Annotated in this window: 55 protein-coding genes, 2 tRNA genes and 1 riboswitch (2 of these 58 only partly in view); of the genes, 30 read left to right on the top strand and 27 right to left on the bottom strand. The window is 69.6% G+C overall.

Annotated elements, in window-relative coordinates; translation table 11 throughout:
- The 5 genes in view from ABH927_RS15315 to ABH927_RS15295 are tightly spaced (at most 26 nt apart) and all read right to left on the bottom strand, a layout consistent with a single transcriptional unit that may run on beyond the window.
- Positions 1 to 1113, bottom strand: partial view of a peptidoglycan D,D-transpeptidase FtsI family protein gene (locus tag ABH927_RS15315; protein ID WP_370021974.1) — the 5' portion only. The gene continues 345 nt to the left of window position 1, outside the view; only the first 1113 of its 1458 coding nucleotides appear in the window; it begins with the start codon at positions 1111 to 1113; the stop codon falls past the left edge of the window.
- Complete coding sequence (locus ABH927_RS15310) at positions 1110 to 2459, bottom strand: FtsW/RodA/SpoVE family cell cycle protein (RefSeq protein WP_370022118.1); 1350 nt, start codon at positions 2457 to 2459, stop codon at positions 1110 to 1112. Before ABH927_RS15310 ends, ABH927_RS15315 begins: the two co-directional genes overlap by 4 nt.
- 26 nt (positions 2460 to 2485) lie before the next feature.
- The gene (locus ABH927_RS15305) at positions 2486 to 3766 is read right to left on the bottom strand and encodes a Stp1/IreP family PP2C-type Ser/Thr phosphatase (protein WP_370021972.1); all 1281 of its coding nucleotides are present in this window, start codon (positions 3764 to 3766) and stop codon (positions 2486 to 2488) included.
- Positions 3763 to 4227 (bottom strand): FHA domain-containing protein, encoded by a 465-nt coding sequence (locus tag ABH927_RS15300; RefSeq protein ID WP_261584655.1) that lies wholly within the window; start codon positions 4225 to 4227, stop codon positions 3763 to 3765. The genes ABH927_RS15305 and ABH927_RS15300 overlap by 4 nt, the downstream gene beginning before the upstream one ends.
- A 17-nt stretch (positions 4228 to 4244) precedes the next feature.
- Positions 4245 to 4985: an FhaA domain-containing protein gene (locus ABH927_RS15295; protein WP_370021970.1), complete on the bottom strand. Its 741-nt coding sequence runs from the start codon at positions 4983 to 4985 to the stop codon at positions 4245 to 4247.
- A 157-nt stretch (positions 4986 to 5142) separates the two neighbouring features.
- Here ABH927_RS15295 and ABH927_RS15290 point away from each other — a divergent pair.
- Positions 5143 to 5228 (top strand) — tRNA-Leu (locus tag ABH927_RS15290).
- 395 nt (positions 5229 to 5623) lie between these two features.
- Positions 5624 to 5809, top strand: a complete 186-nt coding sequence (locus tag ABH927_RS15285; protein WP_370021968.1) for a hypothetical protein — start codon at positions 5624 to 5626, stop codon at positions 5807 to 5809.
- Here ABH927_RS15285 and ABH927_RS15280 read toward each other — a convergent pair.
- Both ABH927_RS15280 and ABH927_RS15275 read right to left on the bottom strand, forming a co-directional pair.
- On the bottom strand, positions 5778 to 6791 hold the full coding sequence (locus ABH927_RS15280) for a hemolysin family protein (RefSeq protein WP_370021966.1): 1014 nt from the start codon (positions 6789 to 6791) through the stop codon (positions 5778 to 5780). The genes ABH927_RS15285 and ABH927_RS15280 overlap by 32 nt on opposite strands.
- Positions 6788 to 8239 (bottom strand): hemolysin family protein, encoded by a 1452-nt coding sequence (locus ABH927_RS15275; protein WP_370021965.1) that lies wholly within the window; start codon positions 8237 to 8239, stop codon positions 6788 to 6790. The genes ABH927_RS15280 and ABH927_RS15275 overlap by 4 nt, the downstream gene beginning before the upstream one ends.
- A 305-nt stretch (positions 8240 to 8544) precedes the next feature.
- Here ABH927_RS15275 and ABH927_RS15270 point away from each other — a divergent pair, with 305 nt between their 5' ends.
- Positions 8545 to 9849 (top strand): LCP family protein, encoded by a 1305-nt coding sequence (locus ABH927_RS15270; RefSeq protein WP_370021963.1) that lies wholly within the window; start codon positions 8545 to 8547, stop codon positions 9847 to 9849.
- A 344-nt stretch (positions 9850 to 10193) separates the two neighbouring features.
- On the opposite strand, the gene ABH927_RS15265 is transcribed toward ABH927_RS15270, so the two are convergent.
- The gene (locus tag ABH927_RS15265; protein WP_370021961.1) at positions 10194 to 10850 is read right to left on the bottom strand and encodes a GPP34 family phosphoprotein; all 657 of its coding nucleotides are present in this window, start codon (positions 10848 to 10850) and stop codon (positions 10194 to 10196) included.
- Positions 10851 to 11074: 224 nt separating this feature from the next.
- Positions 11075 to 11440, bottom strand: coding sequence for an HNH endonuclease signature motif containing protein (locus ABH927_RS15260; protein WP_370021958.1), 366 nt, complete (start codon positions 11438 to 11440; stop codon positions 11075 to 11077).
- A gap of 394 nt (positions 11441 to 11834) precedes the next feature.
- On the opposite strand from ABH927_RS15260, the gene ABH927_RS15255 reads away from it, so the two are divergent.
- The 4 genes from ABH927_RS15255 (at position 11835) to ABH927_RS15240 (ending at position 14384) form a co-directional block, all read left to right on the top strand.
- Positions 11835 to 12326: a DUF2975 domain-containing protein gene (locus tag ABH927_RS15255; RefSeq protein ID WP_370021956.1), complete on the top strand. Its 492-nt coding sequence runs from the start codon at positions 11835 to 11837 to the stop codon at positions 12324 to 12326.
- Positions 12326 to 12547, top strand: a complete 222-nt coding sequence (locus ABH927_RS15250) for a helix-turn-helix domain-containing protein (RefSeq protein WP_370021954.1) — start codon at positions 12326 to 12328, stop codon at positions 12545 to 12547. Before ABH927_RS15255 ends, ABH927_RS15250 begins: the two co-directional genes overlap by 1 nt.
- Before the next feature lie 269 nt (positions 12548 to 12816).
- Entirely contained in the window at positions 12817 to 13422 is a 606-nt protein-coding gene (locus tag ABH927_RS15245) for a TenA family protein (protein WP_370021952.1), read from the top strand.
- An 83-nt stretch (positions 13423 to 13505) separates the two neighbouring features.
- Positions 13506 to 14384: an Fpg/Nei family DNA glycosylase gene (locus ABH927_RS15240; protein WP_370021950.1), complete on the top strand. Its 879-nt coding sequence runs from the start codon at positions 13506 to 13508 to the stop codon at positions 14382 to 14384.
- Between the two features lie 3 nt (positions 14385 to 14387).
- Here ABH927_RS15240 and ABH927_RS15235 read toward each other — a convergent pair whose 3' ends face one another.
- Positions 14388 to 14762, bottom strand: coding sequence for a cupin domain-containing protein (locus tag ABH927_RS15235; RefSeq protein ID WP_370021948.1), 375 nt, complete (start codon positions 14760 to 14762; stop codon positions 14388 to 14390).
- Positions 14763 to 14849: 87 nt separating this feature from the next.
- Here ABH927_RS15235 and ABH927_RS15230 point away from each other — a divergent pair, with 87 nt between their 5' ends.
- From ABH927_RS15230 to ABH927_RS15220, 3 genes are all read left to right on the top strand, one after another.
- Positions 14850 to 15308 (top strand): MarR family winged helix-turn-helix transcriptional regulator, encoded by a 459-nt coding sequence (locus tag ABH927_RS15230; protein ID WP_370021946.1) that lies wholly within the window; start codon positions 14850 to 14852, stop codon positions 15306 to 15308.
- A 61-nt stretch (positions 15309 to 15369) separates the two neighbouring features.
- Positions 15370 to 15693, top strand: coding sequence for a rhodanese-like domain-containing protein (locus ABH927_RS15225; protein WP_370021944.1), 324 nt, complete (start codon positions 15370 to 15372; stop codon positions 15691 to 15693).
- Between the two features lie 45 nt (positions 15694 to 15738).
- Positions 15739 to 15861: riboswitch (TPP riboswitch) on the top strand.
- Positions 15851 to 17227: a cytosine permease gene (locus ABH927_RS15220; RefSeq protein WP_370021943.1), complete on the top strand. Its 1377-nt coding sequence runs from the start codon at positions 15851 to 15853 to the stop codon at positions 17225 to 17227. It overlaps the preceding riboswitch by 11 nt.
- 166 nt (positions 17228 to 17393) lie before the next feature.
- Here ABH927_RS15220 and ABH927_RS15215 read toward each other — a convergent pair whose 3' ends face one another.
- The gene (locus ABH927_RS15215; protein ID WP_370021941.1) at positions 17394 to 17957 is read right to left on the bottom strand and encodes a methylated-DNA--[protein]-cysteine S-methyltransferase; all 564 of its coding nucleotides are present in this window, start codon (positions 17955 to 17957) and stop codon (positions 17394 to 17396) included.
- A gap of 103 nt (positions 17958 to 18060) precedes the next feature.
- Between ABH927_RS15215 and ABH927_RS15210 the strand changes: the two genes are divergently transcribed.
- The 3 genes from ABH927_RS15210 (at position 18061) to ABH927_RS15200 (ending at position 21281) form a co-directional block, all read left to right on the top strand.
- Entirely contained in the window at positions 18061 to 19962 is a 1902-nt protein-coding gene (locus ABH927_RS15210; RefSeq protein ID WP_370021939.1) for a PAS domain S-box protein, read from the top strand.
- Between the two features lie 137 nt (positions 19963 to 20099).
- A complete protein-coding gene (locus tag ABH927_RS15205) occupies positions 20100 to 20552 on the top strand; it encodes an ATP-binding protein (RefSeq protein ID WP_370021937.1) in 453 nt (150 codons plus the stop codon).
- 168 nt (positions 20553 to 20720) lie between these two features.
- Entirely contained in the window at positions 20721 to 21281 is a 561-nt protein-coding gene (locus ABH927_RS15200; RefSeq protein ID WP_370021936.1) for a hypothetical protein, read from the top strand.
- Here the strand turns inward: ABH927_RS15200 and yidC are convergent.
- From yidC to ABH927_RS15185, 3 genes are all read right to left on the bottom strand, one after another.
- Entirely contained in the window at positions 21263 to 21925 is a 663-nt protein-coding gene (gene yidC / locus ABH927_RS15195; RefSeq protein ID WP_370021934.1) for a membrane protein insertase YidC, read from the bottom strand. The two genes, ABH927_RS15200 and yidC, sit on opposite strands and share 19 nt — an antisense overlap.
- 322 nt (positions 21926 to 22247) lie before the next feature.
- Positions 22248 to 22577 (bottom strand): DUF6412 domain-containing protein, encoded by a 330-nt coding sequence (locus ABH927_RS15190; RefSeq protein ID WP_370021932.1) that lies wholly within the window; start codon positions 22575 to 22577, stop codon positions 22248 to 22250.
- Between the two features lies 1 nt (position 22578).
- Positions 22579 to 22746 carry a hypothetical protein gene (locus ABH927_RS15185; RefSeq protein WP_370021930.1) on the bottom strand — a complete coding sequence of 56 codons (168 nt, stop codon included), beginning with the start codon at positions 22744 to 22746 and terminating at the stop codon, positions 22579 to 22581.
- A 255-nt stretch (positions 22747 to 23001) separates the two neighbouring features.
- On the opposite strand from ABH927_RS15185, the gene ABH927_RS15180 reads away from it, so the two are divergent.
- Together ABH927_RS15180 and ABH927_RS15175 are read left to right on the top strand one after the other, a co-directional pair.
- Positions 23002 to 23703, top strand: coding sequence for a response regulator (locus tag ABH927_RS15180; protein ID WP_370021928.1), 702 nt, complete (start codon positions 23002 to 23004; stop codon positions 23701 to 23703).
- Positions 23700 to 24818, top strand: coding sequence for a sensor histidine kinase (locus ABH927_RS15175; RefSeq protein ID WP_370021926.1), 1119 nt, complete (start codon positions 23700 to 23702; stop codon positions 24816 to 24818). Before ABH927_RS15180 ends, ABH927_RS15175 begins: the two co-directional genes overlap by 4 nt.
- 12 nt (positions 24819 to 24830) lie before the next feature.
- On the opposite strand, the gene ABH927_RS15170 is transcribed toward ABH927_RS15175, so the two are convergent.
- Positions 24831 to 25259 carry a hypothetical protein gene (locus ABH927_RS15170; RefSeq protein WP_370021924.1) on the bottom strand — a complete coding sequence of 143 codons (429 nt, stop codon included), beginning with the start codon at positions 25257 to 25259 and terminating at the stop codon, positions 24831 to 24833.
- 225 nt (positions 25260 to 25484) lie between these two features.
- Between ABH927_RS15170 and ABH927_RS15165 the strand changes: the two genes are divergently transcribed.
- From ABH927_RS15165 to mptB, 3 genes are all read left to right on the top strand, one after another.
- Positions 25485 to 25835, top strand: coding sequence for an STAS domain-containing protein (locus ABH927_RS15165; protein WP_261584628.1), 351 nt, complete (start codon positions 25485 to 25487; stop codon positions 25833 to 25835).
- A 6-nt stretch (positions 25836 to 25841) separates the two neighbouring features.
- Positions 25842 to 26609 carry a glycosyltransferase family 2 protein gene (locus ABH927_RS15160; RefSeq protein ID WP_370021922.1) on the top strand — a complete coding sequence of 256 codons (768 nt, stop codon included), beginning with the start codon at positions 25842 to 25844 and terminating at the stop codon, positions 26607 to 26609.
- Between the two features lie 242 nt (positions 26610 to 26851).
- The gene (gene mptB, locus ABH927_RS15155) at positions 26852 to 28501 is read left to right on the top strand and encodes a polyprenol phosphomannose-dependent alpha 1,6 mannosyltransferase MptB (protein WP_370021920.1); all 1650 of its coding nucleotides are present in this window, start codon (positions 26852 to 26854) and stop codon (positions 28499 to 28501) included.
- Here the strand turns inward: mptB and ABH927_RS15150 are convergent.
- Entirely contained in the window at positions 28401 to 30656 is a 2256-nt protein-coding gene (locus ABH927_RS15150) for a hypothetical protein (RefSeq protein WP_370021918.1), read from the bottom strand. The genes mptB and ABH927_RS15150 overlap by 101 nt on opposite strands.
- A gap of 58 nt (positions 30657 to 30714) precedes the next feature.
- Here ABH927_RS15150 and ABH927_RS15145 point away from each other — a divergent pair, with 58 nt between their 5' ends.
- From ABH927_RS15145 to serS, 4 genes are all read left to right on the top strand, one after another.
- Positions 30715 to 31980, top strand: a complete 1266-nt coding sequence (locus ABH927_RS15145; RefSeq protein WP_370021916.1) for a glycosyltransferase 87 family protein — start codon at positions 30715 to 30717, stop codon at positions 31978 to 31980.
- 22 nt (positions 31981 to 32002) lie between these two features.
- Positions 32003 to 32452 carry a DUF4446 family protein gene (locus tag ABH927_RS15140; protein WP_370021914.1) on the top strand — a complete coding sequence of 150 codons (450 nt, stop codon included), beginning with the start codon at positions 32003 to 32005 and terminating at the stop codon, positions 32450 to 32452.
- Positions 32453 to 32496: 44 nt separating this feature from the next.
- Positions 32497 to 33417, top strand: a complete 921-nt coding sequence (pheA, locus tag ABH927_RS15135) for a prephenate dehydratase (protein ID WP_370021912.1) — start codon at positions 32497 to 32499, stop codon at positions 33415 to 33417.
- A 143-nt stretch (positions 33418 to 33560) separates the two neighbouring features.
- Positions 33561 to 34838 (top strand): serine--tRNA ligase, encoded by a 1278-nt coding sequence (gene serS / locus ABH927_RS15130; RefSeq protein WP_370021910.1) that lies wholly within the window; start codon positions 33561 to 33563, stop codon positions 34836 to 34838.
- Between the two features lie 77 nt (positions 34839 to 34915).
- Here serS and ABH927_RS15125 read toward each other — a convergent pair whose 3' ends face one another.
- Positions 34916 to 35119 carry a cold-shock protein gene (locus ABH927_RS15125; protein WP_370021908.1) on the bottom strand — a complete coding sequence of 68 codons (204 nt, stop codon included), beginning with the start codon at positions 35117 to 35119 and terminating at the stop codon, positions 34916 to 34918.
- 232 nt (positions 35120 to 35351) lie between these two features.
- Here ABH927_RS15125 and ABH927_RS15120 point away from each other — a divergent pair, with 232 nt between their 5' ends.
- Positions 35352 to 36146 carry an HAD family hydrolase gene (locus ABH927_RS15120; protein ID WP_370021906.1) on the top strand — a complete coding sequence of 265 codons (795 nt, stop codon included), beginning with the start codon at positions 35352 to 35354 and terminating at the stop codon, positions 36144 to 36146.
- 112 nt (positions 36147 to 36258) lie between these two features.
- Here the strand turns inward: ABH927_RS15120 and ABH927_RS15115 are convergent, their stop codons facing one another.
- Positions 36259 to 36789: a bacterial proteasome activator family protein gene (locus ABH927_RS15115; RefSeq protein WP_370021904.1), complete on the bottom strand. Its 531-nt coding sequence runs from the start codon at positions 36787 to 36789 to the stop codon at positions 36259 to 36261.
- Between the two features lie 148 nt (positions 36790 to 36937).
- Positions 36938 to 37900, bottom strand: a complete 963-nt coding sequence (locus ABH927_RS15110; protein WP_370021902.1) for an NAD(P)H-quinone oxidoreductase — start codon at positions 37898 to 37900, stop codon at positions 36938 to 36940.
- Positions 37901 to 38014: 114 nt separating this feature from the next.
- On the opposite strand from ABH927_RS15110, the gene ABH927_RS15105 reads away from it, so the two are divergent.
- A complete protein-coding gene (locus tag ABH927_RS15105) occupies positions 38015 to 40447 on the top strand; it encodes an AAA family ATPase (protein ID WP_370021901.1) in 2433 nt (810 codons plus the stop codon).
- A 139-nt stretch (positions 40448 to 40586) separates the two neighbouring features.
- Positions 40587 to 40675, top strand: a tRNA-Ser gene (locus ABH927_RS15100).
- 267 nt (positions 40676 to 40942) lie between these two features.
- On the opposite strand, the gene ABH927_RS15095 is transcribed toward ABH927_RS15100, so the two are convergent.
- Complete coding sequence (locus tag ABH927_RS15095; RefSeq protein WP_370021899.1) at positions 40943 to 41941, bottom strand: hypothetical protein; 999 nt, start codon at positions 41939 to 41941, stop codon at positions 40943 to 40945.
- Positions 41942 to 42687: 746 nt separating this feature from the next.
- On the opposite strand from ABH927_RS15095, the gene ABH927_RS15090 reads away from it, so the two are divergent.
- On the top strand, positions 42688 to 44145 hold the full coding sequence (locus tag ABH927_RS15090; protein WP_370021898.1) for an MDR family MFS transporter: 1458 nt from the start codon (positions 42688 to 42690) through the stop codon (positions 44143 to 44145).
- Between the two features lie 174 nt (positions 44146 to 44319).
- Here the strand turns inward: ABH927_RS15090 and ABH927_RS15085 are convergent, their stop codons facing one another.
- From ABH927_RS15085 to ABH927_RS15075, 3 genes are read right to left on the bottom strand one after another with little or no spacing between them, the layout of a single operon-like run.
- Positions 44320 to 47067 (bottom strand): bifunctional YncE family protein/alkaline phosphatase family protein, encoded by a 2748-nt coding sequence (locus ABH927_RS15085; protein ID WP_370021896.1) that lies wholly within the window; start codon positions 47065 to 47067, stop codon positions 44320 to 44322.
- Positions 47068 to 47070: 3 nt separating this feature from the next.
- A complete protein-coding gene (locus tag ABH927_RS15080; RefSeq protein ID WP_370021894.1) occupies positions 47071 to 48426 on the bottom strand; it encodes an ABC transporter permease in 1356 nt (451 codons plus the stop codon).
- On the bottom strand, positions 48423 to 49409 hold the full coding sequence (locus tag ABH927_RS15075; RefSeq protein WP_370021893.1) for an ABC transporter ATP-binding protein: 987 nt from the start codon (positions 49407 to 49409) through the stop codon (positions 48423 to 48425). The genes ABH927_RS15080 and ABH927_RS15075 overlap by 4 nt, the downstream gene beginning before the upstream one ends.
- Before the next feature lie 432 nt (positions 49410 to 49841).
- Here ABH927_RS15075 and ABH927_RS15070 point away from each other — a divergent pair, with 432 nt between their 5' ends.
- From ABH927_RS15070 to ABH927_RS15060, 3 genes are all read left to right on the top strand, one after another.
- Complete coding sequence (locus tag ABH927_RS15070) at positions 49842 to 50579, top strand: hypothetical protein (RefSeq protein ID WP_370021891.1); 738 nt, start codon at positions 49842 to 49844, stop codon at positions 50577 to 50579.
- A 271-nt stretch (positions 50580 to 50850) separates the two neighbouring features.
- Positions 50851 to 51237 carry a VOC family protein gene (locus ABH927_RS15065; RefSeq protein ID WP_370021889.1) on the top strand — a complete coding sequence of 129 codons (387 nt, stop codon included), beginning with the start codon at positions 50851 to 50853 and terminating at the stop codon, positions 51235 to 51237.
- Between the two features lie 55 nt (positions 51238 to 51292).
- Positions 51293 to 51421: a hypothetical protein gene (locus tag ABH927_RS15060; protein ID WP_370021887.1), complete on the top strand. Its 129-nt coding sequence runs from the start codon at positions 51293 to 51295 to the stop codon at positions 51419 to 51421.
- A 17-nt stretch (positions 51422 to 51438) separates the two neighbouring features.
- On the opposite strand, the gene ABH927_RS15055 is transcribed toward ABH927_RS15060, so the two are convergent.
- The 4 genes from ABH927_RS15055 to ABH927_RS15040 form a co-directional block, all read right to left on the bottom strand.
- Positions 51439 to 52665 carry an ATP-binding protein gene (locus ABH927_RS15055; protein WP_370021885.1) on the bottom strand — a complete coding sequence of 409 codons (1227 nt, stop codon included), beginning with the start codon at positions 52663 to 52665 and terminating at the stop codon, positions 51439 to 51441.
- Between the two features lie 81 nt (positions 52666 to 52746).
- Positions 52747 to 53286, bottom strand: a complete 540-nt coding sequence (locus ABH927_RS15050) for a hemerythrin domain-containing protein (protein WP_370021883.1) — start codon at positions 53284 to 53286, stop codon at positions 52747 to 52749.
- 233 nt (positions 53287 to 53519) lie between these two features.
- Positions 53520 to 54521, bottom strand: a complete 1002-nt coding sequence (locus tag ABH927_RS15045) for an RNA polymerase subunit sigma-70 (protein ID WP_370021882.1) — start codon at positions 54519 to 54521, stop codon at positions 53520 to 53522.
- Between the two features lie 2 nt (positions 54522 to 54523).
- Positions 54524 to 54940, bottom strand: a complete 417-nt coding sequence (locus ABH927_RS15040; protein WP_370021880.1) for a glyoxalase superfamily protein — start codon at positions 54938 to 54940, stop codon at positions 54524 to 54526.
- 252 nt (positions 54941 to 55192) lie between these two features.
- Between ABH927_RS15040 and ABH927_RS15035 the strand changes: the two genes are divergently transcribed.
- Positions 55193 to 55310: the 5' portion of a hypothetical protein gene (locus ABH927_RS15035; protein WP_370021878.1), read on the top strand. The gene runs 53 nt beyond the window's last position; only the first 118 of its 171 coding nucleotides appear in the window; the start codon lies at positions 55193 to 55195; its stop codon lies beyond the right edge, outside the window.

Below are 55310 nucleotides of genomic sequence, written 5' to 3'. Positions count from 1 at the left end.
GCCGACGATCTTGTTGACGAGGTACGGCTTCATGACCGTGCCCTGGTTGGCGATCCCGGCGGCGACCATCGCCATCTGGAGGGGGGTCATCTGGTTGTCCTGCTGGCCGATGGAGGTCTTCGCCAGGGCCGCCTTGCCCTGATCGGGGCCGATGTCGCTCGGGGTGACGAGCAGCGGGATGCTGAGGGGCGCCCCGACGCCGAACTTGGCCGCCTGCTCCTTCATCTTGTCGTAGCCGAGGTCCATGCCGATTTTGGCGAACGGCGTGTTGCAGGAGATCGTCAGCGCTTCCACCATCGTGGCCCTGCCGCCGCAGGACTCGCCGTGGTAGTTGTGCAGCGAGATCGTGGTTCCGGGCAGCGGCAGCGCGTCGGGGGCGTCGACCGTGGTGTCCGCGTTCCGGGAGCCGTCGTCGCTGAAGAAGGCCGCCGAGGTGACGGTCTTGAACGTCGAACCTGGAGCGTAGGTCAGGTTGATGGCCCGGTTGAGCAGCGGCTTCTGGTCGTCCTTGTCCAGCTTCCGGTAGGCCGCGTTGACCTTGGCCTTGTTGGCCAGGGCGAGCGGGTTAGGGTCGTACGACGGAACCGAGACCATCGTGAGGATCGCCCCGGTCTTCGGGTTGAGCGCCACGACCGCGCCCCGTTTGCCGGTGCTCGCCAGGTCCTTGTACGCGAGTTGCTGCGCCTTGGTGTTCAACGTCAGGTCGACGCTGGCGCCCTTGGCCGGCTTGCCGCTGACCAGGTCAACCGCGCGGCGGACGATCAGATCGGGGTGGCTGCCGTCGAGGAAGCGCCTCTCGGCGCCTTCGATTCCGGTGGAGTTCTCCGGGGCGAAGTAGCCGACCACGTGGGCGAAGGCCTTGCCAAGAGGGTACTCCCGGGCGAACCGGAAGGTGGCGTTCCTGGTGTCCACGGTCTTGGCCAGCGTGGTCTTGCCGTCGTCGGCGGTGATCCAGCCCCGGTCGACGGCGTAGCGGGCGTAGAAGGCCCGCACATTTCGGGAGTCGGTGCGCAGATCTTCTGCTTTGACCGCGCCCAGGTAGGTGACATTGGCCATGAGCAGGCCGAACATTACCAGGCAGGCGATCGCGACCCGCTTGAGCGTGCCGTTCATCGTTGCATCACCTGGGTGAGTCCTTCGTCCTGGATGGCTTGGGGCGGCGGCCGCCGGGCGGCATCTGACATGCGTACCAGCAGAGCGATAAGCATCCAGTTAGCGAGCAGCGCGGAACCGCCCGCCGACATGAACGGCGTGACCAGTCCCGTCAGCGGGATCAGCCGGGTCACGCCGCCGACGATGATGAACACCTGCCAGGCGGTGATGAACGACAGGCCGGCCGCCAGCAGCTTCGAGAACGGGTCACGGGCCACCAGAGCGGTGCGGAGACCGCGCTGGACGATCAGCGCGTACACCATAAGGAGGGCCATCAGTCCGGTGAGACCCAGCTCCTCGCCGATCGCGTCGAAGATGAAGTCGGAGAACGCGAACGGGGTCAGGTCGGGGTGGCCCTTGCCGAGCCCGGTGCCGAGGATCCCGCCGGAGCCGATCGAGAACAGGCCCTGCATGAGCTGGTAGGTGCCGCCCAGTTCGCGGTTGTACAAGTCGTTGGACTCGGCGTGCAGCCAGCCGTCGAAGCGGGCCTCGACGTGGCTGAAGACCTGCCCGGCGAGGATGGCGCCGCCGATGAAGAGCAGCACGCCGATGAGCACCCAGGACGTGCGCTGGGTGGCGATGTAGAGCATCGCGATGAACGTGCCGAACAGCAGCAGCGACGTGCCGAGGTCCTTCTCCCCGACGAGGACGGCGATGCTGACGCCCCAGGTGATAAGGACCGGCCCGAGGTCACGAGCGCGGGGCAGGTCGATGAAGAGCAGGCGGCGCCCGGCGAGGGCCAGCACGTCGCGCTTGGCGACGAGGTAGCCGGCGAAAAAGACGACGAGGGCCAGCTTGGCGAATTCCCCCGGCTGGATGGAGAACCCGCCGATGTGAATCCAGATCCGGGAGCCGTTGAGCTCCGTGCCGATGAGCGGCAACAGAGGGAGCACGAGCAGCCCGAGGCCGACGAAGCCCGCGGTGTACGTGAGGCGCTGCAAGGCGCGATGGTCCTTCAACACGATGAGAGTCGCGGAGAACATCACGACGCCGAGCGCCGTCCACATGAGCTGGTTGGTGGCCGAGGCGCCGGGCATGCCGGTCTGCTCGATCCGGTAGATCATGACCAGCCCGAGCCCGTTGACCAGGGTCACGAGCGGGAGCAGCAGGGGGTCGGCCCACGGGGCGAATTTGGCCAGCACCAGGTAGGCCGCGAGCATGAGCCCGCCGAGGCCGAGGCCGTAGGTCAGCATGCCGGAGGGGATCTTCTTGTCGATCCCGAGGCCGACGCTTGCGTAGGCGGCCATGACGATGAGCACGGCGAAGGCGAGCATCGCCAACTGGGCCCCGCGCCGCTTCGCGGTCATCGGGACGGGTTCGCCGTCTACGGCACTCACTTGACGGACCTCGTGGGGGTCGGCGTCGCGTCGGCGCCCTGCGGGGGCTGCCCTTCCGGAGCCTTGAAGCTTTTCATCGCCGCGATCCCGGCCTGGAGATTATCGGCCGGGATCCCGCTGCGGATCTGGTCCTGCTGGACGGCGGAAAGCGACGAAACACGCACGTGTTCTGTATAGGCGACCTTTCGGAGTGACACCGGCCCCAGCTGCGCGTCGACGCCCTGGAAGACCGCCAGCTCGTCTCCGTTGGCCCCGACATAGAACTGATCCTGCGTCCACTGATAGCCGAAATAGCCGCCGGCCCCGAGCACGGCGACGACCAACAGCGGAGCCACCACCTTCGGCCAGGACCGGCGGCGTTTTCTGGAACGCCGGCCGGAGGCCAGAGCCTCCGGCGCGGCGTCGTCGTCGAGATGGTCGTCCACGATCACCGGCTGCGGCGCGGTCACCGTGGTGGCCCGCCCCGCAGGGGTGTCCGGAGGCGCGGAACGCACCCGGCCTGAGCCGGCCGCGCCCACGACCGCCGCGGCGGCCACGGCCGGCGGTTGCAGGTCGTCGATCTCGATCACGTCGGCGAGCACGCAGGTGATGTTGTCCGGCCCGCCGCCCCTGTTGGCCAGGTCGATGAGCTGACGGACGACGTCTTCCGGGTCGTCGATCGTGCTGAGCGTGTGGTGCAGGGTCTCGGCGCTGACGACGGTGGACAGGCCGTCCGAGCACAGCAGGTACCGGTCGCCCACCTGGGCCTCCCGGTCCTGCAGGTCGGGGTCGACCTCGCCGCTGCCGTCGAGCGCGCGCAGCAGGATCGAGCGTTGCGGGTGGTTGGCGGCCTCTTCCTGCGTGATGCGGCCGTCGTCCACCAGCGACTGCACGAGAGTGTGGTCGTGCGTGATCTGGTACAGCTCGCCGTTGCGCAGCAGGTACGCGCGGGAGTCGCCCACGTGGACCAGTGCGAACCGGGGGCCGTTCCAGAGCATCGCGGTGAGAGTGGTGCCCATGCCCTTGAGGCTCGGGTCCCGGGCCACCATCGCGTGGAGCTGATGGTTGGCGTCACGGACCGCCGCTTCGATCTCGCTGAGCAGGTCACCGCCGAGGGCGTCCTTGTCGAGGGACGACAGTGCGGCGATGGCGACCGAGCTGGCCACCTCGCCGTGAGCATGTCCGCCCATGCCGTCGGCGACGGCGAGCAGGCGGCCGCTGGCGTACGCCGAGTCCTCGTTTCCTTCACGGAGGAGGCCGACGTCCGAGCGGGCGGCGTAGCGGAGTGCGATTGTCATTTGCGCAATTCGATGACGGTCTTGCCGATGCGGATCGGAACTCCGAGAGGCACCGGGGTCGGGCGGGTCACTTTCGAGCGTTCGAGGTACGTGCCGTTGGTGGAGCCGAGATCCTCCACGATCCACTGGCCGTCCTGAGGAAATAGCCGGGCATGCCGGCTGGAAGCGTAGTCGTCGCTGAGAACCAGCGTGGCGTCATTCGCCCGGCCGATGGTGATTGGCGTCTCCGTGAGGTTGATGATGGTCCCTTGCAGGGGGCCACCCGTGACGATCAGCTGACGTGGTTCCCCCTTCTTGGGCTTGGACACCGGTTTGGCCACCTTCGCCGGCTTCCGTGCGGGTGCGGGAGCCGTACGCGGGCCGAACAAGTCTGTCCGGATTACGCCGACCGCGGCAATCACGAAGAACCACAGCACCGCCAGGAAGGCGAGCCGGATCAGCAGCAGCGTTAGCTCGGACATGGACCGTTTGTCTACCTCTAATCGCGCCGGAACACCAGTGTCGTGCGACCCAGTGTCACCCTCGTCCCGTCCTGCATCTCGATCCTGCGGACCGGCTGGCCGTTGACGAAGGTGCCGTTCGTGGACCCCAGGTCGACGAGCACGACCTGCTGTCCTTCCACTCGTAGCTCGGCATGATGCCGTGATACGCCCGGATCCACCAGCCGGAGGTCGCAGTCGGTACCGCGGCCGAGCAGCGTCACCGGGGTGGTCAGCTCGTAGGACCGCTGTCCCTGCGGGTCGTCCTGGGTGGAGACCAGTAACCGCGGCCGGCCGGCGAACGCGCCGGGACGGCTCGCGGGCAGGTCGCTCACGGGCTGGCGGATCTCGTCCTGCTCGACCGTCGCCCCCCGGATGACGCCCGACCGGATTCGGAACAGCCCGACCGCGAGGTCGTCGGCGGTCTCGAAACGCACCCGGACCGGGCCGACGAACGAGTACCCCTGCTCCTTGGCGTACTCCCTGGCGAGGTTCGCCAGCTCGTGGCTGATGCTGTCGGCGTACACCTCCAGCCGCTCGCTGTCGGTGGTCGACAGCTCCACCACGAAGTCGTTGGGCACGAGCGTGCGACCCTGAGCGACGATCGCGGCGCGCTCGTCCATCTCCCTCTGAACGGCGCTGGCAACCTCGACCGGCTGAAGCTCAGACTTGAACGCCCGCGCAAAGGCCCCTTCAACCATCCCTTCGAGCCTCCGCTCGAAGCGCTGAAGGACTCCCACCGGGTACCTCCCTTCCACACTCTCTATGGTCGCGACCGCTCCGGCGCTGCAGCGAGCTCCGTCGCTCCGTCGTTTAGAAGGATCGTATCCGGGTTCCGTAGCACGGGCGGTTACGTGCTAACCTTTCCAAGCACCCAGCAATGGGAGTTCCCGCAAGGGGCAAGTGGCGGAATGGCAGACGCGCACGGTTCAGGTCCGTGTGTCCGAAAGGACGTGGGGGTTCAACTCCCCCCTTGCCCACCAACGATGGTGAGGCCTCGGAAGGCCGGAAGCGAAGCTTCCCTCTCCGGGGCCTTTTTGTTGTGCCGGCCGGCATGGTCGCACGGGACTGCCTCCCCTTCGTCGGAGTACGGATCAAGCTACTGGCTGGGTGAGCGCGATTGAAGCCCCCGGCGGCAGCCGGGCGTCTCTCGTCTCCACGCCGGTCCGGTACGGCGCGCGCCTTCCAAGATTCTCTGAAAATGACCTTTCAAACCGCTTTCTCCTGGCTTGCAGCGATCTCTTGGCGAAAACCCGCGTGGTCGCGCTTGCCGTCTCAAAATATGAGCGAATTCGTCTTGGAATAAGAGACATGCGGCAACGGGCTGGCCTTCACCGCCGTCTCCGAGCTGGCCGGATCGACCTGGGCGGGCCGAGCGATGGGCGCGCAGAACACCGTCCAGAACCTCGTGGCGGCGGGAACGCCACCGGCTCTCGGCGCGCTGATCACCCACACCGGCTTCGGTACGGCTTTCGCCCTGGCCGGCGCGCTGGCCCTGGCGGCCTCCGCCGCGTCCCCCGGCGTCGCGGCGGTCACACGGCCAGCAGCTCGCCGACCAGCCTAGTGAGGTCGATCACTCCAATGGGCGTGCCGCTCTCGTCCGTGACCAGCCCGAGCTGGGCGTGGGCCTCCTGGAGCACGGTCACCGCGTCCGGGATCGTGGTCCCCTTCACCACGCGCGGCGCGGGCGTGGCCAGCTCCTCCGGGCGCCGTCCCCGCTGGACCAGCACGTCGCGGACGTGCAGGACCCCCATCACGCCCCGCGTGTCGTCCGGCGAGACCACCAGCATCCGGAGGCTGCCCGTGCGGGCGGCCGTCTCCCGCACGAGCCGGTCGTCCGCGCCGGCGGGCACCGAAGGCGCCGCGGCGATCGGCGACATCAGCCGCTCGACCGGCTGCGACTGGACCCGGAGCGCGCGGGTGAGCAGGTCGTGCTCGTCGCGGTCGAGCATGCCCATCCGGCCCGACTCCGCGACCAGCATGGCGAGCTGGTGAGGGGTGCGGGTGGTGGCCAGCTCGTCGCGTGGCCGCACGCCGAACAGGTGCAGCAGGCCGTTGGTCAGGCCGTTCAGCACGGCGAGGACCGGCCGGACGATCCAGGCGAAGCCGCGGAACGGCAGTGCCAGCCCCATGGCCGCCCGCTCCGGGTGGGTGAGCGCCCACGACTTGGGGGCCATCTCCCCCACGACCATGTGCAGGAAGGTCACGAGCGCGAGCGCCACGACGTAGGCCACCGGCGTCCGCGCCGACTCGGGGAGCAGTGCGAGCACCGGCTCGAGAAGGTGCTCGATGGCGGGCTCGGCCACCATGCCGAGGCCCAGAGAGCACAGCGTGATGCCGAGCTGGGCGCCCGCGAGCATGAGCGACAGCTCGCGCCCGCCGCGCACCGCCGCGCGAGCGGCCAGCTTGGCCGGCCGGCCGCCCGCGAGCGCGGCCTCCTCCAGCCGGTGCCGCTTGGCCGAGACCAGCGCGAACTCGGCGGCCACGAAGAGCCCGTTGCCGATCAGCAGGACTATTCCGAGCAGGATCGCGCCCACGCTGCTCACGCGGGCCTCCCCTGGAAGAGGGCGGAGAACAGCTCGGGCGCGTAGTCCACGGCGACGTCACGCCGGTCCGCGGGGTCCTCGGCGGCCCGCTCGTGGCCCGGCTCCTCCTCGACGAGCGAGAGCCACACCCACTCGGGGACGCGGCGGCGGACGCTCGTCACGGTAAGGAGCGCCCGATGGTGGCCGGGCCGCTCCTCCGCGAACGGGTCGGCCTCGGGAAGGACCTCGACGGTGACCTGGTCGCCGGGCTCCGCCATGCGGCCGAGAGCGGCGAGCACCAGCCCGGCGACGGTCTCGTAGTCGTCGCTCTCCGGCAGCCGGACGCCGGTGGCCCGCTCAACCTCGTCGAGGCGAAGCGTGCCCGGCACGTCCCAGGAGCCGTCTTCGTGCCGGACCGCGCCGAACGGCTCGGGGTCGTTCTCGTCCACCAGCTCTCCGACCAGTTCCTCGGCCAGGTCCTCGATGGTGACGACACCCGCCAGCCCGCCGTACTCGTCGATGACGCACGCGAACGTGTCACCGGCGGGTTGGGCGGACATCCGCTTGAGCAGCACGGGCAGCGGCAGCGTGGCGGGCACGAGCATGGGAGCCCGGACGATGCCGCCGATGAGGCCGCCGTCGGGAGAACCGGCCTCCAGATACTCCCGGACGCCCGTGACGCCCACGACGTCGTCCGCGTCGGTGCCGAGCACCGGGTAGCGCGAGTGGCCGTGCGCGCGGAGGGCGTCGAGCAGGTCGCTCACCGGCCACTCCGCCCGCAGCGAGACGACTCGGGGGCGCGGGACCATGACGTCCTCCGCGGTGCGGTCGCCGAACTCCAGGGCGCGCTCGAGCAGCTCCGCCAGCCGCGGCGGGAGCTCCCCGGCCGCGGCGGAGTCGGCCACGATGCGCGACAGCTCCTCAGGCGTGGCGCCGTGCTCCAGCTCCTCGATGGGCTCGATGCCGACGAGCCGCAGCAGCCCGGTCGCCGAGGCGTCGAACAGGTGGATCACCGGGCCCGCGACCTTGAGGTACGCCAGGGTCGGCCGGGCCAGGAACTTCGCGACCGGCTCGGGCCGCGCGATTCCGAGGTTCTTGGGGGCCAGCTCGCCTAAGATCATCTGTACGATGGTCGCGATGGTGACGCCCAGGGCCACGGCCAGGCCGGGGACCATGGTCTTCGGCACTCCGGCGCTCTCCAGGGGGCCGCGGATGACATCCGCGATCGCGGGTTGGGCGATGAAACCCACCAGCAGCGTGGTCACGGTGATCCCGAGCTGCGCGCCGGAGAGCATGAAGGACAGGCGGCCCGTGACGTCGAGGGCTCGCCGCGCCGCGGCGTCGCCGCCGGCTGCCTGCTCGCGCAGCGCGCCGCGGTCGGCCGCCACGAAGGCGAACTCCTGGGCGACGAAGTATCCGGTGGCGAGAGTGAGAAGAAGAACGGCCAGCAGGCCGGTGGCGGCGCTCATCGGGCGCCTGCCGTGTGGTCATGGAATCCCGTGCCCGCGCACGGGCTGGTACTCCACGGGTCCGGGACGGACACGGACAATCCTTTCGAGAGGTGGTCTACAACCGTAACGGCTCAGCCGCCTTCGGTGTTTCCATGGCATCTTTATTGTCCGCTTAGAGCACGTCTGACTAGCTTTCGCGGGGGAAGTCTTGGTGAGAGATCTGCGCTCGTAAGAAGATGGCGGCGTACCGTCAAGCGAGTGGCGGTCAATTGGCGGGCTTTGCCAAAGCGGGGGCTAGGAAGCTGAGGGGCTGGGGAGACGACGTGGCCGAGGACGACGAGGCGACCCGGGCGATTCGCCGGCCGGACGGCGTGCGGTCGGCCGCCGGGCAACCGGCGCACCCGGTCCCCGATGCCGTTCGGGCCGGATCCGGCCACGAGTCCGGCCGATCCGGCGATTCGGGGCCGTCCGGTCAGTCCGGTCAGTCCGGGCCGTCCGGTCAGTCCGGGCCGTCCGGTCAGGAGAAGTGGTCGACGACGCTGCCCCGGATCAGGTCCAAGGTGTACGGCAAGCCGCGCTCGGGGCAGGGCCCCGTAAAGCCGATCGGCGGGACGCGCGACTCCGGCCACGAGGCGGGCGGCGGGTTCGCCGGAGGCGGAGGCGGAGGTGCCAGGCGGCCGAGACGGGTCGGCAGGCTCGTGTTCCGGATCATCGCGGGCCTCCTGGTTGTGCTGATCGTCGCCGCGGTCGTCGGATATTTCTGGATCGGTTCCAAGCTCCGGGGTGTCGAGTCGCTCACGGACTACAACGGGCGGCCCGCGGCGACCCCAGGGGAGGACTGGCTGCTCGTCGGCTCGGACAGCCGGGCGGGCCTGACGGCCGCGCAGCGCAAGAAGCTCGCCACCGGCAAGGCGGTCGGCAAGCGGACCGACACGATGATGCTGCTCCACATCCCCTCCAGCGGCAGGCCGACACTCGTCAGCCTTCCCCGCGACTCTTACGTGCCGATCGAGGGTCACGGCAGCGACAAGCTCAACGCGGCGTACGCCTTCGGCGGGCCCGTGCTCCTCACCAAGACGGTCGAGCGGGTCACCGGGATCCGGATCGACCACTACATGGAGATCGGCTTCGGAGGGTTCGTCGGCATCGTCGACGCGATCGGCGGGGTCAACATCTGCGTGAAGCAGGACATCAAGGACCACAAGGCCGGGATCAACCTGAAGAAGGGCTGCCAGGACATGGACGGCGGCACCGCGCTCGGCTATGTCCGGACCCGGGCCACCGGGGCCATCCCCGACTTCGACCGGACCCAGCGGCAGCGCCAGTTCTTCTCCGCCGTCGTGCAGAAGGCGGCCAGCCCGGGGACGCTGCTCAACCCGTTCACCTCGGTGCCGCTGGCGCTGAGCGCGGCCGACTCGGTGGCCGTGGATCCCGGCACCGGCCTGTTCAACCTGCTCTCGGTCGGCCTGGCGATGAAGGACAGCCCGATCACCACGGCGGTGCCGATCGGCTCGCTGCCCACGATCAACGGCGCCGCCGTCGTGAAGTGGGACACCCAGAAGGCGCTCCGCCTCTTCCAGGCCCTCGCCCAGGACAAGCCCATCCCCAAGGACACCATCACCAAGTAGGCATTCGCGGGCGCGGGACGGGCGGCTGTCCGGTCGGCCCGATAGTCGCGTACCAAGTAGGCAGGCGCAGGCGCGGGGACGGGCGGGTGTTCCGGCCGGCAGTGACAGTCGCGGTCTGGTGAGGCCGCGTTCGCGGCCCTTCGCGGGCGAGGTGGTCTCTGGCACGGTCTTACGCCGGCCTCCACACCCACCCGCCCCCGCTCACGGCCGACTGCCGTTGAGGTGAGGAGGGCGACAGCCGTACGACGCGAGCGCGGCCACCCGGCCGGAGGCGAACGCTTCCAGACTCTCTGGCGTTTGCCAGAGGTGTTGCTGGCCGGCCGTCGGCCGCCGGTTGCCGGTGGTCAGCCTCCGCTGCTGGCGGCGCCCGCTGCCACGGCTGCGGCGACCCCGGCGGCGACCGCGGCGTGGACGGAGGCGATGGTCTTCTTGACGGCCGCGCCGGCCCACTCTCCCTCGGCAATCTCCTTGATCCGCTCCTTCCGGGCGTGCGGGAACGCCTTCCGGTCGAGCTTCGCGGCGTTCAGGACGGCGACGAGCGCGGCCAGCCGCTCGTCGGGCTCCGCCCCGGCCAGCACGCTCTCGACCCGCTGCCGGATGCCCTGCTCGACGCTCGCGTCCAGCGCGGGGTAGCGCCTCGACGGGAAGAGGCCGAGGACCTTCGTCTCCTGCTCGGTCAGGACCCCCTGGTCGGCGAGGCGGGAGAGGAGCCGCTTGCGCAGCTTGTTGCCGTTGAGCTTGCCGACCCACCATTCGGGCTTGTGGTCGCGCGACTCTCCGGCCATCCGGGCCAGCGCGGCGTCCAGCTCGTCGTCCCCGAGGGGGCTCGCATCGCGGACGACCAGCTTCTTGCCGTCGAGGTCGATGCGTCCGTTGACGGCGAGTTCGGCGACGATGGCCCCAGCGAGGGCGGCGTCAAGCTCGGTCGAGCCGATCTGCGGCTTGCCGGTGTCGTCCCGGTAGGCGAGGAGCAGGACTTCCTCTGCGATCGTGATACTCACGCCCTGAGACTACGCGTCACCTCCGCTGAAGAAAGGGCTCCCAATCGGATCGGGATGCTCGGCCGGCGTCGTGGGCCCACATGCCCTCAGCGTCGCCCGTGCGGCTCAGCCCCTTTGCAGAGCTCAGCGTCGCCCGTACGACTCAGCCTGTTTGTACGGCTCGGTGTCGCCGGTTCGGCTCAGCTTGTTTGTACGGCTGGGTGTCGCCTGTGCTTGTGTGCGGTTCAGCATCGGAATCGGTTGGCGTAGCGGCCTTTTCTGCCGAGGTGGATGAGGGTCCAGGTGCTGTCGTCGTTGCGGCGGACGGTGTAGCGCGCGGGCGCGGCTTTGTCCCGGTTGTGCCAGGTGCAGGCGGGTGCGAGTTCGTCGAGGTCGGTGACGCCGTCGTCGACCCAGCCTTTGACGTGGTCGATTTCGGACATGTCGGCGGGGATGGGGCAGCCTTCGCAGTAGCAGGTGGCGTAGCGGGCCATGAGGGCCTGCCGTTGCGCCGTGGTGGCCAGCCGTACGGCGCGGCCCATGTTCAGGATCTGGCCCTCAGCGCCCACGAGCATGCGGACGAGCTTGGAGGTCCGTGCCAGCCGCTGCACGTCAGAGATCGGCAGCAACTGCCCGGTCGCGATCAGCAGCCCGGGAGCGAGCCGATCCGGGATATGCCCGCACCTTCCACACGCCGCGTCCCCGGGGCTTTCGCCCGTGCCTCTGCTTCCAGCACTTGCTCCGGCTGAACTCGTGCCCGCGTTGTCGCAGCCCTCGCCCGCCGGTCTGTCACTGGTGTTCGCGCTAAAAGATCTACCTACGGCCTGAGAGGTTCACCCGCTGGCCCACCGCTATCACTGCGGGGAGGGCCAGGGCGACCGGGGGCTGCCCAGGGCACAAGCACCACGAAGATCACGATCTACAGCTGCCGTGTCTGTCCCAAACCTTTGCTTCACTTATCGAAGTTCGATAGATTCCCATCGTAACTCGATGGAAGGATGGGCCATGGGAAAGCTGGCAGTGCGTGCGCTTCGCGCCGTGCTCGTGGTGGTGCTCGCCGGCACCGTGTTCGTACAGGCAGGGATGGTGTGGGTGTTGATCAGCGGGAGCGACCCGGAGGACGGGTCGCTTCCGCTGACCCCGCTGCGCGTGATCACGATCCTGGGCATGGTGTCGGTCCAGGTCGCCCTGGTCTGCGTATGGCGGCTGGTGACGATGGTGCGACGCGGAACCGTGTTCTCCCACGCCGCCTTCCGGTACGTGGACGTCGTGATCGGCGCGATCGTGGCGGCTGCCCTCCTGTGGTTCGCGGTCACGGCCCTCAATGCGCCGGGCCAGCGGGCCGACCCGGGCGTCACCGTCATCATGGGCGGGGTTGGCCTGGCCATCCTGGGGGTCGCGCTCATCGTGCTCGTGCTGCGGATGCTGCTCGCCCAGGCCGTCGCGCGCGACGTCGAAGCGGCGCAGATGCAGGCCGAGTTGGACGAGGTGATCTGATGCCGATCGCCGTCGACATCGACGTGATGCTGGCCAGGCGGAAGATGTCCGTGGGCGAGCTCGCGGACCGCGTGGGGATCACGCCCGCCAACCTGGCGGTACTCAAGAACGGCCGCGCCAAGGCGGTGCGCTTCACGACGCTCGCCGCGCTCTGCGAGGTGCTCAAGTGCCAGCCGGGCGACCTGCTGCGCTGGGAGGCCGAGGACGCCGCGGGCGGATGACGTGCCCCAGGGTGGGCGTGAAAACGCCTGGCACCACCGGCCCGTGACGGCACGTGGAGCCTGATAGTCGCGCAGGCCTGAGAGCAGATGCCCAGCACGTCGAGGGCGACATCGTCCGGGCGATCATGGAGGAGGACGGACTGGAAGGAGATCCGGAGTGCGCGATCAAGCAAATGCTTCGACTCTCGACCCGGACCTCGCCTGAACTCGGGAGGAGGTACGGCGAGCACGCGCGCCCGATGGTCCGCCGCCTCTGGAATGGTTGATTCATGACGATTTCTCGCGAGCTGCACGAGATCGGCAGACCCCTGCTCGACGCCCAGCTCGCCCATCCGACGGTGCGGGGCATCGTGAGGGGTGATCTGCCGGTGCCGGTGTTCCGGTCGTGGCTGGAGCAGGACTACCTGTTCCTCCTCGACTACGTGCGGGTGTTCTCCAGGCTGGCCTGGCAGGCTCCGGACGGCCATCTCGGCGACCTGGTTGACCTGGCGCATCTGACCTGGCACGACGAGCTGTCCCTGCACCGGTCGCTGTCCGCCCAGTTCGGAGCCGATCTCGACGGCGCGGTCAAGGGTCCGGCCTGCGCCGCGTACACGGCCTTCCTGCTGCGGTCGGCGGCCGACTACGCCGACGGCCTCGCCGCGCTCTATCCCTGCATGTGGGGATACTCCACACTCGGGCGGATTCTCGCCGAGAACCCGCCCACGGAGCCGCGCTACCGGGCCTGGGTGGACACCTACGCCGATCCCGGATTCGCCGCGCTGGCCGAGCGGATCGCCGTGATGATCGATGAGGCGGCCCCCGACCCCGACCGGGCGAAGGCGCTGTTCACCGAGGGGATGCACCACGAGCTCGCCTTCTGGGACGTCCCCTGATCGTCCACAGGCTGTGGAAACGATCGAGGCTCTCGTCCGCGTCCACTCGCGAACGCCGATCGCCGCCGATTACTGTGGAGGGCATGCCGGAGCTACCCGAGGTGGAGGCGCTCGCCGAGTTCCTCCGTGAGCGTGCCGTCGGCCATGCCGTCCTGGGTGTCGACGTGGTGGCGATCCAGGCGCTGAAGACCTTCGACCCGCCTGTCACCGCGCTGGGCGGGCTCACCGTCACCGGGGTGACCCGGCACGGCAAGTTCCTCGATCTCGATGTCGACGGCCTGCACTTCGTCACGCATCTCGCGCGCGGCGGGTGGCTGCGCTGGCGCGACGACCTTTCGGGCGCGAAACCCGTCCGCCCCGGCAAGAGCCCCCTCGCGGTGCGGGTACGGCTCTCGCCCGACGAGGACGGCAGGGCGCCCGGGTTCGAGCTCACCGAGGCGGGCACCCAGAAGCGCCTGGCCGTCTACGTCGTGAGAGACCCCCAGGACGTCCCGGGCGTCGCGAGCCTCGGCCCCGATCCGCTGGCCGCCGATTTCACCCCCGACGCGCTCAAGGCCATCGTGGGCGGGAGCCGTACGCAGATCAAAGGGCTGCTCCGGGACCAGAAGGTGATCGCCGGGATCGGCAACGCGTACTCCGACGAGGTGCTGCACGTGGCCAAGATGTCCCCCTTCAAGATCGCCGCGACGCTGACCGACGCCCAGATCGCCGGCCTGCACGAGGCGATCGTGACGACCCTGCGTGACGCCGTGGGGCGAGCCCGGGGGCTGGCCGCCAAGGACCTCAAGTCGGAGAAGAAGTCGGGCCTGCGGGTGCACGGCCGTACGGGCGAGAAGTGCGACGTGTGCGGCGACACGATCCGGGAGGTGTCGTTCGCCGACTCGTCGCTGCAGTACTGCCCGACCTGCCAGACAGGCGGCAAGCCCCTCGCGGACCGCCGCCTGTCCCGCCTGCTCAAATAGGGATCAGGCCGACCACGGTGGCGTGATCGTCTGGTCGCCGATGAAACCCTTGATCCCGGCCGTTGTGCAGCAGATGAACTCCGCCGGCTCGGTGTCCGAGGTGTTGCCGAGCCGCCCAGGGGTGTTGGCGGGGAAGATCACCGCATCGCCCGGCCCGGCGACGACGGGCCTGCCGCCGATCGTCCCGGTGACGGTGCCCTTCAGCACGATCAGGATCTCCTCGTGGGTCAGGCTGTGCTCGGCGCCCACCTTCCCCGGCGGCAGCTCGGCACGCCAGACGGCCAGCTCGGTGGATCCTCTGGACGGCACCGCGAGCGGCCGGAACGTGACCCCGTCGAACTGGAAGGCCGGCGCGTCGGCGAGCGTGGCCACTGTCATCACTTACCTCCTGATATGGTCAATGCAGTTGACTAATATCCCGATAAGGTAAATCAGGTTGACCATCTGGTCAAGGGGGGCGCTGGCATGATCCGCAGACGAGGCGAGATCCCGCTGCTCATCGCGATGGCCTATCGCGTCATGACGGACGAGTTGCACGCGGGGATCGAAGCGGAGGGGCGCGAGCCACTGCGCCCCGCACACGGGTACACCTTCCGGTTCCTGCTCGGCCGAGATGACGCCACCACCGTCGATCTGGCCGACCACCTCGGGGTCACCAAGCAGGCGGCCTCCAAGATCGTGGCTGAGCTGGAGGGCTGGGGCTACGTGGAGCGGCGCCCGCATCCGACGGACGGCAGGGCCCGCGTGCTGGGCCTCACGGCGAAGGGCCGGACCTATGTGGAGCACGCCGACGAGCTCTGGGGGCGGGCCGAGGACCGATGGGCGTCGATCATCGGGCCCGACCGTCTCGACCGGTTGCACGAGGACCTTCGCGCCTTCGTGGACGCCTCCGGAGGCCGGGCAGCCCTCCGCCCTGTCTGGTAGCGCTGGGGCTCCAGGGAGGCATCGAGCCCGCGCGGGGCGGCGCGACATGGATACTGGGCGCATGACGATGCCGGAAATCGCGGCGAAAGCCGTACCTGATGACGCGTACCTGCTGGACGTTCGCGAACTCGACGAGTGGCGGGCGGGCCATGCGCCGGAGGCCGCGCACATCCCGCTGAACGACCTCCAGCAGCGGGTCGGCGAGGTGCCGCAGGGGCGGCCCGTCTACGTGATCTGCCGGGTCGGCGGACGCTCGGCCCACGCGACCGCCTGGCTGAACCACGTCGGCTGGGAGGCCGTCAACGTGGACGGCGGCATGCAGTCGTGGGCCGCCGCCGGACGTCCGATGGTGAGCGAGACCGGCCAACCCCCTTATGTCGCGTAGATCTTTGGACATTTGACCCTTTGATGCCATAATCCGGTACGACATTTCAGATACCGCGGGAGCTCGGGCGAAACCGGGCTGAGAGGGCGGCTCCTCCACGAGGCGCGCCGCCGACCGCATGAACCTGTCCGGGTAATGCCGGCGTAGGGAGTGTGCGATGACGTCCGCCGTCGTTTCCCCCGAGTCCCCCGAGTCCCCCGAGCACGCGGAAGTGCCGCTGACCCTGGACGAGGAGGCCCCGAAAACTCTGGGCCTGCTCGACCAGGGGTCCTTCTGGGCCAACCTCGGCGTCAGCCTCCTCGGCTTCTCCGGGGCGCTGCTCCTCCTCGACCCGCTCACCGGCAAGCCGCTCACCTTCACGGGGGCCGTCCTCGCGGCCGTCGTCGGCAGCCTGATCGGGACGGCCATGGTCGGCCTCGCCGCGATCCCGGGCGCGCGGACGGGTCAGCCTGCGATGGTGCTGCTCCGGGGGCTCTTCGGGGCGAGGCTGTCCTACGTTCCGACCGTGCTGAACATCGTGCAGATGCTCGGCTGGGGCGCCTTCGAGCTCTGGGTCATCGCGACCGGGGCCCAGGCCGTCTTCGGTACGGCGGTGCCGTACAAGGTGTGGGCGATCGTGGCCGGGGCCTTGACGATCGCGCTGACGATCCGTCCGCTGGGCGCGGTGCGGATCCTGCGACGTTACGTGACGGCGGGCGTGGTCGTCGCCATGGTCTGGCTCTTGGTAGCGCTGTTCAGCAGGGGGCCGTCGCTGGCCCACGGCTCCTGGGAAGCCTTCGCCCCCGCCGTCGACTACGTGATCGCGCTGTCGGTCTCCTGGGTGCCGATGGCCGCCGACTACGCCCGGCACTCCAGGTCGAGCGCCGCCGCGTTCACGGGAGTGGTCGGCGGATACACGATCGCGCAGGTCGCCTGCCTGGCCCTGGGCATCGCCGCGCTCGCGCTCGTCGGCAACGACGGGAACAGGGTGTGGGAGCCGTTCGTGGCGGCGCCGCTGGGGGCGCTCTTCTTCGGCATCCTGGTGCTGCGCGAGGTGGACCAGTCGTTCGCCAACGTCTACTCGACGACGGTCTCGATCCAGAACCTCCTGCCGCGCGTGGACCGGCGGATCATCTCGGTCGCCATCGGCGTGCTCACGACCGTGATCGCGCTGTTCGTGGACGTGAACTCCTACAGCGCGTTCCTGAGCGTGATCGGCGCCGTCTTCGTCCCGATGTTCGCCGTCCTCGTGGTCGACTACTTCCTCCTCCAGGGGGCCGCCCGGTGGAACACGGCCGGCGACGCGCCGTCGCGCTGGCTCATGGTCGTGCCATGGGTCCTCGGCTTCGTCGCCTACTGGATCGTCACGGCCACGCCGACGGTCGGCTGGTGGGACACGATGTGGGGCCACGTGCGCTCGGCGATCGGGTTCGTCCACCAGCCGTGGATGAACGCCGCGCTCGCCGCGTTCCTCGTCGCAGCCCTGGTGACGCTGGCACTCGGATCCCTCACCCGCCGGGCCTCCCGCGCCTTTACGGGGCGATCAGCTGGCTGAAGAACAGGACCGCCGCGCCTGTTGCGGCGCCTCCTGCCAGGACGCTTTCCGGGAGACGCCGACGGCTCTCGTCCGGCGACCAGGGGTGCGTCGGCGGCCGGCTGATCGCGTCGCCTGGCGTCGTGTGAGTCAGGTCGGTGTTGTGGGAGAGGCTGGGGAAGCTTGTCTAGGAAAGGGCGCCTTCGAGGCGGAGGAGTTGCTCCTTGGCGGCGGGGCCTCCGGCGTAGCCGCCGAGGGCGCCGGACGAGTCCACGGCCCGATGACACGGCACGAAGACGCACACGGGATTGCCACCGAGGGCGTTGGCCACCGCGTGCAGCGCCTGCGGCCGCCCGATCCGCTCGGCGATTTTCTGATATGTCGTGACGCTGCCGTACGGCACGGCGAGCATCATCTGCACGACCGTCCGGGTGAAGGAGCTGACGAGCTGGAGGTCCACAGGCGTCGAGAAGGTCCGGAGCCTGCCCGCGAAATACGCGTCAAGCTCGCGCTTGACCGGGTCGAGGCGGCGGGGATCGGGCCCGATGAACGACCCGATGGCCCTCGACACGCGTGCGAAGACCGCGTGCTCGTCGTCGTAGCTGCAGGCGACCACACCGCGGCCGGTCACCGCGAGCGTGAGGCGCCCGACCGGCGTGTCGGTGGTCCCGAAGGCCACATCGGGAGGGGCTTCCCCCACGTAACCCGGCGCGGTCACACGGAGCAGGGCTTCGAGGTCCCCTGTGGACATGGCGCCCCACTTCCTGTCGCTACCTGAGGGAAGCGTATCGGAGGTGTCCCCACCCGGCGGAAAACCCCAAGATCACCTGAGGAAAGAAGGCACGATGGGGGGCGTGGGTGACACCAGGGCACACGACGCGGACGAGGACGGCATCGCCCGCGCCGTCGTCGCGAGCTCGCCCGATGCCATCGTCGCCCTCGACCGCGACCTGGCGGTCCTGAGCTGGAACGCCGCGGCCGAGCGGCTGTTCGGATGGCCGGCCGAGGAGCTGATGGGCAGGCGGGCGCCGATCGTCCCCGCCGAGCTGATGGCCGAGCACAACGCGGTGCTCGAACGCGTGCGGACCGGCTGCCCGGTGTCGCTGCGCACCCGGCGATTCCATCGGGACGGCAGGCTCCTCGACGTCCGGGTGGACACGAGCGCGCTGCGAACCGGTACGGGGGCGCTGCTCGGCTATGTCAACGTGTACCACCCGACCGAGGACGACGAGGCCGCCCGCGACCGGGTCGCCCGGCGCGCCCGGCTGGTGCGACGGCTCACCGACGTCGTCGGCGACATCAACTCCGAGCTCGACCTGCCCGTCGTGCTCGACCGGATCGCCGCCAGCCTCACCGAGCTCACCGGGGCCGACGCGGGCGGTTTCGTGTCGATCGACGGCGAGCGCCTCCGGCTGGTGGGTGTTCACCAGTTACCCGACTCCCTCCGGGGCGCCACCGCCGACCTGCACAGCAGCCTGGTCGGCAAGCTGCTGCGCACGGGCAAGACCGTGATGCTCGAAACCGGCCCCGAAGGCTTCCAGGACCTCATCTGGGCGCGGGTGCCCGGCCTGCACACCATCGCCGTCGGCATCGCGGCCGTGGGCGGGCGTCCCTATGGAGCGCTCTACGCGCTGTTCGCCAAGCGCAAGGCCAGCCATCTGGAGCTGGAGCTGCTGGAGCTCCTCGCCGGACACGCCGGGATCGCCGTCGGTAACGCCATGGCCTACCAGGACGCCGTACGGCAACGCGCCCACGAGCGAGCGGTCTTCGACGCCAGCGCCGACGGCATCGCCGTGCTGGACGAAGCCGGCGACGTCATCCAGTGGAACCCGGCGGCGGCCGAGCTGACCGGTTTCTCCGCCCACGAGGTGATCGGCGGCCCGCCGCCGTTCCCGCTACCCGCGCCGGGGGAGAAGCTGACCATCCAGCTGTCGTCCGGCCGCTGGCTGGACGTCCTCCGCGCGGAGATCCACGAGACCGGCGAGAGCGTCGTCGACTTCCGCGACGTGACCAGGGCCAAGGAGCTGGAGGAGGCCAAGGATCTGTTCCTGGCCACCACCAGCCACGAGCTGCGCACTCCGATCACGATCGTGCGGGGCTTCGCCAGCACGCTCGACTCCCGATGGGACCATCTGTCCGACGGCGAGCGCCGCTCCGCCGTGCACACGATCGCGGAGCGCGCCCGGTCGCTGGGTCAGCTCATGGACCACCTGCTGCTCGGCGCGCGGGCGGGCGCGGACGAGCTGAAGGTGAAGGTCGAGATCTTCGATCTCGCGGAGCGGGTCAGGGCGGCGACGCTCGGCCTGCCGGTCCTGTCCGACCGGCACCGGGTGGAGGTGGACATCCCGGACGGCCTGCCGCGCGTGTACGGCGACTCGCTCGCGACGGACATCCTCCTCGGGCAACTCCTGGAGAACGCGTTCAAATACTCCCCGGACGGCGGGCTGATCCGGGTCGAGGCCTGGCCGGAGGACGGCCGTGTGGTGCTCGTCGTGGACGACGAGGGCGTCGGCATCGCGCCCGCCGACCGGGACCGGGTCTTCGAGCGGTTCGTCCAGGCGGACAGCGGCAACCGGCGCAGGTTCGGCGGGGTCGGCCTCGGCCTCTACATCGTGCGCAGCCTCGCTAGGGCCCAGGGAGGTGACGTCACAGCCCTTCCCCGGCCCGGCGGAGGCACCCGGATGCGGGTCGTTCTGAACGGGGCGACCCCCTTACCTGATGCGACACACCGGAGCGGTAAGGAGGTAGCCACGTAAGAGCTGATCTATTGTCCAATGTGCACAAGCTGTGATCGGAGGCACGGTTTCCCGGACGATCGAACGGGGCATTTCGGTCGTACTGGAGACTAGTCTCCTGACGGGGAATCGGGGAGGTGGGTGCGTCGAGCGTCGTGATGTTGCCCTATGCACTGTCGAGCGTCGCCGTCGCACGTCAGCGCCTCAGTGCGGAGCTGCAGGGCGCCGGGATGCGCGCAGCCGCGGTGGACGACGCGGTGCTGGTCATGAGCGAGCTGGTCAGCAACTCCCTGCGACACGCGCATCCGCTCCCGTCCGGCCAGCTCAGAGTCGCATGGATCTGCTCCGAGAGCCAGATCGAGATAGCCGTGAGCGACGGGGGAGCCACCACCGAGCCACGGGCCGGCCGCCCCACGCTCTCGTCGCTGGGCGGCCGGGGACTCGGCATCGTGGAGTACCTCGCGGACCGCTGGGGAGTCCGCCACGAGGGCGACTTCACCACCGTGTGGGCCATCGTCCACGCCACCTGGCCCGCCCGAAACGGGCAGGCGCGAAAGACCGAAACCAGGGCCCAGAAGACCGGAACCCCCGAGCTTCGCGAGGTCGGCTAGCCCACTGGCGGCCCCCCGGGATAGCCCCCGGCCGGCTTTCGCCTGGCCATTCCGGCCCTTCGCCCGGGCCGACGAGACCCCGCTCATCACGGGCGGGTTGCGGAACTCTTCCGGCGTTGCCCAATCCGAAGACCACCCCTATAACCGTTTGGAACGTTAGGGGATGGAATGCGGAAAAGCGGATGGCGGCTCGGCCGCGCGCTGGGCGCGGCGCTGGCCGCGGCGCTGATAGCCGGCTTGGTGAGCGGAGCAGTGGCCCGCCTCCTGATGCGTGCGGTCGCGCTCGCCATGGGCAAGGACGGCCACTTCTCCCTGGGAGTGACCGTGGGGATTCTCGTCGTCTTCGCCGTGCTGGCCGTACCAGCCGCCGCGACCGCGACCGCGCGCCCGGCCATCAGCCGCAGCGGCCGATGGGCCACCGCGGCGCTTACCGGCTGGGCCTGCGCCCGGACCGGGGTGACCGACGGGCAGGCCATCGTCTTGGCCGATGACGGGCAACTGCCGCTTCTGGCCGCGCTCATCGTGGCCTTCGCCGTTGTCGTGGTGGCTCACGGTCGGCTCGCCCAGCAGATCATGCGGCGCTTCGCGAGACTGCCCTACGCTTCGCCCGGCGCCGCATCCGGCGCGCACCCCGGGCCGCACGCGGACGGGCCGGTACCTGAGACAGCGGTCGCCCCGGCCAGCGGACGGGCCGACGACCCCAAGGCCGTTCAGGCGGGGCGGGGATAGAGCACGATGCGTTCGGTGGTCGTCCAGGCGGTCGTGACGAGCAGGTAGAGACCCGCCGCGAGCGGAAGCACCGCTGCCGCGAGGACGGTCCCGAACGGCAGCAGCATCAGGAGCCGCCGCATCGGCACGCCCTCGTCCACTCTGCGGGAGGCCACCCACGCCGCCAGCACGAGCAGCGCGAAGAGGCCGAGGAAGACCAGTCCCGGCGCGCTGAACAGCCCCGCCCCGGCCAGCACCGCGCCGAAGTGCTCGCCGAGGGGCACGCCGAGCACGCCCTGCGCGAGCAGGAGGTTCGGATGGCCGGCGATCACGGCGGACGTGAACAGCCGGTAGGCCACCATGAAGAACGGCGACTGCGCCAGTGGCAGAAGAAGGCCGGAGGCCATCGACGTGCCCTCCTTCGCGTAGAGGGCGCTGACCTCCTGGCTCAGCCGTACGGGATCCTGGCGGAACCGCTTGCGCAGCTTCTCGACGTCAGGGGCGAGCCGCATCCGGATCCGCTGTCCCCGTGCGATGCGAATGCCGAGCGGGAGCAGGAGCAACCGAACGCCGAGCGTGAAAAGGACGATCGCGAGCACCGCTCCGGTGAGGTCACTCAGGGAACGGATGAGGTCGTAGGCGGGCACGAGCACAAAATCGAACATCGGCGGAGCCTTTCGTCTGGGGCCTGACATGTGCCGGGACGCCGAGCCGGACACGCGCAGCCCCGCCGAGGTCTGACCGGTCAGGCGAGGGCGGGACGCGAGCCGGACGTGCGCGCCCTCGCCAAGTTCTGGGCGGTGAGGCGGAGTCCAGGGCGCATGTCGCTCGGATGGCGTCTCATGCGAGACATGCCTGCGATGGGCATGCCCGCGGAGACGAGAGATGACGAAAGGCGCTCGTGATCACCCGCGTGGAGCCGCGCCGGGGTCGCGGAGCCGTACGGCACGTGCCTTGAGGGACGGGCCGCGAGGACGGGGCGAGGGATCAGGCGAGCGCCGGGCTTGCCGATGGGGCGCGGGGACGTGGACGGCCCGCGGTGCCGGGGTCGCGGAACCGGACGAACAGCATCCGGCCGTGCTGGAATCGCCACCCGGGCGACGGCTCGGGCGCGGTGACGCCGGCCAGGCGGCCGACGATCCAGGCGAACACCAGGACGGTGACGCCCGCCAGGCCGAGCGCGGTCACCAGGCCGAGCCCGGGAGAGCCGGCGAGCACGCCGGCGAACAACCCCGCGAGGAATCCGGCGAGGGACCCTACGCCGGATCCCATGCCGGACCCGGCGAGCGACCTGGTGGCGGCCTGGAGTGAGGTCACGTCAGCGGGACATCTTCCCGACGAGAGTGATCGCCGCGACGACCAGGAAGGCGATGATCGCGATGATGAACAGGAACTTCAGCGTCGCGAACAGCGCGGGGATCACGAATCCGAACACCAGCCACAGGGCCAGGATGATCCCCAGAACGGTCAGCACAGTACGGGCCATGACCACAAAGTACGCCGTGGCACCGACAGTCGCGACCTTGCGCGGCCAAGATTGACCGCTTTGTCCGCAAGTGCGGCGTAGAGCCCGCTAGCTCTTCCGCAAAGACGCGTGGCTCAGCGCCGGGGCGACAGCCGTACGGCACGCATCGGCACCTGCCCGGCCGGCCTTACGGTGTGATGACGTGTCTCGGAGAACACCCCGGCGCGGCCATACCGTGAGGGTGTGCCTTCTCCACGGACACGACCTAGGAGTGAGATGACTGGAAACGCCGCCGCGCGCGTGCTGGTGGTCGACGACGACCCGACCGTGGCAGAGGTCGTCGCCCGCTACCTGGAACGGGACGGCCACGAGGTCGAATGCGTGGGCGACGGCGCAGAGGCGCTGCGGCGGGCCCTGGCCGACCCGCCCGACCTGCTCGTGCTCGACCTGATGCTGCCGAAGATGGACGGCCTCCAGGTGTGCAGGAAGCTGCGGGAACGCTGGCCGGTGCCGGTGATCATGCTGACCGCGCTCGGCGAGGAGATCGACCGGGTCGTGGGCCTGGAGACGGGGGCCGACGACTACGTCACCAAGCCGTTCAGCCCGCGCGAGCTCGCGCTGCGCGTCCAGTCGGTGCTGCGGCGGGCCCGGGGCGCGCTGGTCCCCACGGGAACCGGCGTCCTGCGCGACGGCGATCTCGTGGTGGACGTGGGCGCCCACGAGGTGCGGCTCGGGGGCGAGGAGATCACGCTGACCGCGCGGGAGTTCGACCTGCTCGTCTACCTGCTGCGCAACCCCCGCCAGGCGTTCAGCCGCACCGCGCTCCTCGACCAGGTGTGGGGCTGGTCCTTCGGCGACTCCTCGACCGTGACCGTGCACGTGCGCAGGCTGCGGGAGAAGATCGAGCCCGACCCGACCGATCCGCGGCGCATCGTCACCGTCTGGGGGGTCGGCTACCGATACGAGCCGATGACATGATCCTCCAGATCGTCGCGGTCACCGCGGGGCTCGGCCTGATCATCGCCGGGCTCGGCCTCGCCCTGCTGCGGGTGCTCCGCCGCCGCTCGATCGGCGTGATGCTCGCGGTGGTCGCCGTCGTCACCGTCACGGCGACGCTCGCCGGGGTCGTGGCGATCACGCTGGAGATGGTCATCGACGGTCGCCCGAAGAACATCGTGCTCACGGTCGTCGCCATCGGAGGGCTCGTCGGCCTCGGCGTCGCGCTCGTCAACGCGAGGCGGGTGGTGCTGGCCAGCAGGCGCGTCGTGGAGGCGCTGGAGAAGGTGTCGCCCTCGGGCCGGTTCAGCCCACCGGAAGGGCCGCTGCCCGCCGAGCTGCAGACCATCAGCACGGCGCTGGAGCAGGCGTACGAGCGGCTGCGCCTCGGCCGGGAGCGGGAGCGCGCCCTGGAGAGCGCCCGGCGTGAGCTGGTCGCGTGGGTCAGCCACGACCTCCGGACTCCGCTCGCCGGGATGCGGGCCATGGCCGAGGCGCTCGAGGACGGTGTGGCCGGCGACCCGGACACCGTCAAGCGCTATCACACACAGATCCGGCTGGAGGTGGATCGCCTGTCGGGCATGGTGGACGACCTCTTCGAGCTTTCCCGGATTCACGCCGGCTCGCTGAGGCTGTCGCGCGGCCGGGTCGGGCTCGGCGACCTCCTCGCCGATGCTCTCGCGGGAGTCGAGCCCCTCGCCCGGGCCAAGCGGGTTCACCTGTCCGGCGAGGCCGACGCGGCCGTGCCCGTGAACGCGGACGCCGGAGAGCTCGGCCGGGCCGTACGCAACCTGGTGGTCAACGCCATCCGCCACACCCCCGCCGACGGGACGGTCTCCGTCCGAGCGGTCGCCGACGGGGGGATGGCAAGCCTCTCCGTGCTCGACTGCTGCGGAGGGATCCCGGAGGACGACCTGCCGCGCGTGTTCGACGTGGCGTTCCGCGGCGAGGCCGCCCGGACCCCCGGCCCGGACGGTGGCGCGGGGCTCGGCCTGGCCATCGCCCGGGGCATCGTCGAGGCGCACGAAGGCGAGATCGGCGTGGTCAACGAAGGTCCCGGCTGCCGCTTCGAGATCAGGCTGCCGCTCTCACCCTGACCGTGCCGGGAGTCATGGATCGCCCTGGTGCCGGAGCCGTTCATCCTCCTCGGGGCTTCCGGGGTGGTCGTACGGCACGAACGCCTCGGCCATCGCCCGGAACGTCGGGCAGGGCCACCGCCACATGCAGCTCCGGCAGCGCAGAATCGGGTTGGCGGCGTCACTGGTGATGCCGCCCGCGTCTCTCGGCTGGTGGAGGTCGAGCAACCGGATGCCCAGCTCCAGGAAGCTCAGCAGCTCCTCGCGGGCCGCGGCGAGGAAGTCCAGGTCCTCGCCCGCCAGTCTCGCGCTGATCGGGACGTACCCCTCGCGGTTGATCAGCGGCCGGAGTGGCGCGGCGGCGTCACGCCATGAGGACGCCTTCTCTGTGCGGACCTGGATGACCTCCAGCCGCTCCCGTAGCCTCCGACGCTGGGGATCCTCGGGAAGTTCAGTGTTCATTATGCTGTCGGGCCCACTGTGCTCGGCGCCCGCCCTCCTTCACGAAGTGACGACCAAGACGCGGAGGTTCCGGGCCCCCCTTCCGGCAAAGCCGGTGTCGCATACCGTTAAGCTTCGCGCACTCCGCGTTTACTTGCCCACGGAATCGGGGACAAAGGGCGGACGACTCTTCGGTAATTCCGTAGGAGCGTGACCCGGGGCCGTCACGACGCTAGTGTGCGCCTCGTGGAGCTCAAAGTCGCGACGCAATCCCACGCCGGTCACGCCGTCATGGCCGTCTCCGGCGAAATTGACCTATATACCGCTCCCCGGCTGCAGTCGGAGTTCACCCGGCTGCTGGAAACCGGGCCGGACCGAGTGGTCATCGACATGTCCGGAGTGGAGTTCTGCGACTCCACCGGCATGAACGTGCTGCTGTCCGCGCTCAAGCGGCTACGCGAGCGTGGCGGCAGCCTGGAAGTGGCGGCGCCGAGGCCGGCGGTACGGAAGATCCTCCAGGTCACCGGCCTGGACTCGGTCTTCACCGTGCACGAGGCCGTGCCGGCCGACGTGCTCACGGCGGAACAGCAGGGCTAGACACACATGGGCGAGCTGGTGGTGCCGACTCCGGACACCGCGGTCGTGATCCCGGCCAAGGACGAGGCCGACCGGATCGGCGGCACCGTGGCGGCCGCCCTGAAGCTGCCCGGCGTGGATCTCGTGGTCGTCGTCGACGACGGCTCGGCCGACGAGACCGGCCGGGTGGCCAGGGCGGCCGGCGCCCGTGTCGTACGGCACAGCCGCAACAGGGGCAAGGCCGCGGCGATGGAGAGCGGGGCGGAAGCCGTACGGCTCCTCGATGAGGGCGTGCCGCGGCACCTGCTCTTCCTCGACGCGGACCTGGGGGACACGGCGGGGGCGGCCCTCCCGCTGATCGTCCCGGTCCGTTCCGGCTCGGCCGACATGACCATCGCCACGTTCACGACCCGGGTCAAGCTCGGTGGTCACGGCATGGTCGTACGGCTGGCCCGCGACGGAATCAAGCGGCTGACGGGCTGGGCGCCGACACAGCCACTCAACGGGCAGAGATGCCTGACCCGGGAGGCGTTCGAGGCGGCGCGGCCACTGGCCCACGGGTTCGGCGTCGAGACGGGCATGACGGTCGACCTGCTGAGGAAGGGCTTCCGGGTCGTCGAGGTGGAGGTCGACATGGCCCACCGGGCCACCGGGACCGACTGGCGGGCCCAGTTGCACCGGGCCAAGCAGCTCCGCGACGTCGGCCGCGCCCTGACCGTCCGCGAGCCCACGGTTCAGAGCGTGGTCAAGCAGGGCGTCGACGCCCTCCGCCCCCGCCTCAAAGACCGTCCGTGATCATGCACAGATTTCCGCGTGCCCTGGCTGAGCAGGTCCAACGCCGCTCGTGATCATGCGTAGATTCCCGATCCGGGCGTCTAAGCAGGGGTCTCCGCTTTCGTGATCTGGTACTCCCCTTGTGCATGATCACCATTGGCTCCCGCCCAGTTAGATGCCGTACTGCGGGAAGGTGTGCATGATCACCCCAAGAGGGATGGCTGGTCAGCCCTGGCGGCCGGGAACCTGCGCATGATCACCACGTGATCACCCCGAGAGTGGGGGTGGTGTGGTGGAATTCGGGGGTGGAATGGGCCGGGACGGAGACCGCGCGGGGGCCAAGGCTGTTGGGACGGCTCACGGCAGCCGGGCGTTCGAGGGCCTCCGCATCTTCGTCATCGCCGGCACCGGCGCTCGTCGCCTCCGGCCTGTCGATCCTGATCACGATCACGATCGGGCTGCTCGGCCCCTCGGCCATGGTGCCGGCGCTTCACGGGCCCGCGTGGCAGCCGCCGTACTCCCTCGGCCTCGGGCCCGATGGCCATCTTGTCATCGGGCTGGCCGCCGCCGCGGTCATCCTGGGCACGCTCGGCCTCGTCGCGGGGCTGCGGTCGCTCCGCCGCCTGCCGGATGCCCGGTGGCTCCTGCTGGCGGGCTGCCTGGCGGCCGCGGTGCTCGCCTTCCTGCCGCCGTCAGGGTCGAGTGACCATCTCAACTACGCGGCCTACGGGCGGATGGCGGCGCTCGGACACGATCCTTACGTCACCGTTCCCGCCAATCTGCCCGGCGATCCGGTCGTCGGCGCGGTCCAGGAGTGGCGAAAGGTGCCGAGCGTCTACGGGCCGGTCGCGACAGCCGTACAGGCCCTGGCCGCCGAGATCGGCGGTGAATCCCTCTGGCTGACCGTCTTCGTGATGGCGCTGGCCAACGCCGCCGCCTTCATCGCCACCGCGCTGCTGCTCCACCGGTTCACCCGCCACGATCCCGTACGGCAGCGCCGCGCCGCGCTGCTGTGGACGGCCAACCCGCTGGTCGTCTACCAGCTCGCGGCGGGCATGCACCTCGACACCCTGGCGATCGCCTTCGTCGTCGCCGCCCTCGTGGTCCGGCCGGGACGACCTGGAAGCGGCGTGCTCGCCGGGTGGGGAAGCGGGGTGCTGCTCGGGCTGGGGATCGCGGTGAAGGTCACCGTCGGGCTCGTCGCCCTCGGTCCCGCCTGGGAGCTTCGCAGAGCGCCGCGGAAGCCGGCTCTCGTCGCGGGGGCGGCGACGCTGACCGTGCTGGTGACCTACTGGCTGGCCGGGCCCCGCGCGCTCAACCAGGTGCTCAACGCCAGCAAGTCGGTGTCGTTGGCCACGCCGTGGAAGCTGGTCAAGGAGGCGGCGCAGGCGCTCGCGGGGCCGGGGTCCTACCACGCGTGGATCCAGATCGGCTCGCTGCTCCTGCTGGCGATCCTGGCCTTCCTGCTCCTCCGAGCCCTGAGGGCCTGCACGCTCGGCGCTCCCACGACGCTCGACAGCGCCCCCACGGCCCCCACGGCCCCCACGGCGGCGGTGGACGCTCAGCGAGCTTTAGACGATCCCACGGCGTTGGACGCTCCGCGGGTGGCGCTCGCCTTCGCCGTGGCCTGGCTGTTCGCCACGCCGTACGCGCTGCCCTGGTATGACGGCCTGGCCTTCGCGCTGCTCGGGCTGGTGCCCTGGCCGGCGCTGGACGGCTTCATGGTGGCCCGGCTGGCCGCGCTCTCGCTGGCGTATCTTCCGGCGCGGCAGTTCGACCAGCCCGCCGACATGGGATGGCTCGTCAGCGTGGTCAGGTCGCAGGTGGTGCCATGGTTCCTGCTGGCGCTGACGATCGGTCTGGCGTGGTGGGCGGCGCGAGCTGGAGCGCGCGCACGGAGGCGGCCAGCGTGAGCGGCACGGCCACCGTGAGAGCCATCGCCGGGATGGCGATCCCCGAGTCGTTGATCAGAAAGCCCACCAGGGCGGCGGTCAGCGCGCCGAACAGCCCGGCCCGCAGCGCGGGCGTGTGACCGTACGCCTGACTCAGCGCAGACGCGCCCCACCTCGACGGTCGTGAGAGCACCAGGAACAGGAACGCCAGCGCCACGACCGACAGCAGCGTCAGTGGCAGATTCCCCAGTGTGTGAAGCATCGCGCCCAGCTTGCGCCCGACGACCGAGCCGCCCTGGCCGTCGGCGAGCTGCTGGACGAACGTGCCGAGATGGGTCCGCTGGTCGGCCGGCCGGAGCCAGTCGGCCACGGCGATCAGGCCGATCAGCAGGGCTCCCGCCATGGCGACCAGGGCGAGCCTGACGACGGACACCCGTCTCCCGGTCAGCATCAACACGAAAACGGCGAACCCCAGGACGAACGACGGCACGCCGCCGAAGTCGGCCCCCCAGCTCGGCCAGCCGTCGGCGAAGATCGCGAGCAGGCCGTACGCGAGCGCGACGACCAGCGCGAGCCTCCTCAGGCCACGATCGAGGAGAGCCTGTGCCACGCCGGTGAGCAGCAGGATCGTGCCGGTCGAGTAGACGGCGAAAGCCATGTTGCCGAAGCCGTAGAAGCGCCCGCCGGTGACCGGTTCGTAGCCCATCACGGCGTTCACCTGGAGCCTGGAGCCGCTCATGACGTCGGCGAGAAGGGCCAGAGAGCTCACTCCGGCGGCGACGGTCAGGGGCCCGAGGACATGGCCGCGCCACGGCCCGGCGAAGGCGAGCCCGGCGATCACCCCGGCGATGGCCAGGATCGTGCCGACCAGCGCGGGCATCGGGTGCGCGAGGCTCCACCACGGCACCAGCTGAGCGAGGAACGCCGACACCGGAATCGCGCCGCTGACGACCGCCACGACCTGCGTGGCGGCGAGCATCCGCCGGTGCCGCCTGATCACGATGGCGGCCAGGCCGTAGAAGAGCACCTGGACGGTCACCAGAGCGATGAAGAACGGCTCTCTGACCTCCTTGAGCACCTGGCTGGCCAGGTCGGCGTCGGCCAGCCGCGTGACGGTGGCCGCCACGCCCGCCGGGGCATCGCCCCCGGATTGCCACGGCCTGCCGACGACCCCTTCGGGAGTGGCGAGGCCGAGCACGTGGGTGACGGTCGCGGTCAGGTCGGTGACTGTGACCAGCGCGTCCTGCCGGGTCGAGGTCGCGGTCAGCCACCCCGTCCGGTACGGCTCTCGCTCCCCAGCCGCCGCGTTACCCACCACGTCGCCGGCGCCGGTCGGGCCGGTGGCGATGGCCACGTGGAGGTGCGCGGCCGAGCCGGAGTCGGAGAGACCGGCTAGGAGGACCGTGGCGCCCTCGGGGACGTGCGCGAGCACCGAGCCGACGGTCCGGTCCGCGGCGGCCACGGCGCTCCCGCGGGCCTCCCCGCCACGCTCCCACGCCTGGGTGATCTCACCGGCTTCCGCGAAAACGACCGTGTACGGGGTGAGATCGCCCAGCTCATCCGCCGTGGCGGCATATTTCTGGATCTTTCCGCTCTTATCGGCGGCGGCGAGGGCCGCTCCCGGTCCGATCGCGGCCACCTTGCCACCAGCGGTGATGATCGTCTGCCCGAGCAGCCCGATCCGCGCCTGGTAGGAGCTCGACTGCTGGAACGCCAGGAGCGCGCCCCACCCCGGAATCGTGGCCGAGCCGTCGGAAGCCACCACAGGCGTGGGCGGAGCCGTACAGGACGTGCCGCCCGATCCCGCTCGCTGGCCCGCCGACACCGTCAGCCAGCCTCCCACCGGGCAGGTGACGGGCAGTCCCTCCGGCGGGATCGTCCTCGTGGACAGCGACGCCGCACCGCCCTTGCCGGCCAGGCTCCACAGGTTCGGAGTGCGGGAGGAGTCCAGATCGTCCCACTGCAGGCCGGGCACCCCGATCACGACCACCCGCCCGGCGGGAGCCCCGGAAGAGGCTCGGGCGGAAGAGGCCGCGGACGCCGGAAGGGCCAGGGCCGTCACGCACGACAGCAGCGCCAGAGCCAGCGCCATAGTCAGGGCCAGGGGCAGTGCCAGGATCGTCGCCCAGGTCAGGGGGCGGCGACAGGTCTGCGTGACGCGCTGAGCACCGTGCACGATTCGCGGGCTCCTCGGATGACGGGAAGAGACGGACTCCACGGTAGCCTCCCTCGTCATGACGACTGGCCAGACGACCGCCGTCAAGCGGCCCGCGTGGATGTGGTCTCTCTCCTTGCTCATCGTCGTCGTCGCGGCGGCTCCGCTGATCGCGTACTGGCTGACGAACCCGGACGACCAGCGCCTCGTGGACCTCGATGTCTACCGTATGGGCGGCTCGGCGCTCCGGCTTGGCCTTCCCGTCTATGGAGTGATCACCCCGGCTCCGCAGCTCCTGCCGTTCACCTATCCACCGGTCGCGGCGATGCTGGCCACGCCGCTCGCCGTGTTGTCATGGCCCGCCGCGCAGTGGGTCTGGACGATCGGCATCGTCGTGGCCCTCGCCGTCACGGTCTGGCACGGCTTCCGCCCGTTGCTGGAGCGGCTGACCGTGCCGCTCGCCGCCCCGTTGGTCTACGGCCTGCTGACCGCCGCGTGCCTCTACCTGATGCCGATCAGAGACCAGGTCAGGTTCGGTCAGGTGGATCTCTTCCTGGTCGCGCTGTGCCTGACCGACCTCGTGGCCAGGAGGCCGCGGTGGCCGCGCGGCATGCTGGTCGGCCTGGCGACAGCCGTGAAGCTCACCCCCGGCGTCTTCCTGATCTCCCTCGCCATCACGGGATTCCGCGGCCAGGGTGACAACCAGCGGCAGCGGCGGGTCTTCTTCATGGCGGCGTTCGTGGCGGCGCTTCTCACGATCCTGCCGTTCCTTGTGATCTTCGATGACGCCAGGGACTACTGGTTCAGGGCCCTGCTCGACTCCGAGCGTCTCGGGGCGAACGCGGCCACGACCAACCAGTCCTTGCGGGGCATGCTGCTCCGGCTCTACCTGCCTGGCTGGCTCACCTCGGTGATCTGGCTCGCCGCCGTCGCCGTGATCGGCTGGTACGGCTTCCGCCACGCCCGCCGGGCCTTCCTCGACGGTGACACGATGACCGGCGTGGCGCTGACCGGGCTGATGGCCGTGCTGCTCTCGCCGGTGGCGTGGATCCACCACCTGGCGTGGCTGGTGATCGTGCTCGCCGCTCTGGTCGGCTCCGGAAAGGACCGCGTGCGGTTGCTGGTCGCCGGTGGCGTCTGGCTCTACTACGTACTCCCGATTCCCTGGTGGGGCGTGTCGATCAAGGCGCTGGACATCCCCGTCATCAGCCCGGTCATCGGCAAGATCGTGCAGGACGCCTTCGGCCTCGGAGCCGTCGCGCTCGTGTGGGTGCTCGCCTCCTGGCTGCCCGGGCGCCGGACGCCGGACCGCCTGAGCTCGCCGGTTCCCACTGCGGTGCCTTGACCGGGTCGTTACGCTCTGTGTCGTGCTGGTTACCGTTGTGGTGATGGCCGGCGCCTTCGCGGGGGCGACCGGCGTGGCGATCGGCCTCCTCGCGCTGCGGAGCGCGCGGTGCTCGGTGGAGGAGTGCCTGGACGCGCTGGCCCGCCGTAGTGCCGTCGGCGGCCCCGTGGACAGCAAGGCCATCCGGGACGTGGCGGTGTACCGGTACGACGCCCTTGAGGAGATGACCGGGCGGCTGTCGTTCTCGGTGGCCCTCATGAACGGGTTCGGCGACGGCATCGTGCTGACGTCCATCAACGGTCGATCGGAGACCCGCACCTACGTCCGCGCCATCAGCGGAGGCAAGGGCAGGCAGCCGCTCTCGCCCGAGGAGGAGCAGGCCGTCAGAGCCGCCCGCCTCGGCATCGGCCCCGAGGCGGAGCTCCGGCCACCAGCGCGGCCCTGGCCGGAGCCCCAGCGGACCCGCCGGTAGAAATGCGCACACCGGTGCTGCTCAGGTGCGGTTAACCTTGTGCTATGCCGAAGCTCGCTTACCTGGGGCCCCAGGGCACCTTCTGTGAGGCCGCCCTGCGAATCCTGGCGCCGGACGCCGAGCGCCTGCCGTCCGCCAACGTGGGCGCCGCGCTCGACGCCGCCCGCAGCGGCGAGGCAGACGGCGCCGTCGTCCCCCTGGAGAACTCCGTGGAGGGGGCGATCACCCAGACCCTCGACGAGCTGGCCTGGGGGCAGCCGCTCCTCATCACCGGTGAGCTGCTGCTTCCCGTCGAGTTCTCCCTGCTCGTACGGCCCGGCACCGAGCCGCGGCAGATCAAGCGCGTGATCACCCACCCGGCGGCGCACACCCAGTGCCGGGGCTACATCGAGCGCGAGTTCCCCGGCGCCGTCGTGATCGCGGCGCCTTCGACCGCCGCCGCCGCGCAGGAGGTCGCCGCGCCCGGCTCGCCGTACGACGCGGCGATCAGCCCGGCCATCGCGGGAGAGTATTACGGCCTGGACGAGGCCGCCTCGAACATCGGCGACCGGTCCGACACGGTCACCCGGTTCGTCCGGGTCAGCCGGCCTGGAGAGCTGCCCGAGCCCACCGGCGCCGACCGCACCTCGCTGGTCGCCTTCCTCCGGGACGACCATCCGGGCGCGCTGCTGGAGATGCTGAGCGAGTTCGCCGTCCGGGGCGTCAACCTGACCCGCATCGAGTCGAGGCCCACCGGCGACGGCATCGGCCGCTATTTCTTCCACTTCGACTGTGAGGGCCATGTCGCCGACTTCCGGGTCGGTGAGGCGATCTCCGGGCTGCACCGTCTGTCCGACGACCTGCGCTTCCTCGGCAGCTACCCCCGGGCCGACCAGGTCGCCACGAACATCAAGCGCGGCACGGCCGACGCCGACTTCGCCGAGGCCGCCGGCTGGCTGAGCCGCATCCGGTCCGGCCTCGTCTGAGCGTTGCCAGGGGGGCTTACTGCGGGGAAATCCTCGCTGGTGGCACCGGGTCCGGGCGTGCGGGCGGTGTCACAGGCCCTGTCGCGGACTCGCGGCGGTGAGCGCGGGGCGGCAGCCGTACCGGCTCCGGTAGCCTTTGATCTGTGATTGACCTGCGTACCCTTCGTGAGGACCCTGACCGGCTCCGGGCGTCGCAGCGCGCCCGAGGCGAGGACGACTCGGTCGTCGACACGCTGCTCTCCCTCGACGAGCGCCGCCGGAGCGCGCTGAGCGGCTTCGAGTCTCTGCGCGCCGAGCAGAAGAGCATCGGTAAGTCGGTGTCCCGGGCCTCCGGGGACGAGCGGCAGGCGCTGCTCGACCGTGCGAAGGACCTCGCCGCGCAGGTCAAGGCCGCCGAGGCGGAGGCCGTGGCGCTCGGAGGCGAGCTCGACGGGCTGCTGATGAGCGTGGCCAACCTCGTGGAGGAAGAGGCGCCTCCAGGCGGCGAGGACGATTACGTCGTCCTTGAGGAGGTCGGGGAGAAACCCGTCTTCGACTTCGAGCCCCGCGACCACGTGGAGCTCGGCGAGCTGCTCGGCGCGATCGACACCGACCGCGGCGCCAAGGTGTCGGGCGCCCGGTTCTTCTACCTGACCGGCGTCGGCGCCCGGCTCCAGCTCGGCCTGCTCAACATGGCCATCCAGCAGGCCATCGAGGCCGGCTTCGTCCCCATGATCACTCCGGTGCTCGTCAAGCCCGAGGCCATGGCGGGCACGGGCTTCCTCGGCGCGCACGCGAGCGAGGTCTACCGGCTGGAGGCCGACGACCTGTTCCTGGTCGGGACGAGCGAGGTGCCGCTCGCGGCCTACCACTCCGAGGAGATCCTCGACACCTCGTCGCTGCCCCTGCGGTACGCCGGGTGGTCGTCGTGCTTCCGGCGCGAGGCGGGGTCGTACGGCAAGGACACGCGGGGCATCATCCGCGTCCACCAGTTCGACAAGGTCGAGATGTTCTCCTACTGCCGTCCCGAGGACGCGCAGGCGGAGCACCGCCGGCTGCTCGGCTGGGAGAAGGAGATGCTCGAGAAGGTCGAGATTCCGTACCGCGTGATCGACGTGGCGGCGGGCGACCTGGGCGCTTCGGCGGCCCGGAAGTTCGACTGCGAGGGCTGGGTGCCGACCCAGGGCCGCTACCGCGAGCTGACCTCGACGTCCAACTGCACCGACTTCCAGGCCCGGCGGCTGCGCATCCGCTACCGCGACGAGGACGGCAAACCGCAGCACGTGGCCACGCTGAACGGCACGCTCGCCACCACCCGATGGATCGTCGCCATCCTGGAGAACCACCAGCAGGCCGACGGCTCGGTGGTCGTTCCCAAGGCGCTGCGCCCCTACGTCGGGCTCGACGTCCTGGAGCCGATCAAGCGGCCCGCCTCCCGGTAGGCGCCGTACGAGAGCGGCCTTGAACACACGAAAGGCGGGGTCCGCAGGTGCGGACCCCGCCTTCAGTGAGTCAGTGGTCAGATCGCCCGGACGTTGGACGCCTGCGGACCCTTGGGGCCCGAGGTGACCTCGAACTCCACCCGCTGGCCGTCCTCCAGGTTGCGGTAGCCGGAGCCGGTGATCGCGGAGAAGTGGACGAAGACGTCCGGTTCCCCGCCATCCGGTGCGATGAAGCCGAAGCCCTTCTCAGCGTTGAACCACTTGACGGTTCCCTGAGCCATTAACGCTCTCCCTAAGGAAGTGAATCTTGGGGACCACACCTCGTGGACCCCGGGTGTGTCGCACAGCTCCCCGGGTGGCTCATACAGTCAAGCTGGTTTTCGCTACGGGAACAGCTAATACAACGCCATCACATCTAACACTATGACGCCCGTTGGTGTTCCATGTCCGGGGGAGATTTCTTGTCCTCGAAGGTGTGGAGCACACACTTGACGGTGCAAACTGGAACCTGTCATGACGTGCCCCCGCCTTGTCGCCACAGACCTCGACGGCACCGCGCTGCGTGCCGATGGCACCATTTCCCCACGCACCGCCGCCGCGTTCGCCCGGGTGGAGAACGCCGGCGGAACGCTGGTGTTCGTCACCGGCCGGCCGCCCCGCTGGATGCACAGCGTCGCGGGAGCCGTACATCATCGGGGGCTCGCGATCTGCGCGAACGGCGCGCTCGTCTACGACCTCCACACCGAGGAGATCGTGGAGTCGCACCTGATCGCCGCCGACATCCTGGAGGAGTCCGTCCAGCGGCTGCGGGGCCAGGTCCCCGACCTGACGTTCTCGGTGGAGTATGAGGGCGGGTTCGCCCACGAGTCGGACTTCAAACTTGGCGGGTGGGATACCAGGACGGTGTCCGGGCTGCGGGTGGGGACCTCCACGCTGACCTCGCGGCCCTGCGCCAAGCTGCTCGCCCATCACCCGTCAATGAACCCGGACGAGCTGCACCGCCGGGTCCTGGCGGTCGTCGGAGACCTCGTGACGCCGACCCATTCGAGCGGGCGGGCGCTGATCGAGATGAGCGCGTACGGCGTGACCAAGGCTTCGGCGCTGGCCGCGCTGGCCGCCGAGCGGGGGATCAAACCCGACGAGGTGGTGGCCTTCGGCGACATGCCCAACGATCTGCCGATGCTGACCTGGGCCGGCACGTCGTACGCCGTGGCGAACGCCCACCCCGACGTGCTGGCCGCCGTCGATCATGTGACGGCGGCCAACAACGACGACGGAGTCGCCCAGGTCCTCGAAGGTCTGTTCTGAGGTCTGTTCTGAGTCACCCGTAGGCCGGCCGGGGGGCCTGGGGTTTCCACGGGCGTTCTCCGCAGGTCTCTGCAGGGATTCCGCAGGAGGTTCTGCAGGTCTCTGCAGGTCTCTACAGGTAGGGGCCGCCTGCGCCGCGATGTCCCTGGTCGTCGGGTGACTGCGACATGCCGCCGGGGAGGGCGCGGCGCATCTGCTCAAGCTGGGCGCGGGCGGCCATCTGCTGGGCGAACAGCGTGGTCTGGATGCCGTGGAAGAGCCCCTCCAGCCAGCCGACCAACTGGGCGTGCGCGACCCGCAACTCAGCGTCACTCGGGGGAGCGCCGTTGTCGTCGGTGAACGGCAGCGAGAGCCGTTCGAGCTCGTCCACGAGCTCAGGCGCCAGGCCGTCCTCCAGCTCCTTGATGGAGCTCTGGTGGATGTCCTTGAGGCGCTTGCGGCTGGCCTCGTCGAGGGGAGCCGCGCGGACCTCTTCGAGGAGCTGGCGGATCATGCTGCCGATCCGCATCACCTTGGCCGGCTGCTCGACCAGGTCGGCGACGGATCGCTCCTCGTGCTCGCCGTGCTCGCCGTTCTTGCCGGAGATCGAGAGGCCCTCGGGCCCCACGACCACGATCTGTGGGGTGCTCTCGTCTGCGTTCATCGGTCGCTAACCACTCCTGTTTCGCTCCGCGGGCCCGTTGCCGTCTCGTCCGGCGGGCCGCTGTGCTCGGTGACCTCTGTCTGGTTATCTGTGCTCTGTCATCCGTGCTCGATCGGGCTCGGTTCGAGCCCATGCGAACCAACCTAGCTCACCGTGTCAGCAGGATCTTTCCGATGTGCTGACCGGCTTCGAGCATTCGATGAGCCTCAGCGGCGTTCGCCATGGGAACCTCGGCGTGCACGACGGGCCGGATGGCTCCAGCGCTGATCAGGGGCCAGATGTTGTCCGCCACTCCGCGGCAGATCACGCCCTTCTCGTCCACCGGACGGCCCCGCAGGCCCGCCCCGGACACGGACGCCCGCTTGGCGAGCAGCTTGCCGAGATCGAGCTCGCCCACCGTCCCGCCCTGCATACCGATGACGACCAGCCGGCCGCCGGTCTTCAAGGTGTCGATGTTCCGGGGGAGATACTTGGCGCCCACGATGTCGAGAACGACGTCGGCCTGGCCCGCGAACCTCTCCGCGAAGTCCTCCTCGCGGTAGTTCACGCCCTCGTCCGCGCCCAGATCGAGGCAGCCCTGGACCTTCTCCGCCGACCCGGCCGTCACGAGCACGCGGGAGCCGTACGCCTTGGCGAGCTGGATGGCCAGCGTGCCGATGCCGCTCGCGCCGCCGTGGACGAGCAGGGTCTCGCCCTTTCGGAGGCGGGCGGTCATGAAGACGTTGGACCAGACCGTGCAGGAGACCTCGGGAAGCGCGCCGGCCTCGGCCAGCGAGATCCCGTCCGGGGCGGGCATGACCTGCTGCCACGGTACGGCGACGCGCTCGGCGTATCCGCCACCCGCGAGCAGCGCGCAGACCTCGTCTCCCACCGAGAGCCCCTCGACGCCCTCGCCGATCTCCGAGATGACTCCCGAACACTCCAGGCCGAGGATGTCGGACGCGCCACGGGGTGGCGGATAGTGTCCCTGGCGCTGGAGGAGGTCCGCCCGGTTCACCGCCGAGGCGGCAACGTCAATGACCACCTCACCTGCGGCGGGACGGGGATCCGGCACTTCTTGCCAGACCAAAACCTCGGGTCCGCCCGGTTCCGAAATCACGATCGCGCGCATGTGACCTAAAGTAGCGTGGTGGAGAACTCGGCGGTTGCCCGCATTCACCGTATTACGGGACGCTAATCTGCAATGTGTTTGCTGCCCATTTAGCCCATCCCGAGGGGGTACACGGTGGCGAGACATGATCGCGAGGATCCCCATTCTCTCGAGGACCAGCTCGCATGGCTGGACGCGATCAAGGAAATGCCGGACGAGGTCGAGATCGCGGTAAGCGCGGTGACGTCCGCGACCTTGGCGTCTCCCACGCCGCCTCCCGCGCCACCGGCCGAGCCCGAGCCCTCCTCGCCATACCCCAAGGACCCTTGGAGCCTGGTGCCGTCCGAGCCCGCCTCCGGAGCGCTCTTCCGCAGTGCGGTCGACTCCGTGTACGGCCCTGGCTCGGTGGGCGTGGCCGGCGACGCAGCGGATGAGGACGGGTCGCCGGCCGGGGAGACCGCCTCGGCTTCTGGCCCGGCGGCTGGGGTGAGGTCCTCGGAGGACGCTCCCGCCGAGCCGCCCGTCGAGCCCTTCGCCGCTTTCGGGTCGTCTTTCGGGTCGTCATCGGCATCCGCGGCCCCGTCGGGGAGGGCTACGGCCGGGTCCGGGGAGGCCGCCGAGCGGTCGTCCGGCCGTGACGACGACGCGCCGGAGGACGACTACCCGACCTCGCCGCCCGGGACCCTGGGAGTGCGGGAGACCTTCGCTTTCGGGGAGAAGCTCGGCCGAGGCGCGTTCGGCGAGTCCCCGGCGGACACCGACTCCTTCAACCTGGGCGCCTTCGCCGACTCCGAGGCCCGCAAGGTGCACGGCGAAGCCGACCGGGACACTTATGGGGACCGGGACACTGGTTATGGGTCCGACCGGGACTCTTATGCGGACGAGCGTGAGTCGCGCGCTGACGCGGGGTCATACGCGGACTCCGGGTCGTACGGCGATTCCGGGTCGTATGGGGATACTGGGCAGTACGGGGACGATCGGGAGCCCTACCGGGACGCGGAGCCCTCCGAGCCGTCGTCGGCTGAGGAGCCGGTGCGGGGCTGGCTGGAGCCGGCGTTGCCCGTCGAACTGTCCGCCCCCGTGGAGCAGTCCTCCTTCCCCGCGGAGCCTCCCAAGGAGACCCCCTTCCCGCAGAAGCCGGTCTTCCCGAAGGACGCGGCTTTTGGGAAGGAGCCGACGTTCGGGCAGGACTCCGCGTTCGGGATGCAGCGGGAAGAGCCCTTCGCGCCGCCGGAGAGCCCGTCGCATGTTGTGGGCGCTCCGCCCAGTAGGTCGCCGGCCGGATTCAAGGACGACCGTTTCACCGGCTCCCTCCGGGACGACCTCGCCGGCGAGGAGCGGCAGCCGTACGAGCGTGATCACGGAACCGCCGACGAGCGCCCGCCGTACGGACGCGACAGGAGCGTTGAGCGGCAGCCGTACGAGCGTGACCATGGAGCCGAGCGGCAGCCGTACGAGCGTGACCATGGAGCCGAGCGGCAGCCGTACGAGCGGGATCGCGGGAACGTCGCCGAGCAGGAGCCGTACCAGCCGCGACGCCGTCAGGCGCCGCAGGTTTCCGCGTTCAGCTCCCCGGCGCGCGCGGCGGGCGGCAAGCCGTCCGCGGACAGCCTCGACCCGGTCAGCCTCCTCAAGGGCCGGCGGAACGCTCCGGCGGGCGGATGGCGGAAGCTCGTCTACAAGGCGTCGGCTGGGTGGATCAAGCCGGGCGAGCCCCCGGAGGTACGGCGTCGCCGCGAGCTGATCAACCGGGCCCGCACGCCGGTGGCCACGGGGCACCACAGGGTCGCCGTGCTCAGCCTGAAGGGTGGCGTCGGCAAGACCACGACGACGGTCGGCCTGGGGGCCACGCTGGCCCAGGTGCGCGGCGACCGCGTGATCGCGGTCGACGCGAACCCCGACCGTGGAACGCTCTCGGACAAGGTCGAGTTGGAGACCTCGGCGACCGTCCGTGACCTGCTCAACGAGCGCGCGCAGATCAAGCGGTATGTAGATATAAGGGCATTCACGTCGCAGGCGCCGTCACGGCTGGAGATCCTCGCGTCGGACCGTGACCCGTCGGTGTCCGAGGCGTTCAGCGCCAAGGACTACCACGCGGTGTCGCAGGTGCTGGAGAACTTCTACTCGATCTGCATCACCGACTGCGGCACCGGCCTTCTTCACTCGGCGATGTCCGGAGTGCTGGGGCTGGCCGACCAGATCGTGCTGGTCAGCTCGCCATCGGTGGACGGCGCTCGGGCCGCGTCCGCGACCTTGGACTGGCTGGAGGCGCACCACTATGGCGACCTCGTGAAGGCGGCGACCGTGGTGCTGTGCAGCGTGCGGCCACGCTCCAAGTCGACCGTCGACCTGGAGCGGCTGGAGGCCCATTTCGCCGCCCGCTGCCGGGCCGTCGTCCGCGTGCCGTACGACCCGCATCTGGAGGAGGGCGCCGAGATCGACCTCGACCGGCTGCAGGAGGCGACCCGCGAGGCGTACCTGCGCCTGGCCGCGAGTGTGGGAGACGGCTTCGCCGGGCCCCAGGCTCTTGGCGAGCGCCGGTTCTCGGAGATCCCGGACCAGCTTTAGCGTCTCTCCCCGGCCCTGGGCTCCAGTTCGCACCGAGCTTCAGCCCCGCGCCGGGGAAAGATCGTCTTATGCTGTCGCGGGCACTTGCCGCGCGGTGAGAGACTATGGTGCATCGTGACGCCCTCTTGGGCGTCACCCAGGAGAGCTCGCCTAGTGGACGATGGCGGCGGTCTTGAAAACCGCTAGGCCGGGTGACCGGTCTCGTGGGTTCGAATCCCACGCTCTCCGCTCTACCTCCCAAAACGGCGTCTGACCAGCGGGTTCGCCCGGGTCGGACGCCGTTGATCGTTTAGCCATGCGCAGCCGTATGCCAGCGAGAGCAGCCCTCGGCCGCTGTCCGCGGGATATACGCGGGATGGATCATCGCCTGTTTCCCAGCTGATCGCCGAGCGGATGTATGCCTGCTGTGGCAGGGGGTGACTTCCCTCCCGCCCGCTGCATGTGCGTTCTGGCAGTCAGCCCCCCCGTCCGTGTGGGCCCCGATGCCCAGCCGACTCAGCGGCCGTGGGCCCAGATCAAACCGCTGCGGCCAGAAGGTGCCGCGCCGACCGCCCAGACGGAACCGCTCTCCGGCTGGATGGCGAGGTCACGGACGGACGCGTTCTGGTTCGGCGGAGCCGGAAAGGCGCCCGGCTCGACACTATCGGCGCCGATGTGCAGATACCCGCTGCCTCCGCCCTTGGCGTCGTAGACGATCCAGGCCCCGCCTCTGCCGTCGGGCTCCGCCTGGGCGCGCGGCTGGATGCCCGGTTCACCACGGACCTCGAAGTTCCAGCCGCCCAGATAGCCGGACAGCAGCAAAGTCTCACCGCAGAAGGGGTGCTTCGCACTGCCGCACGGCCAGGCGACCCAGCCGACGGCCATCACCCGGCCGGTCTCACCGTCGACCGCGACATCCGTCAGCTCCGAGATCTGGCCTGAGCGTGCGGACGGAATCGCTGGAAGTGCAACCGCGCGCCAGGCCGTGCCGGTCCAGCGGGCCAGAGCCGCCGTGCCCCGCACCGAGCCCGCCGCCCACGCGCCGTCGAGTCCTTTGACCACGATCGGCGTGTGGACCCTGCGCCACACCGACCCGGTCAGGCGCCGCAGCGTGGACCGTGCCTTCCACTCAGCGTTACCGGCCGACGGGAACGCGCTGGAGTTCTCGATGACCCACAGGTTCCTGCCGATGGAGTACGCCCGATCCACCCGGCCGTAGCGCCATCGCTTGACCTGCCAGCGCTTGCCGTCCCACCGGGCGTATCGCGACGCGCCGAACGCCCAGACCCTGGTGTCGGACGCCGACGTCAGCCGCTTCACACGGAAGCCCGGCCCGGTGACACGCTTGAAGGTGGACCGGCCGCCCTTCAATAGGAGCGACTCGGCGCCGGTCGATCCGCGATCCGGGCGCCTCGTCCCGGCGACCCAGACCGCCCCACCCGGCGTCACCGTCACCGCTTCGTAGGAGTCGCGGCGGTCGTCATGGACGACACTCCACTGACCGGCCGGCGCCACGGCATGGGCGGCGGTCGGCCCCGCAGTGACGAAAAAGGCGACGGCTGCAGCGGTGCCGCGAAACAATATTCCCATAAAGGGTGAGACGCGCCTTCCGGAGGAAAAGTTGGCATGCCGGCGGGGAATGGGCTGGCGAGATCCGGACCTGTCGCGCGCCAGCGATCGCCGCCTTGCGGCCCGGCAATGCGCGTGGCGTGGCTCCTCGTGTGGGGTTGCCGATAGCCGCGCACCAACCCTTACTGCTGTACTTCGTAGCTGTACCGGGGTAGCTGTACCGGGCGTCTTCTAGCACCGTGGGCGGCATGAAAACGCGCTCTGATGTGGGCGGATGGTTTCTTCACGCGCGAAGCGGCACCATCCGGACACGTTCATGCGGTCGGCAGTGGATCAACTGCCCTCTCAACCCGGTGACCCCGAGCTCCCGCGGAATGATGTTGGTCGCATTTCCCCAGGTCGTGCGTGTGTGCCGATAGTGGCGGGAGGACGGCGCTGGAGCGTGTGGACTGGGCACGGATACCCAGGAGATGGGAAAGCCCGGCACCTCCGTGGACGCAGCCGGAGATCGCCGTCCGCCGCCGGTGAAAACCGGGTGACATTTCGCGTCACTTGCCGGGATGCTGGGCACGGGCGATGAGTTTTGTCGGTGGTGCCTGTCAGGCTTGCCAAGACCACAAATTCTTGTGGGACCCCAGGCTGGGATGCCAGCCATGACCACGTCATTCCCCGACAACCCTGATCGAGGTGCCGTGCCCGCCGCACAGCTTGATTCGCCTGCCAAGTCCGCGACCGCCGTTTCAGGGCGCACCCCGGCCGTGATCCGGTTGCTGGTGCTCGCCACGTTCGTGGTCATCCTCAACGAGACGATCATGATCAATGCGATCCCGCGGCTGATGGGCGCTCTGCACATCACCGAGCAGACCGCGCAGTGGCTCTCGACCGCCTTCATGCTGACCATGGCCGCTGTCATCCCGATCACCGGATGGTTCCTGCAGCGGGTGTCCACCCGTCGCGCGTACGCCACCGCGATGGGTTTGTTCCTGTCCGGCACGGCGTTGGCCGCCGTCGCGCCGTCGTTCGAGGTGCTGCTGGGCGCCCGCATCATCCAGGCGTCCGGGACGGCCGTGATGATGCCGCTGCTGATGACCACATTGATGCAGGTGGTGCCGGAGGCAGAACGGGGCCGCGTGATGGGCAACGTCACCCTGGCCATCTCGGTCGCGCCCGCAATGGGCCCGGCGGTTTCGGGCTTGATCCTCCAATTCGGGTCCTGGCGGCTGCTGTTCGCTGTGGTGCTCCCCATCGCCGCGGTGATCACATGGCGCGGCCTGACGCAGCTCAAGAACGTCGGAGAGCCCCAGTTCAGCACCATCGACTGGTTGAGCGTGGTGACCGCCGCCGCCGGCTTCGGCGGCCTGGTCTACGGGCTCAGCCGGTTCGAGGGCGGTGACGTCCGCGTGGCCGTCGCGATCGTGGCAGTGGGCCTGGTCGCCATCGCCGTCTTCGTCGTCCGCCAGCTGTCGTTGCAGAAGCGCGGCGTGCCGCTGATGGACCTGCGTACCCTGCGCCACCGCACCTACACGGTCGCGCTGGTCCTGATGTCGGTGGCCTTCATGGCGATGCTCGGTTCGATGATTTTGCTGCCGCTGTACCTGCAGAACGTCCGCGGGCTCAGCCCCCTGGAGACAGGACTCCTCGTGATGCCGGGCGGCCTCGCGATGGGGCTGCTCGGTCCGACCGTCGGCCGCCTGTTCGACCGGTTCGGCGGCCGGGTTCTGGTCATTCCCGGCGCGATCGGAATCGCGCTCGCGCTCGCCGGCCTCACACAGGTCACCATGACCATGCCGTACTGGCAGCTCCTGGGTCTGCACGCGCTGTTGATGGTGAGTCTGGCCGCGACCTTTACCCCGGTGTTCACCCTCGGGCTCGGAGCGGTTCCCCCGCAGCTCTACTCCCACGGCAGCTCGATCCTGAGCACCCTGCAGCAGGTCGCCGCGGCCTTCGGCACCGCGCTCGTGATCACCGTGATGAGCGCGCGAGCCGATGCCCTGAAATCCGCGGGAGTCGCAGAGGTGCTCGCCAACCTCGACGGCATGCGGCTGGCCTTCATCATCGGCGCGGTGCTGTCTTTGCCTGTGGTCGTCACCGCCCTGCTCCTACCGGCCCGAGCGGACAGCGTCGTCGAGCTCGAGGAATCCGGTCGATGAAACGGGCGTGACGGTGGTGGAGCGGAACGCCCTAATTCTCTCTTGTCGGGCGGGTTGTGCCTGCCCGGCAAGCAGCAGATTCAGTTGGCTGGTGCGTTCGCCACACAGGGGACATAAGAGGCCCCTGGCCGGCGGTGACGCCGACCAGGGGCCCTCCTATGTGATCAGCCTACGTCAGCCGTCGTTCTCCGACGACGGGATGTAGGCGCCCGGCACCTGGTCCGGCGTGTAGATCGCGGTCTCACCCGGGTAGGGCTTCGTCCAGTCGTGTGCCTCGTACCACGAGAAGTGGTTCATCTGCGCGGGGTTGGCGGAGTCGGCCTTGGCGTCGGGCCCGGCGAACCGCTGCTGCGACTTCCAGGCCCCCCACTTCGCCGCGATCTCCTTCTTGTCCGCCGGCACCTTCGCCGACGGCGCGGCCGCGGCGTTCGGGTTCTGCGGCGCCGGGGTGTCCGCACCGCAGGCCGGCGGGGTCGACAGACCCAGGGTCAGCGACGTGCGGTTCGGCAGGGCGTTGAACGGCGTGTAGTCGGGCTTGTTGGTGAAGGCCCGGCTCATCGGGGTGGCGGCGCTGTCCTTCTGGTTCATCGGCTGAATCCCGAGGATCTGCTCGATGGTGCGGATCATGGTGATCTGCGTGTAGTAGTGGCTGTCCACGGTGCCGTGCTGGGCCCAGGGGCTGATGACCTGGATCGGGGCACGGTGGCCGTCGACGTGGTCGAGGCCGGCCTGGGAGTCGTCCTCGACGACGAAGATCGCGGAGTCTTTCCACCATTTGCTGTGCGAGATGGTGTCGACGATCTTGCCGACGGCCAGGTCGTTGTCGGCGACCTGGGCGGCCCCGTTCGGCGGGCCACCGGTGTGGTCGCTGGAGAGCCAGAACATGTTCAGGTTCGCCGGCCCGTTAGCCTCGAAGTCACGCTTCCAGATCTCGTACCGGTAGATGTCCGGGACGCTGGTGTCGAACTTCGGGAAGCCGTGCACCGACACGTCGTTGAGCGACGGGATCGGCGAGGACGAGTTCAGGGTGTAGGCGGTGTTCTGCCCGGTCGCCTCCATGTTCTTGGTGTCGCAGTACAGGTTCTGCCAGCTCGCGCCGGACGGCTTGGTCAGGAACTGCTGGAACTCGCCGAAGTCCCGCACGGTCTTGCCCGCCGCCTGCGCACCGGTCCAGATGAAGCCGGTCCGCTGGTGGCCGAGAGCGTCGTCCTCGGTGTCGTAGCTGCGCAGGTACTCGCCGGCGCTGGACTCGGTGTACTCCGGGTTGTCGGCCTGCATCAGCCAGTTGTGGCCCTCGGCGGAGTTGGTGCCGATGTCGTACGTGTTGTCGTACAGCCCGAACTGACGCGTCAACGCGTGCTGGTTCGGCGTCACGTTCTCGCCGTACTGGGCCAGCGACGGGTCGCCGTTGCCACGCGGGTCGTCACCGAAGACCTGGTCGTAGGTTCGGTTCTCCTTGACCAGCAGGAAGACGTGCTTGATGGTCGACGGGTCGCCGAGGCGCTTCGGGACCGGCACGGCGTGCGCGGAGTTGCCCTTGGCCTGCTTGACGTCGTTCTTGCCCCAGCCGTTCTGCGCGAAGACCGTGGCCGTGGACTTGGCGATCTCCGAGTCGTCCGGCAGCGTGAACCGCTGCAGGCTCGACGTCGTGTCATGGGTGCCGTGCCCGGCGCTGTTGGTGGGGCGGCGGGCGTCGATACCACGGGTGTTGGAGACCAGCACGTCGTCGCCGACGGTGGTGATCTCCGCGGGGAAGTAGTCCGTCGGGAGCAGGCCGACGTAGCTGACCGGCTCCTGCGGCGTTGTGTACCGGTAGACGGCGACCGCGTTGGCGCGGCCGAGCGTCACCAGCAGGTGACCGTCGTCGGTGAGCGTCACCGCGTCGGGCTCGTAGCCCACCGAGGCCACCGGCCACGGCTGGGTGGCGATGGTCTGGACGACCTTGTCGCTGGACGTGTCGATGACCGACACGTCGTTGGTGGCGGTGTTGGTGACGAACAGTGCCCCATTTTTGGCGTACAGGGCGGTCGGGTGCAGACCGACGTCGATGCTCGTGGCCGTGGCAGCCGGGTTCGCCAGGTCGATGACGCTGACCGTGCCGGTGGTGGTGGCGCCGGTGATCAGGTCGGCCGGCACCTGGGTGTTGTAGGAGTTGATCGTGGTGTCGCCGGGCTTCGCCGGACGCCCGCCCTCGTTGCTGACGTAGAGCTTGGTCCCGACCATGACCAGGTCACGCGGGGCGTTGCCCACGGCCCAGCTCTGCTGGATGGCTCCGGTCGCCGCGTTGATGGCGACCACGCGGTTCTGGCCGTTGACGGCGGAGTACACGGTGGAGCCGTCGGGCGAGAACACCGGCTCACCCACCAGCGCGTGCCGGGGCCCGTCCGCCGGGATCTGGATGAACGCCGGGTTGGCGAGGGTGCCGTCCGGGTTCACGGTGAACTTGCGGTAGCCGTCGGTCTGGCCCAGCCACAGCTGCGAACCGTCGGGCGAGTACGTGGGGCCTTCCTGGCCCACGTCGTTGCCGCTGATGCGCAGGTTCGCCGCCGCGTTCTTGCCGACGAGCTGCTGCACATTCCAGTTCTTCAGGTCAACGATGGCGAGCGCCATCCCACCATCGGTGACCGAGGCCGCGACGTGGGTGCCGTCCGGGCTGACCGAGGACGACATGATCTTGCCGTTGTTGATGATGAGGCGGTCACCGATCGGCTTGATGTACTGGTCGCCGGACACGACCAGGCCCTTGTCGGTGGTCTGGCCGACCTGGTCGGTGCCGAACACATCGGTGGAGGCGTAGGCGATGCCCCCGCCGGCGACGACGAGAGCGGTGGTGGCGGCCGCGAGGAGGCGGGTCCGCTGGCCGGTGTGTCGATCGAAGAGCCCGAAACGGACCTTCGCGACGCGTTGGCGCGTCACGTGCATGAATCATTCCTTCGGGGTGCTTGCGAGCAGGTCGACGTTCCCGTCGAACTGCCACAAGGGGTTGGGCGCGTCCCCGGTCGGGGTGCGCACCTGGAAGTAGCCGTTCACCTCCTTCGGTCCGTCTCCGTCGGCGACGTACCGCCCATCTGGGGTGACGTCGAGCTGGTAGATGGCGCTGCCCATGGCGGTCGCGCCGGGGAGGTGCCAGGACACGACGCACCGCCAGTCGTTGCCCGGTCCCTGGTCGAGGACCCGGGAGTCGCCCTTGTCGCAGGACGCGGTGGCCCGCAGCTGGGCCTCCGTGACGTCTGGGCGATGAAGCTCCCGGGCCTGCAGCCGGTAGAGGTGGGCGTACGCCGTGGCGAGCGAGTCCTGCAGCTTGGCCCGTTCGATCCCCGAGCCCTCAGCCGAAGTCGCGCCGGCGACGACTACGACGGTGACGGCGACCAGGCCGGCCAGCGGTAGCACCCCCGCCACGAGGACGCGCCGGCCCGATCCGTCGTATGTCAGGTCCGTGAAGTCGCGGCGCAGGAACAGGCGGTAGGCCAGCGCGGTGGCGGTGACCGCCCACGCGAGGCTCACCGAGAGGCCGATGAGGAGGGGGCCCGCCTGCGCCGGGCTGGTGAAGAGCCCGCGCCAGGCGAGGAAGGCGTGGCTCGGCAGGGCCTGCCGTACGGCCACCGGCAGCGGGAGCAGCTGTGCGAGCTGCAGCGCGAAGGCGAGGAGCGCGGGCATCAGCAGCCCCATCGGGGAGCGGCCAAGGGCCACCGAGCCGAGGAGGCCTACCGCGGCGAACGCCAGCGTCGGCGCCAACGCGCAGGCCCACGCGAGCAGGACCGTGCCGGCCGCGTCCGCCGGGGCGAGGAGATGGCCGTCCAGGCCTACGAGCGGCCGGTTGCCGACCGCTGCCAGGCCGCCGGCGATGCCCGACGCGGCCAGCCCGGCCACCAGCAGAAGGATCACGGTGAGGCTGGCAAGGGTCTTCGCCACGAAGATCCGCCTCGGCGAGCGGACCGCCACGAGGAGGTGGCGCCAGGTGCCAAGCCGGTCTTCGACGGCGAAGACGTCGCCCGCGACCAACGCCGTCAGCAGCGGGAGCGCCCAGCTGCACGAGAAGTCCAGCACCACCAGCGACCCCGCCCAGCCGGTCGCGTTCATCCAGCGGCCGAAGACCGTATCGGCGGGGAGCGAGCTCTGCAGGCTCACCACGGCCACGAAGGCCGCCGGGGCGATCCAGCAGGCGAGCAGCAGCAGGCGGATCCGCCACTGGGAGAGCAGCTTGACCAGCTCGAACCGATAGCCACGCAGCACGGGCGCCGGCCGGGCACCGGCCCGGGGTCGGGTGACGGTCGCGGTCATCGCGGGTCCTCCTGGTCGGTCTGCGTGGGCATGGTGCCGGTCCCGGTCAGGGCCAGGAACGCGGCCTCGAGCGGCGCCACCACGGGCCCCAGCTCTCGGAGCGCCACGCCGGCTCGCACGAGCCGCACGACCAGCTCGTCGAGGGCCGGCACCGGCCCGCGGACGACGACGTCGGCGTCCGGCCGTTGACCGGGGTCGCGACCGGGCACGACGCGGAGCCCGGGCGTCTCTGACGCCAGCCGGTGGGCGGCCGCCGGGTCGGAGGTGAGCAGCCGGTAGTCGAGCTCGCCGCTCTCGGCGGCGAGCTTGCTCACCGGCCCGGAGAAGACGACCCGTCCGGTAGCGAGGATGGTGACCTCGGAGCACAGCGCAGCGAGGTCGTCCATCCGGTGGCTGGAGAGGACCACCGCGGTCCCGTCCGTGGCGAGTCCGGTGATGACGCGGTGCACGTGGTGCTTGCCGGCAGGGTCCAGACCGTTGGCCGGCTCATCGAGCACGAGCAGTCGCGGCTTTGTGAGCAGCGCGGCGGCCAGTCCGAGCCGCTGGCGCATCCCCAGCGAGAACCCCCGGACACGGTCGTCGGCGACGTCGGTGAGCCCGACCTGCTCCAGTACGGCGTCGACACTTGCGGTGCGACCGGCGTCGTACCCGCGCAGAGAGGCCAGGGCCGAGAGGTTCTGCCGCGCGGTTAGCGACGGATAGAGCCCGGGCCTGTCCACGAAACCCGCGACACCGTCGGGGACAGCGAGCGTCCGCCCGACCGGCGTACCCAGGATCTCGAGGCGGCCGCTGTCCGCGACCGCCAGGCCCAACAGCAGACCGAGGAGCGTCGTCTTTCCCGCGCCATTCGGGCCGACAAGGCCGTGGACCTGCCCGCTCGCCACGTCGAGGTCGACGCCGTCGAGTGCGACCACGTCACCGAAGGACTTCCTGATCCCGCGACCCCGGACTGCGGAGGTCCTGTGCATGTCGGTTTTTCGCATCCGCGTCCTTCCTCGACATCCCGGCACCGGTCGCAGGTTGGGCGGCCGGTCCGGCAGCGAGAAGTTAGCCACACTAAGGACACGACAAGGTGTGCATTGTGACAATGAAGTATTTATGCCACTTGAATAGACATGTATGATTTATTCGGGCATGGGCATCACGAAATTCATATAATGGACAGGTTCTCGTTGATCAAGCGCCATCACCCTCATGTCCGGTGTGGCGCCACCTGCGGCTGGAGCCCGCAGGCGCCGAACGAGGTTTCGCGCTCGGCGACGGTGACGCAACGCCGGCCGTCCCCCGTTGATCATTCCAGCCATGCGCAGCCGTACGCCGCCATGTCCTGAATTCGGTACTCGACTACCAGCAGCGATCAAGGCCCAGTACGCTCGTCCAGTGGTTCGATCTTCGGGCTATTGCGGGGAGTTCCAATGAGCCGAAGTCTCAGGGCGTTCGGGGTGGCGCTGGCGCTTTGTGTCGGGTTCGTTGTGATCCCCGCGGGTGCCACCCGGGCGGCTGACGAGGGGGTGAAGCACTTCCACGTGGCCGACGCGGCCGTCCCGGCCGACGGTGAGAGCGAGGTCACCTTCTGGGGATCGCTGGTGACCGCGTGGGGCGACCCCACTACCGGGACCAAGCCGGTCGACGAGTTCGACATCGTCATCGCCGTACCGGGCAAGGGGACACGGCTGGCCGAGGTCGAATGGGAGCGCGTCCCGGGCGCGCCGATAGAGGGCCTCCCCCCGGCGACGGTCCCCTTCACCGGGAAGTTCACGGTCAAGAGCAGCGACCCGGGTGGCACCTGGGAAATCCGCGCGCTCGTCTCCCGTCAGGACAGCGACGCCAAGCCCGTCGTCTTCCGGTACAGCTTCCCGGTCGTCGGGCGCACCCTGACCTTGACGGCAAGCCCCGCCGAGGTCGCCAAGGGCGGCCGCATCACGCTCACCGGAACCGCCAAGTACGGCACGAAGCCGCTCGCCAAGACCAAAATCGCCGTGTACTTCAAGAAGAAGCGCGCCTCGTCCTGGAAGCTGGTCGCCTACGTGAGGTCAACCACGACCGGCCGGTACGCCAAGGCGTTCGTCCCCGCGTACGACGGCTACTGGCGCACCAGACTGGTCGCCTTTCCGTCGGTGCTCTCTCCGTTCCGCTTCGTCGACGTCACCTGACCATAAGGGCTGGCGAATCGCGGCCGTGGCCGCCATTACGACGCCCCACGAGGTTGCCCCGTCCCGTGACCGTCGACGCTCACTCGGCGCGGCCGAGGCCGTCCGGCGGTTGGCGTCCGTCGCGGCGCGGACGAACTCCCGCACACGTGCAGTCGTATTGGTTTCCAGCCAGACCAGTCCTCGTTCGATTGGTGGGGCGTCGCGACATCGACCAGGCCCTGTTCGCCGGCTGGCTGCGTCAGGCCTACCACCTGGAGTCGAGGTGACCATCATGCGGGTCAAAGCCTTCGATCACCTGGTGCTCAACGTCCGGGACGTCGAGCGCGCACTGGAGTTCTACTGCGGGCTTCTCGGTCTGGAGCCGGTACGCGTCGCCAAGTGGCGGGCCGGCGATGCCCCGTTTCCCTCGGTGAGGGTCACTCCGGAGACCATCATCGACCTGGTCCGCGGCCCCCGGGGTGAGTCGAACGTCGACCATATCTGCCTGGTCGTGGAACCGCTGGACTGGCACGAGGTAATCGACTCGGGCGTCTTCACCGTCATTGAAGGGCCCGTGGACCGGTTCGGCGCCCGTGGCACGGCGACCTCCATCTACGTGCGGGACCCTGACGGCAACACCGTCGAACTCCGCTGGTACCCCCAAGACGCGGAGGGATAGACAGGTCGGCGCACGCTTGCCTCGATCCCGTAACGAGCACCGTAGGGTCTTCTGCATGCTCTTGTGGATCAACGGCCCCTTCGGCGGCGGCGAGACGCAGACCGCGCACGAGATCCAGCGGCGGCTTCCCGGCAGTGTCATCTGCGATCCCGAACACGTCGGCTTCGGCCTGCACCGGAGTTAGCGACGGCCCCCGCGGCCCTAGGCGGCGAGGGGGAGGCGGAGGACGAAGCGGGCGCCGGTGGGGTGATCGGCGGCGTACAGGCAGCCGCCGTAGGCCTGGGCGATCTCGCGGGCGATCGACAGGCCGAGCCCGGAGCCGCCGGGGTCCTGGAGGCGGGCGTCGTCGAGCCGGTAGAGGCGTTCGAAGATTCTTTCGCGGTCGGCCGACGCGACACCGGGTCCGTCGTCGATCACCTCGAGGACCGCCTCCGGTGGGTCGGCGGTGACCATGATCTCGATCTTCGTCGTGGTGTGCCGTTCGGCATTGGCCAGGAGGTTCGCCAGGAGCCGGGCCAGGGGGATCCGCGAGGCGTACACCTTCACCTGCTGATCGAGTCGCGTGTGGACGGCGGCGTTGACGGTGCGGCGTTCGAGTTCGTCCAGGACGAGCTGGGACAGGTCGACCAGTTCCGTGGCGGCGGGCGCCGTGGTGTCCAGGCGGGCCAGGGCGAGGAGATCGGCCACGATGTCGTTGAGTCGCTCGGCGTTCCGGAGCAGTCTGCGCAGGATCTGCTGCATGTCGATGTGGGGTTCGGAAAGTGCGACCTCGAGTTCGGTCAGGAGCCCGGTGATCGGGTTGCGCAGGTCGTGGGACGCGTCGACGACGAACTGCCGCTGCCGCCTGATGGAGTCCCGCAGCGCCGATGTGGTCTGGGTTTGTTCCCTGTGGGTCTGCTTGAGCCGTTCGTTGAGGTCCTGAAGCTCCCGGTTGCGGGCGTAGAGGTGGTTCTCCATCGCCTTGAGCTTCGCCCGTGCGCCGGTGACGCCTCGCCGGCTCGACCACCTCAGCTGCTGGAGGAAGTCGGTGACCTCCTCGGTGCTGTGAATGATCAGCTTTACCTTTCCGTCCGGGCCGAGGACGGGGGTGTTGACCGTGCTCCAGTGCCGTTCCTCGAACACGCCGGGCATCCCCGGCGGCTCGACGTCGTACCTTTGCAGCGCCATGGTGTCCCGTTTGCCGGTGGCGAGCACACGTTCCAGCGAATCCCGCAGAACCTTGATCCCCTGCGCGTCGGGATCGTCGGCCGTGTCGGGGTTGTCGGGGAAGACGGCGAAGATGCAATGGCCGATCAGCTCCGCCCGAGTCCGCTGGGTCACGTCCAGATAGGCGTCGTTGGCCGCGACCATGGTGAAGTCCGGCGTCAGCAGCAGCGTCGGGACCACGCCGGCGTTGAACATCTCCTCGTAGTCGATCTCTGTCTTCATCACCCCCGGGCCTCCCCTCGACCCCCTATATGCCCAGGCTAGGGCGGGAAATGGGGATTTGGACTATCGGGATGGGGCCGTTCAACCGATGTCGACCGGACCTCCGGGGCGGCGATGCCCATAGCCGGTGAGCAGGAAGCCGGGCTTCGACCCGTCCCAGTCCGGCATGGCCAGCGAGTTGAGGGCGGAGACGATCCGTTTCTCTTCGTAGACGAAATGCGACTCCAGCAGGGCGGCCAGGCCGTCCAGCTCGGCTCGTACGCGTCGCGCCTCGGCCGCGCCGGGCTCCAGATCGCCGAGTAGGTGTTCCAGCTGGCGCAGGATGTCGGCCACCATGTGGTGGTCGCGTGTCAGCTCCTCCAGCACGGGCCGCAACTCGGGGAATCGCTCCGCCAGGACGGGAAAGGCCCCGCCGTCTTCGCCGGTGTGATGCCGATCGAGCGCCGAGCAGAAGGTCAGGCAGTGCGCCCGCAGGTCCCGGGGCCGCTCGCCGCCGCCGTCGAGGTAGGCGTCGACGTCCTCACGGAGCCGGGCGAGCTCCTCGCGGAGCCAGAGGTGGACTTCGATCAGCTGGTTGCCGAACGCCGCGAGGCGGCCGCTCGGCTCGTTGGATGTTTCCATGGTCGTCCCATGATTCGGCGCCTCCATGCCCACGGCGGTCTCTCTGCCGGGTGCACCGCGACGCTGACGTGGGATCCCATCATCCTTCCGGCGGGATCGTCAAGCCCGGCCGGTGGATCCCCGCGCACGGATGCCGAGCCGGGTGGCTGCGCCTGCTCCGTTGGAGCCGGAAGGCCGCCCAGCTCGGCAGCGCCTGTGCCGTACGGCAGCGCCCCTGCCGTACGGGGAGCTCCTCAGAGCGTCGGCGGGAGGCCGAACGCCGGGAACAGCTCGGGGCCGAACGTGGTGATCTCGGCGATCGCGCCGTTCTCGATACGCAGGACGTCGAACTTGAACGCGCGGAACTCGGAGTCGCCGGGCCGGCGCAGGTAGCTCGCGGCGGTGGGCATCCGGTTGGCCTGCGTCGGCAGGAGGCGCCAGTCGCCCTCCCTGTCCTCTCCCAGCGCGCGTTCGAGCAGCGGGGCGATCATCGCCAGCCCCTCGAAGCACATGGGGTAAGGCGGCATCGTGATGCGGAGGTCCTGCGCCGCGATGGCGACGGCCGCCGCGGCGTCACACCGTTCGTGCGCGTCGATGAACCGCCCGAGCAGGGTGCGCTCCTCCTCGTTCAGCTCGCGCGCGGGCCATTCGGCGCGGCGCGCCGGCAGATGATTCTGCATGGTGGCGCGGGCGCGCTGGAGGGCGCTGTTGGCCGCGGCGACGCTCGTGTCCAGGGCGGCCGCCGTTTCACTGGCCGCCCAGCCGAGCACGTCACGGGCGATGAAGGCCGCCCGTTGCCTCGGCGGTAGCACCTGCATGGCGGCCACGAACGCCAGCTCGATCGTCTCCCGCGCCACCGCGACCGCGTCCGGCTGCTCGTCGCTGGGCGCGACCTCGTCCAGCAGGCGGTCGGGGTACGGCTGGAGCCACGTCACCTCGGCGAAGGAGTGCATCATCGTCAGATGACGTGAAGTGCGCCGGAGCATGTCGAGACAGACGTTCGTGGCGATCCGGTAGAGCCACGCGCGGAACAGCGAGCTGCCGTCGAAGCTGTCGCGGCTCCGCCAGGCCCGCAGGAGCGTCTCCTGCACGGCGTCCTCGGCCTCGTCGAACGAGGCGAGCATCCGATAGCAGTGGACGTGCAGCTCGCGCCGGTGGCGCTCGGTGAGCTGGGCGAAGGCGGACTCGTCGCCGGACAGAGCGGCGTCGATCTCATCGGTCGGCATGTGCGTGGCGCTTTCTCGCGTCGAGTCCATGATCACGCGGACGATCCGTCGCGCTTGACCTCCTGAACCAGCCAGCCGTTGCCGTCCGGGTCGCTGAAGGAGAAGAACGAGTTGTAGCTCGCGCGCTGCGGGTCGGGTCCCGGCGTCTGGCCGTTCGGCCCGAAGTGGAAGACGTCGCTTGCGGCGACCTCCCGTCCGAGGAGCTCGGCGCGCGCGGCGTCGATGTCGGAGACGACCAGGTGCAGACCCTGCAGCGAGCCCGGCGCCGCGATATTGCGCATGAGGGAGATCGAGCAGTCCGAGCCGGGCGGCGTCAGCTGGACCACCCGGAAGTCGTCCCCGGCGCTGTGGTCGACGTCCAGGTTGAATCCGGCGTTGTCGATGTAGAAGGTCTTCGCGCGGTCCACGTCCGAAACGGGCACGACCACGAGTTCAAGCGTCCAGTCCACGATGCGGTCTCCTTGGCTGATCGGTGGGGGTCACCGAGGTTTCAACACATGAAACGTCCGCCCCAGCGGAAACTCATCGGTGATGCGATGAGAAGATTCCCGGCGAACCGGCGAGCGGAGCGGACGGCCTCGGGTGGTGACCCGGACCCTCACACTCGTACAGTTCTTATCGCCGCGTGATGACATGGATGGTCCTTTCTGGGTAGCCGACGACGCCGAAGAGGTCTCCATCTGAACCGCACTGGAGCGACCGTGATCCTGCGACAGACCGCTCAGCAGTCAGACTCGCCCGCCTTCGACGGTTTTCTCTCGTACGGCCGGCCGGGCAGGCGCTATCGGCTCCGCGGCCTGATGGGCATCACCGCGACGG

This window comes from Planotetraspora sp. GP83, assembly GCF_041262585.1.
Taxonomy (GTDB): Bacteria; Actinomycetota; Actinomycetes; order Streptosporangiales; family Streptosporangiaceae; genus JAOEGB01.
The sequence above is the reverse complement of the archived record's forward strand: the minus strand, read 5'-3'. Positions and strand labels throughout refer to the sequence as shown.

Bases quoted from the DNA above. Each gene is read 5' to 3' on its own strand.
- ABH927_RS15310 (WP_370022118.1), bottom strand. From the start codon at position 2,459: ATGACCGCGAAGCGGCGCGGGGCCCAGTTGGCGATGCTCGCCTTCGCC.
- ABH927_RS15305 (WP_370021972.1), bottom strand. From the start codon at position 3,766: ATGACAATCGCACTCCGCTACGCCGCCCGCTCGGACGTCGGCCTCCTC.
- ABH927_RS15300 (WP_261584655.1), bottom strand. From the start codon at position 4,227: ATGTCCGAGCTAACGCTGCTGCTGATCCGGCTCGCCTTCCTGGCGGTG.
- ABH927_RS15285 (WP_370021968.1), top strand. From the start codon at position 5,624: ATGGGCGCGCAGAACACCGTCCAGAACCTCGTGGCGGCGGGAACGCCA.
- ABH927_RS15275 (WP_370021965.1), bottom strand. From the start codon at position 8,239: ATGAGCGCCGCCACCGGCCTGCTGGCCGTTCTTCTTCTCACTCTCGCC.
- ABH927_RS15255 (WP_370021956.1), top strand. From the start codon at position 11,835: ATGGGAAAGCTGGCAGTGCGTGCGCTTCGCGCCGTGCTCGTGGTGGTG.
- ABH927_RS15250 (WP_370021954.1), top strand. From the start codon at position 12,326: ATGCCGATCGCCGTCGACATCGACGTGATGCTGGCCAGGCGGAAGATG.
- ABH927_RS15245 (WP_370021952.1), top strand. From the start codon at position 12,817: ATGACGATTTCTCGCGAGCTGCACGAGATCGGCAGACCCCTGCTCGAC.
- ABH927_RS15240 (WP_370021950.1), top strand. From the start codon at position 13,506: ATGCCGGAGCTACCCGAGGTGGAGGCGCTCGCCGAGTTCCTCCGTGAG.
- ABH927_RS15235 (WP_370021948.1), bottom strand. From the start codon at position 14,762: ATGACAGTGGCCACGCTCGCCGACGCGCCGGCCTTCCAGTTCGACGGG.
- ABH927_RS15230 (WP_370021946.1), top strand. From the start codon at position 14,850: ATGATCCGCAGACGAGGCGAGATCCCGCTGCTCATCGCGATGGCCTAT.
- ABH927_RS15225 (WP_370021944.1), top strand. From the start codon at position 15,370: ATGACGATGCCGGAAATCGCGGCGAAAGCCGTACCTGATGACGCGTAC.
- ABH927_RS15220 (WP_370021943.1), top strand. From the start codon at position 15,851: ATGACGTCCGCCGTCGTTTCCCCCGAGTCCCCCGAGTCCCCCGAGCAC.
- ABH927_RS15215 (WP_370021941.1), bottom strand. From the start codon at position 17,957: ATGTCCACAGGGGACCTCGAAGCCCTGCTCCGTGTGACCGCGCCGGGT.
- ABH927_RS15205 (WP_370021937.1), top strand. From the start codon at position 20,100: ATGTTGCCCTATGCACTGTCGAGCGTCGCCGTCGCACGTCAGCGCCTC.
- ABH927_RS15200 (WP_370021936.1), top strand. From the start codon at position 20,721: ATGCGGAAAAGCGGATGGCGGCTCGGCCGCGCGCTGGGCGCGGCGCTG.
- yidC (WP_370021934.1), bottom strand. From the start codon at position 21,925: ATGTTCGATTTTGTGCTCGTGCCCGCCTACGACCTCATCCGTTCCCTG.
- ABH927_RS15185 (WP_370021930.1), bottom strand. From the start codon at position 22,746: ATGGCCCGTACTGTGCTGACCGTTCTGGGGATCATCCTGGCCCTGTGG.
- ABH927_RS15180 (WP_370021928.1), top strand. From the start codon at position 23,002: ATGACTGGAAACGCCGCCGCGCGCGTGCTGGTGGTCGACGACGACCCG.
- ABH927_RS15175 (WP_370021926.1), top strand. From the start codon at position 23,700: ATGATCCTCCAGATCGTCGCGGTCACCGCGGGGCTCGGCCTGATCATC.
- ABH927_RS15170 (WP_370021924.1), bottom strand. From the start codon at position 25,259: ATGAACACTGAACTTCCCGAGGATCCCCAGCGTCGGAGGCTACGGGAG.
- ABH927_RS15160 (WP_370021922.1), top strand. From the start codon at position 25,842: ATGGGCGAGCTGGTGGTGCCGACTCCGGACACCGCGGTCGTGATCCCG.
- ABH927_RS15145 (WP_370021916.1), top strand. From the start codon at position 30,715: ATGACGACTGGCCAGACGACCGCCGTCAAGCGGCCCGCGTGGATGTGG.
- pheA (WP_370021912.1), top strand. From the start codon at position 32,497: ATGCCGAAGCTCGCTTACCTGGGGCCCCAGGGCACCTTCTGTGAGGCC.
- ABH927_RS15125 (WP_370021908.1), bottom strand. From the start codon at position 35,119: ATGGCTCAGGGAACCGTCAAGTGGTTCAACGCTGAGAAGGGCTTCGGC.
- ABH927_RS15120 (WP_370021906.1), top strand. From the start codon at position 35,352: ATGACGTGCCCCCGCCTTGTCGCCACAGACCTCGACGGCACCGCGCTG.
- ABH927_RS15115 (WP_370021904.1), bottom strand. From the start codon at position 36,789: ATGAACGCAGACGAGAGCACCCCACAGATCGTGGTCGTGGGGCCCGAG.
- ABH927_RS15110 (WP_370021902.1), bottom strand. From the start codon at position 37,900: ATGCGCGCGATCGTGATTTCGGAACCGGGCGGACCCGAGGTTTTGGTC.
- ABH927_RS15085 (WP_370021896.1), bottom strand. From the start codon at position 47,067: ATGCACGTGACGCGCCAACGCGTCGCGAAGGTCCGTTTCGGGCTCTTC.
- ABH927_RS15080 (WP_370021894.1), bottom strand. From the start codon at position 48,426: ATGACCGCGACCGTCACCCGACCCCGGGCCGGTGCCCGGCCGGCGCCC.
- ABH927_RS15075 (WP_370021893.1), bottom strand. From the start codon at position 49,409: ATGCGAAAAACCGACATGCACAGGACCTCCGCAGTCCGGGGTCGCGGG.
- ABH927_RS15070 (WP_370021891.1), top strand. From the start codon at position 49,842: ATGAGCCGAAGTCTCAGGGCGTTCGGGGTGGCGCTGGCGCTTTGTGTC.
- ABH927_RS15065 (WP_370021889.1), top strand. From the start codon at position 50,851: ATGCGGGTCAAAGCCTTCGATCACCTGGTGCTCAACGTCCGGGACGTC.
- ABH927_RS15060 (WP_370021887.1), top strand. From the start codon at position 51,293: ATGCTCTTGTGGATCAACGGCCCCTTCGGCGGCGGCGAGACGCAGACC.
- ABH927_RS15055 (WP_370021885.1), bottom strand. From the start codon at position 52,665: ATGAAGACAGAGATCGACTACGAGGAGATGTTCAACGCCGGCGTGGTC.
- ABH927_RS15050 (WP_370021883.1), bottom strand. From the start codon at position 53,286: ATGGAAACATCCAACGAGCCGAGCGGCCGCCTCGCGGCGTTCGGCAAC.
- ABH927_RS15045 (WP_370021882.1), bottom strand. From the start codon at position 54,521: ATGGACTCGACGCGAGAAAGCGCCACGCACATGCCGACCGATGAGATC.